Source organism: Lysinibacillus sp. BPa_S21 (assembly GCF_023337795.1).
In the GTDB taxonomy this organism is placed as follows: domain Bacteria; phylum Bacillota; class Bacilli; order Bacillales_A; family Planococcaceae; genus Lysinibacillus.
In genome coordinates this window covers 1-57,671 of the sequence record NZ_JALIRS010000006.1, presented here as the reverse complement: position 1 = coordinate 57,671, position 57,671 = coordinate 1, and the positions used below count along the sequence as shown (strand labels likewise).

54 protein-coding genes, 2 pseudogenes and 2 riboswitches (1 of these 58 running past the window's edge) are annotated in these 57,671 nt (G+C 34.6%); of the genes and pseudogenes, 19 read left to right on the top strand and 37 right to left on the bottom strand.

Going from position 1 to position 57,671, the window contains the following annotated elements:
- Positions 1-536, bottom strand: partial view of an MFS transporter gene (locus MOK21_RS13405; RefSeq protein WP_249074499.1) — the beginning only. 655 nt of this gene lie to the left of the window's left edge; the window shows 536 of its 1,191 coding nt (coding positions 1-536); its start codon is at positions 534-536; its stop codon lies beyond the left edge, outside the window.
- A 65-nt stretch (positions 537-601) separates the two neighbouring features.
- A riboswitch (purine riboswitch) is annotated at positions 602-701 on the bottom strand.
- A gap of 211 nt (positions 702-912) precedes the next feature.
- On the opposite strand from MOK21_RS13405, the gene MOK21_RS13400 reads away from it, so the two are divergent.
- Positions 913-1,125, top strand: coding sequence for a hypothetical protein (locus tag MOK21_RS13400; RefSeq protein WP_249074498.1), 213 nt, complete (start codon positions 913-915; stop codon positions 1,123-1,125).
- Positions 1,126-1,642: 517 nt separating this feature from the next.
- On the opposite strand, the gene lepB is transcribed toward MOK21_RS13400, so the two are convergent.
- A complete protein-coding gene (gene lepB / locus MOK21_RS13395) occupies positions 1,643-2,203 on the bottom strand; it encodes a signal peptidase I (protein ID WP_249074497.1) in 561 nt (186 codons plus the stop codon).
- Positions 2,204-2,451: 248 nt separating this feature from the next.
- Complete coding sequence (locus MOK21_RS23780) at positions 2,452-2,580, bottom strand: hypothetical protein (RefSeq protein ID WP_283164702.1); 129 nt, start codon at positions 2,578-2,580, stop codon at positions 2,452-2,454.
- A 523-nt stretch (positions 2,581-3,103) separates the two neighbouring features.
- Here MOK21_RS23780 and MOK21_RS13390 point away from each other — a divergent pair.
- Positions 3,104-4,405, top strand: coding sequence for an MFS transporter (locus tag MOK21_RS13390; protein WP_249074496.1), 1,302 nt, complete (start codon positions 3,104-3,106; stop codon positions 4,403-4,405).
- Between the two features lie 343 nt (positions 4,406-4,748).
- On the opposite strand, the gene MOK21_RS13385 is transcribed toward MOK21_RS13390, so the two are convergent.
- The 4 genes and pseudogenes from MOK21_RS13385 to dacB all read right to left on the bottom strand — a co-directional run bounded on the left by MOK21_RS13385 (position 4,749) and on the right by dacB (position 9,241).
- Entirely contained in the window at positions 4,749-5,684 is a 936-nt protein-coding gene (locus MOK21_RS13385) for an LCP family glycopolymer transferase (protein WP_249074495.1), read from the bottom strand.
- 542 nt (positions 5,685-6,226) lie between these two features.
- A complete protein-coding gene (gene tnpB, locus MOK21_RS13380) occupies positions 6,227-7,360 on the bottom strand; it encodes an IS200/IS605 family element RNA-guided endonuclease TnpB (protein WP_249074720.1) in 1,134 nt (377 codons plus the stop codon).
- Positions 7,361-7,370: 10 nt separating this feature from the next.
- A pseudogene (gene tnpA / locus MOK21_RS13375) lies at positions 7,371-7,630 on the bottom strand (IS200/IS605 family transposase); the annotation flags it as partial.
- A gap of 177 nt (positions 7,631-7,807) precedes the next feature.
- Positions 7,808-9,241, bottom strand: a complete 1,434-nt coding sequence (gene dacB / locus MOK21_RS13370; protein WP_249074494.1) for a D-alanyl-D-alanine carboxypeptidase/D-alanyl-D-alanine endopeptidase — start codon at positions 9,239-9,241, stop codon at positions 7,808-7,810.
- 174 nt (positions 9,242-9,415) lie between these two features.
- On the opposite strand from dacB, the gene MOK21_RS13365 reads away from it, so the two are divergent.
- Positions 9,416-9,787, top strand: coding sequence for a hypothetical protein (locus tag MOK21_RS13365; protein WP_249074493.1), 372 nt, complete (start codon positions 9,416-9,418; stop codon positions 9,785-9,787).
- 67 nt (positions 9,788-9,854) lie between these two features.
- On the opposite strand, the gene MOK21_RS13360 is transcribed toward MOK21_RS13365, so the two are convergent.
- Both MOK21_RS13360 and MOK21_RS13355 read right to left on the bottom strand, forming a co-directional pair.
- Positions 9,855-11,588 (bottom strand): ABC transporter ATP-binding protein, encoded by a 1,734-nt coding sequence (locus MOK21_RS13360; RefSeq protein ID WP_249074492.1) that lies wholly within the window; start codon positions 11,586-11,588, stop codon positions 9,855-9,857.
- Entirely contained in the window at positions 11,585-13,327 is a 1,743-nt protein-coding gene (locus tag MOK21_RS13355; protein WP_249074491.1) for an ABC transporter ATP-binding protein, read from the bottom strand. Before MOK21_RS13355 ends, MOK21_RS13360 begins: the two co-directional genes overlap by 4 nt.
- Before the next feature lie 751 nt (positions 13,328-14,078).
- Here MOK21_RS13355 and crcB point away from each other — a divergent pair.
- The 5 genes from crcB (at position 14,079) to MOK21_RS13330 (ending at position 17,265) form a co-directional block, all read left to right on the top strand.
- Complete coding sequence (gene crcB, locus MOK21_RS13350) at positions 14,079-14,441, top strand: fluoride efflux transporter CrcB (RefSeq protein WP_249074490.1); 363 nt, start codon at positions 14,079-14,081, stop codon at positions 14,439-14,441.
- Entirely contained in the window at positions 14,438-14,767 is a 330-nt protein-coding gene (locus MOK21_RS13345) for a fluoride efflux transporter FluC (RefSeq protein WP_249074489.1), read from the top strand. Before crcB ends, MOK21_RS13345 begins: the two co-directional genes overlap by 4 nt.
- 30 nt (positions 14,768-14,797) lie before the next feature.
- Positions 14,798-15,145, top strand: a complete 348-nt coding sequence (locus MOK21_RS13340) for a hypothetical protein (RefSeq protein ID WP_249074488.1) — start codon at positions 14,798-14,800, stop codon at positions 15,143-15,145.
- A 217-nt stretch (positions 15,146-15,362) separates the two neighbouring features.
- Positions 15,363-15,469: riboswitch (SAM riboswitch) on the top strand.
- Between the two features lie 100 nt (positions 15,470-15,569).
- Positions 15,570-16,850: a Na+/H+ antiporter NhaC family protein gene (locus MOK21_RS13335; RefSeq protein ID WP_249074487.1), complete on the top strand. Its 1,281-nt coding sequence runs from the start codon at positions 15,570-15,572 to the stop codon at positions 16,848-16,850.
- Positions 16,851-17,103: 253 nt separating this feature from the next.
- The gene (locus MOK21_RS13330; RefSeq protein WP_249074486.1) at positions 17,104-17,265 is read left to right on the top strand and encodes a hypothetical protein; all 162 of its coding nucleotides are present in this window, start codon (positions 17,104-17,106) and stop codon (positions 17,263-17,265) included.
- 52 nt (positions 17,266-17,317) lie between these two features.
- Here MOK21_RS13330 and MOK21_RS13325 read toward each other — a convergent pair whose 3' ends face one another.
- The 10 genes from MOK21_RS13325 to MOK21_RS13285 form a co-directional block, all read right to left on the bottom strand.
- Positions 17,318-18,517 (bottom strand): MFS transporter, encoded by a 1,200-nt coding sequence (locus tag MOK21_RS13325; RefSeq protein ID WP_249074485.1) that lies wholly within the window; start codon positions 18,515-18,517, stop codon positions 17,318-17,320.
- Between the two features lie 383 nt (positions 18,518-18,900).
- Positions 18,901-19,065 (bottom strand): DUF3951 domain-containing protein, encoded by a 165-nt coding sequence (locus MOK21_RS13320; RefSeq protein ID WP_249074484.1) that lies wholly within the window; start codon positions 19,063-19,065, stop codon positions 18,901-18,903.
- Between the two features lie 255 nt (positions 19,066-19,320).
- Positions 19,321-19,701: a DUF2716 domain-containing protein gene (locus tag MOK21_RS13315; protein WP_249074719.1), complete on the bottom strand. Its 381-nt coding sequence runs from the start codon at positions 19,699-19,701 to the stop codon at positions 19,321-19,323.
- Positions 19,702-19,859: 158 nt separating this feature from the next.
- Positions 19,860-20,765, bottom strand: a complete 906-nt coding sequence (locus MOK21_RS13310) for a hypothetical protein (protein ID WP_249074483.1) — start codon at positions 20,763-20,765, stop codon at positions 19,860-19,862.
- 850 nt (positions 20,766-21,615) lie between these two features.
- Positions 21,616-22,344, bottom strand: a complete 729-nt coding sequence (locus MOK21_RS13305) for a DUF2812 domain-containing protein (RefSeq protein WP_249074482.1) — start codon at positions 22,342-22,344, stop codon at positions 21,616-21,618.
- The gene (locus tag MOK21_RS13300; protein ID WP_374110176.1) at positions 22,341-22,628 is read right to left on the bottom strand and encodes a PadR family transcriptional regulator; all 288 of its coding nucleotides are present in this window, start codon (positions 22,626-22,628) and stop codon (positions 22,341-22,343) included. The genes MOK21_RS13305 and MOK21_RS13300 overlap by 4 nt, the downstream gene beginning before the upstream one ends.
- 170 nt (positions 22,629-22,798) lie before the next feature.
- On the bottom strand, positions 22,799-22,921 hold the full coding sequence (locus tag MOK21_RS23775) for a hypothetical protein (RefSeq protein WP_283164701.1): 123 nt from the start codon (positions 22,919-22,921) through the stop codon (positions 22,799-22,801).
- A 130-nt stretch (positions 22,922-23,051) separates the two neighbouring features.
- Positions 23,052-24,158, bottom strand: a complete 1,107-nt coding sequence (locus MOK21_RS13295) for a PA2928 family protein (protein WP_249074480.1) — start codon at positions 24,156-24,158, stop codon at positions 23,052-23,054.
- Between the two features lie 33 nt (positions 24,159-24,191).
- A complete protein-coding gene (locus MOK21_RS13290; protein ID WP_249074479.1) occupies positions 24,192-25,028 on the bottom strand; it encodes a CbrC family protein in 837 nt (278 codons plus the stop codon).
- A gap of 35 nt (positions 25,029-25,063) precedes the next feature.
- A complete protein-coding gene (locus MOK21_RS13285; protein ID WP_249074478.1) occupies positions 25,064-25,372 on the bottom strand; it encodes an antibiotic biosynthesis monooxygenase family protein in 309 nt (102 codons plus the stop codon).
- Between the two features lie 91 nt (positions 25,373-25,463).
- Between MOK21_RS13285 and MOK21_RS13280 the strand changes: the two genes are divergently transcribed.
- Positions 25,464-26,150, top strand: a complete 687-nt coding sequence (locus MOK21_RS13280) for an ArsR/SmtB family transcription factor (RefSeq protein WP_249074477.1) — start codon at positions 25,464-25,466, stop codon at positions 26,148-26,150.
- Positions 26,151-26,186: 36 nt separating this feature from the next.
- On the opposite strand, the gene MOK21_RS13275 is transcribed toward MOK21_RS13280, so the two are convergent.
- On the bottom strand, positions 26,187-27,077 hold the full coding sequence (locus tag MOK21_RS13275) for a DMT family transporter (protein ID WP_249074476.1): 891 nt from the start codon (positions 27,075-27,077) through the stop codon (positions 26,187-26,189).
- Between the two features lie 148 nt (positions 27,078-27,225).
- Between MOK21_RS13275 and MOK21_RS13270 the strand changes: the two genes are divergently transcribed.
- Entirely contained in the window at positions 27,226-27,897 is a 672-nt protein-coding gene (locus tag MOK21_RS13270) for a response regulator transcription factor (RefSeq protein WP_249074475.1), read from the top strand.
- A complete protein-coding gene (locus MOK21_RS13265) occupies positions 27,897-29,132 on the top strand; it encodes a sensor histidine kinase (RefSeq protein WP_249074474.1) in 1,236 nt (411 codons plus the stop codon). The genes MOK21_RS13270 and MOK21_RS13265 overlap by 1 nt, the downstream gene beginning before the upstream one ends.
- A gap of 37 nt (positions 29,133-29,169) precedes the next feature.
- On the opposite strand, the gene MOK21_RS13260 is transcribed toward MOK21_RS13265, so the two are convergent.
- From MOK21_RS13260 to MOK21_RS13235, 6 genes are all read right to left on the bottom strand, one after another.
- Complete coding sequence (locus MOK21_RS13260; protein WP_249074473.1) at positions 29,170-29,724, bottom strand: ferric reductase-like transmembrane domain-containing protein; 555 nt, start codon at positions 29,722-29,724, stop codon at positions 29,170-29,172.
- Positions 29,725-30,624 carry an FAD:protein FMN transferase gene (locus MOK21_RS13255; RefSeq protein ID WP_249074472.1) on the bottom strand — a complete coding sequence of 300 codons (900 nt, stop codon included), beginning with the start codon at positions 30,622-30,624 and terminating at the stop codon, positions 29,725-29,727.
- A 13-nt stretch (positions 30,625-30,637) separates the two neighbouring features.
- The gene (locus MOK21_RS13250; protein WP_249074471.1) at positions 30,638-30,880 is read right to left on the bottom strand and encodes a hypothetical protein; all 243 of its coding nucleotides are present in this window, start codon (positions 30,878-30,880) and stop codon (positions 30,638-30,640) included.
- A gap of 11 nt (positions 30,881-30,891) precedes the next feature.
- The gene (locus MOK21_RS13245; protein WP_249074470.1) at positions 30,892-31,548 is read right to left on the bottom strand and encodes a copper amine oxidase N-terminal domain-containing protein; all 657 of its coding nucleotides are present in this window, start codon (positions 31,546-31,548) and stop codon (positions 30,892-30,894) included.
- Positions 31,549-31,741: 193 nt separating this feature from the next.
- The gene (locus tag MOK21_RS13240) at positions 31,742-34,180 is read right to left on the bottom strand and encodes a hypothetical protein (protein WP_249074469.1); all 2,439 of its coding nucleotides are present in this window, start codon (positions 34,178-34,180) and stop codon (positions 31,742-31,744) included.
- A complete protein-coding gene (locus tag MOK21_RS13235; RefSeq protein WP_249074468.1) occupies positions 34,177-34,857 on the bottom strand; it encodes an ABC transporter ATP-binding protein in 681 nt (226 codons plus the stop codon). The genes MOK21_RS13240 and MOK21_RS13235 overlap by 4 nt, the downstream gene beginning before the upstream one ends.
- 332 nt (positions 34,858-35,189) lie before the next feature.
- Between MOK21_RS13235 and MOK21_RS13230 the strand changes: the two genes are divergently transcribed.
- Entirely contained in the window at positions 35,190-35,594 is a 405-nt protein-coding gene (locus MOK21_RS13230) for a hypothetical protein (RefSeq protein WP_249074467.1), read from the top strand.
- 659 nt (positions 35,595-36,253) lie between these two features.
- Here the strand turns inward: MOK21_RS13230 and MOK21_RS13225 are convergent.
- Together MOK21_RS13225 and MOK21_RS13220 are read right to left on the bottom strand one after the other, a co-directional pair.
- Entirely contained in the window at positions 36,254-36,751 is a 498-nt protein-coding gene (locus MOK21_RS13225) for a S4 domain-containing protein (RefSeq protein WP_249074466.1), read from the bottom strand.
- A 657-nt stretch (positions 36,752-37,408) separates the two neighbouring features.
- Positions 37,409-38,887 carry an Lsa family ABC-F type ribosomal protection protein gene (locus MOK21_RS13220; protein ID WP_249074465.1) on the bottom strand — a complete coding sequence of 493 codons (1,479 nt, stop codon included), beginning with the start codon at positions 38,885-38,887 and terminating at the stop codon, positions 37,409-37,411.
- Between the two features lie 1,192 nt (positions 38,888-40,079).
- Between MOK21_RS13220 and MOK21_RS13215 the strand changes: the two genes are divergently transcribed.
- From MOK21_RS13215 to MOK21_RS13205, 3 genes are all read left to right on the top strand, one after another.
- The gene (locus tag MOK21_RS13215) at positions 40,080-40,517 is read left to right on the top strand and encodes a LytTR family DNA-binding domain-containing protein (protein WP_249074464.1); all 438 of its coding nucleotides are present in this window, start codon (positions 40,080-40,082) and stop codon (positions 40,515-40,517) included.
- A gap of 12 nt (positions 40,518-40,529) precedes the next feature.
- Positions 40,530-40,964, top strand: coding sequence for a DUF3021 family protein (locus tag MOK21_RS13210; RefSeq protein WP_249074463.1), 435 nt, complete (start codon positions 40,530-40,532; stop codon positions 40,962-40,964).
- A gap of 176 nt (positions 40,965-41,140) precedes the next feature.
- A complete protein-coding gene (locus tag MOK21_RS13205) occupies positions 41,141-42,442 on the top strand; it encodes an alpha/beta hydrolase family protein (RefSeq protein WP_249074462.1) in 1,302 nt (433 codons plus the stop codon).
- A gap of 144 nt (positions 42,443-42,586) precedes the next feature.
- On the opposite strand, the gene MOK21_RS13200 is transcribed toward MOK21_RS13205, so the two are convergent.
- Both MOK21_RS13200 and MOK21_RS13195 read right to left on the bottom strand, forming a co-directional pair.
- Positions 42,587-44,158 (bottom strand): thiol-activated cytolysin family protein, encoded by a 1,572-nt coding sequence (locus MOK21_RS13200; protein ID WP_283164709.1) that lies wholly within the window; start codon positions 44,156-44,158, stop codon positions 42,587-42,589.
- Between the two features lie 320 nt (positions 44,159-44,478).
- Positions 44,479-45,147: a DUF4097 family beta strand repeat-containing protein gene (locus MOK21_RS13195; protein ID WP_249074461.1), complete on the bottom strand. Its 669-nt coding sequence runs from the start codon at positions 45,145-45,147 to the stop codon at positions 44,479-44,481.
- Between the two features lie 182 nt (positions 45,148-45,329).
- On the opposite strand from MOK21_RS13195, the gene MOK21_RS13190 reads away from it, so the two are divergent.
- The 3 genes from MOK21_RS13190 (at position 45,330) to MOK21_RS13180 (ending at position 46,965) form a co-directional block, all read left to right on the top strand.
- Entirely contained in the window at positions 45,330-45,473 is a 144-nt protein-coding gene (locus MOK21_RS13190; protein ID WP_249074460.1) for a hypothetical protein, read from the top strand.
- Between the two features lie 63 nt (positions 45,474-45,536).
- Positions 45,537-46,295 carry a MerR family transcriptional regulator gene (locus MOK21_RS13185; RefSeq protein WP_249074459.1) on the top strand — a complete coding sequence of 253 codons (759 nt, stop codon included), beginning with the start codon at positions 45,537-45,539 and terminating at the stop codon, positions 46,293-46,295.
- A gap of 10 nt (positions 46,296-46,305) precedes the next feature.
- Positions 46,306-46,965: a GAP family protein gene (locus tag MOK21_RS13180; protein ID WP_249074458.1), complete on the top strand. Its 660-nt coding sequence runs from the start codon at positions 46,306-46,308 to the stop codon at positions 46,963-46,965.
- Positions 46,966-47,082: 117 nt separating this feature from the next.
- Here the strand turns inward: MOK21_RS13180 and MOK21_RS13175 are convergent, their stop codons facing one another.
- The 4 genes and pseudogenes from MOK21_RS13175 to ltaS all read right to left on the bottom strand — a co-directional run bounded on the left by MOK21_RS13175 (position 47,083) and on the right by ltaS (position 52,307).
- Positions 47,083-47,730 (bottom strand): hypothetical protein, encoded by a 648-nt coding sequence (locus tag MOK21_RS13175; protein WP_249074457.1) that lies wholly within the window; start codon positions 47,728-47,730, stop codon positions 47,083-47,085.
- A 6-nt stretch (positions 47,731-47,736) separates the two neighbouring features.
- Entirely contained in the window at positions 47,737-48,372 is a 636-nt protein-coding gene (gene rplC / locus MOK21_RS13170; protein ID WP_249074456.1) for a 50S ribosomal protein L3, read from the bottom strand.
- Positions 48,373-48,452: 80 nt separating this feature from the next.
- Positions 48,453-49,510, bottom strand: a pseudogene (locus MOK21_RS13165) (Cfr family 23S rRNA (adenine(2503)-C(8))-methyltransferase).
- 856 nt (positions 49,511-50,366) lie between these two features.
- Positions 50,367-52,307 carry a lipoteichoic acid synthase gene (gene ltaS, locus MOK21_RS13160; protein WP_249074455.1) on the bottom strand — a complete coding sequence of 647 codons (1,941 nt, stop codon included), beginning with the start codon at positions 52,305-52,307 and terminating at the stop codon, positions 50,367-50,369.
- 1,129 nt (positions 52,308-53,436) lie between these two features.
- On the opposite strand from ltaS, the gene MOK21_RS13155 reads away from it, so the two are divergent.
- Complete coding sequence (locus MOK21_RS13155) at positions 53,437-53,712, top strand: gamma-type small acid-soluble spore protein (RefSeq protein WP_249074454.1); 276 nt, start codon at positions 53,437-53,439, stop codon at positions 53,710-53,712.
- A gap of 344 nt (positions 53,713-54,056) precedes the next feature.
- Here MOK21_RS13155 and MOK21_RS13150 read toward each other — a convergent pair whose 3' ends face one another.
- The 3 genes from MOK21_RS13150 to MOK21_RS23900 form a co-directional block, all read right to left on the bottom strand.
- On the bottom strand, positions 54,057-55,076 hold the full coding sequence (locus MOK21_RS13150) for an alpha/beta hydrolase (protein ID WP_249074453.1): 1,020 nt from the start codon (positions 55,074-55,076) through the stop codon (positions 54,057-54,059).
- A gap of 192 nt (positions 55,077-55,268) precedes the next feature.
- On the bottom strand, positions 55,269-55,940 hold the full coding sequence (locus tag MOK21_RS13145; protein WP_249074452.1) for a response regulator transcription factor: 672 nt from the start codon (positions 55,938-55,940) through the stop codon (positions 55,269-55,271).
- 5 nt (positions 55,941-55,945) lie between these two features.
- Positions 55,946-57,109, bottom strand: coding sequence for a sensor histidine kinase (locus tag MOK21_RS23900; protein WP_249074451.1), 1,164 nt, complete (start codon positions 57,107-57,109; stop codon positions 55,946-55,948).
- Positions 57,110-57,671 lie beyond the last annotated feature (562 nt).

Sequence of the window (57,671 nt, the reverse complement as noted above, 5' to 3'; positions counted from 1 at the left end):
TCAAGCAATAACGCAATAAGAATCATAGATACCGTTGAAAGAAGCGCTATTCCCAAGAATATCGCTCGCCATCCAAATGCTTCTGACACAAATATCCCCACAGGCACACCGATGACAAGTGCCGAACTTACACCTATGAAAACAAGTCCTAAAGCTTTTGCACGATGTCTTGGTTCAACAATTTTTGTGGCAATCGTTAAAGATAAGACGATGACCAATGCAGTACTCATCGCTGTAAAAATTCTAGCAATCATAACGATCAAGAATGTCGTACTAAAATACGTCATAAGATTACCTAAAGTAAAGATAAATAAAGAAATAAGATAAAGGCGCTTCCTTTCCACTTTTGCGGTTAATGATAAAAGGACAGGCGCAGATACTGCATAGACAAGAGCAAATAGTGTAATCAATTGTCCCGCTGTTGCTAAGGACACATTTAAATCCTCCGCAATTGTTGGTAATATACCACCGACAATTAATTCCACCAATCCTACCGCAAAAGTAGTAACGGCAAGAATATACACTCTCCAATTCATAATAATCACCCTTCTTTTACACTTTCATTTTTGTAGGGAGATTTAAATAAAAAAATCCTGACTACAAAAATGAAGCAAATTTTTGTAGTCAGGATTTTATGGTTCCTGGTAGAGACCCTCAATCCATATCATTGAGGTTATACAGATCAAATATTTACGTTAGCTATATTAGCATATTGAATTTTGCATGACAAGATTTTTTTATTTGTCTCACCTCTCTCTTCCTGATCATCCATAAAATTAGTTCACATACAAAAATGTAAAGTTTACCCAATAAAAAAAATCCATTGCAAAAGAGAGAAATTTCAGATTTTACTTATATTTTTTTACGTTTGACCATACATACTAATATAACAGAACATTGCGAGGTGATTGTTTGCGTATAGTAGGTTTAGTATGCTATTTTTTATTGTTGTTTTATGGTGTAGAACCAGTAACAGAAGGGCTCTCAATCGATAAACAAGCAATCAATTCTCCTAGTGTGAGCAAACAGCAAATCCCCATAAAAGAAACGGTTGAAAATTCAACAGTTTGTGTCTATTACCCCACTTATAAAGTTTGCACAGCATTACCAGCAAACAAAAAATGAAAAAAGAAGCTACTCATCGGAGGGCACTGAAAAAGTCCATATTTTCTCACATTGCGAGGTATTCAGCGGTTAATCGTCGAATACCTCGCTTTTTTCATATGGCATTATGACTCTACTGTTGTTTTCCGAAGCATTCCGCTCGCTTTCCGCGGGCGAGCGCCGAGCCTCCTCCTACGCTTCGCTTCGTGCGGGGTCTCGTCTGTCTCGCTTTCCCGCAGGAGTCGAGCGATGCTTCTCCAAACAACGCAATGTATCATACTGTTATTTTAGTCGCGCTTTCCTTTAAAAGAATTGTGCAGGTGGTCCTCTGATGATTTCAAATCAAGAAACTCTTAACTTAAGTCCATACATGGCTATCTACGTATATTAAAGCTACTAAACGAAAAAATAAAGACAGAAATAAGGCACTTCCTGTTCAAAATTGAACAAGAAGTGCCTTATTTTTATCTGAAAAAGTTCGCTATTATAAAACCGTAAGTTTTTCAGTACCCTCACTCATCGTAGCCTCTTTTTTCACTTATTTTGGACCAATATGGAAACGATTAAACGGATATAATGTTAGTTTAGCTTCACCATAGATGGCATCTTTAGAAATTAAACCATAGTGGCGGCTATCGGAACTTTTTAAACGGTTATCACCAAGTACAAAATACATATCCTCAGGAACCTTTTTTTCTTTTACTAATTGCTCTAACGTGAAATTTTCTGTAATACGTAATTGATTCGGATCATCTGTTTGACGATTCACATAATCTTCTTTATATGCTTTGCCGTTTACATACAAAACATCGTCCTTCATTTCAACTGTATCACCTGGAAGACCAATCACTCGTTTAATATATAATTCATCTTCTGTTGGTGATTGGAAGACTATTTGATCAAAGCGTTCAATTTTACTCATTTTACTTACAATAATAATATCTTTATCATGATAAGTTGGGTACATAGAAGCCCCTTGCACTTTAATCGGCGCAAATAAAAATTGCTTACAGCCTAAAACAACAATAGCTGTAATGACAATGATTTTAAGATAGGATATTAATTCTTTTTTGAAACTACTTGTTCTCTCTTCTTGCATGCTCATTCCCCGATACTGTTTTTTTATAGTATAACATTTTCTGCAGTATATTGACGAATTAATCACATAAATTGTTTCAAGTTCACAAAAATGGTTAATCACCCTAACGTGAGGTATTTTCGTTCCAACTAGGCGCTTTTCTGAAGGTGTTCAAAGAGTAGCTCTTGGTCACAAAAAACGCGTTGCTGATCCGTTTCAACAGCCACAAAAATAGACAAAGCTACTTTATAGCTTTGCCTAGGTGCATCCTATTCTTTTGTTTTTCGAGTATGAATGGTTACTTTGTGTAGTAGAGTGATGCTGCTATTAAATAAGTCTATTGCTAAAACAATACCTGTACGTAATGCAACAGCAATCAAAATTGTGCCTATAATCATCACAATCACTCCCTCAACCATTTCTAATAAAATTATACATCAATTTTCTGATTTTTCAAACACTACGGAAGGAATCCTTACGTTGCTAATATAAAAAGGACGCTTTAGAATACGGACAAATCTTTAAACTATGAACAAACTTTCTGTATACATTCCCCTTTAACAATCCTCTCCTTTACAGTTTGTTGAATAACAAAACCTGCAATCTAAAACCCGTGATTCCAACCACTCTAACAAGTTGAATATTCTAAATTATTTGAAAAGAACTCAACAAAATGTATAATTAGTAAAATAAGGTAATAAATGTTTTGGTTTCATTGCTATACATTTAGAATTATAATTCGCGGTTAACAAGTAGGAGATGCAAATCTTCAAAAGTATCATCGCCCCCTATGTATTGGCCTCTACTTGACATTTATATACTAGAAAACGAAACTATTAAATCCATCTACCAAAACATTCTATACAGAATCTTCATGTGTAATTCTTTTAAAACAACCTAGGAATGCGGAGGAGATATGTTATGGAAAAGAACTCAAATCTATGGAAAATTGTATTTGTAGCTAGTTTTATAGGTTTAACAGTGGATGGTATGGATATCCAAATGCTGTCATTAACAATGCCGAGCTTAATGGACGAATTCGTCTTAGACACTAAGGCTGCTGGCTGGATCAGTACTTTCTCTCTATTAGGGATGGCACTTGGTGGGATATTAGGTGGTTGGTTATCTGACCGCTTTGGTCGCGTTAAAATGATGACCTATATGATGATATTATTCTCAATTGGAACCGCTCTCTTAGCTTTTGTACAGACATATGAACAATTTATTATTGTTCGTTTCATATCAGCAATTGGTATGGGCGCTGAATATTCATTAGCCACAATGGTAATGGCTGAATATGTAAAAGTTAAACATAGAGCAACTATTATGGGCGTATTAGGTTCTTCCTATTCATTGGGATATTTAGTCGCTGTTTTATTAGCGGGCGCTATTCTCCCTGACTATGGTTGGAGACCATTATTCTTAATCTCAATCTTCCCAGTAATTGTGGCGATTTATATTCGAGTAAAAGTACCCGAACCAACTGGTTGGAGGTTGGCTAAAAAACAAGTTAAAACATCTAAAGTTAAGAAATCCAATGAATGGTTGGCGTTGTTTAGGGATAAAAAAGTTTTTACCATCTTTCTGTTATGGATATTAACGTCTTCCCTATTGCAATTCGGATATTATGGAGTAGGTACTTGGTTACCAACGTATATTGTGAAAGAATTAGGCTTTAATTTCAAAGAAATGACAGGTTACTTAATTGGCACATATACAGCATCGATTCTTGGTAAGGCACTTGCTGGTTGGGTTGCCAATGTAATAGGTCGTCGTGGGGTTTTCGTGCTTGCAGGACTATCTACAGCGGTCATGCTACCCGTCATCTATTTTTATCAAACACCAGGAAACATCATTATTTTAATGACTGTTCTAGGTTTCGTATATGGAGCGCCGTATGGTGTAAATGCTACTTATTTAAGTGAAAGCTTCCCAACTCATATTAGAGGAACCGCTGTAGGTGCGGCTTATAATACAGGAAGAGTAGGTGCAGCTATAGCTCCTATCCTTATTGGAATTATCGCTACTACACAATCAATTGGATTTGGACTAGCTGTCTTAGGTATCTCTTATGCATTCATGGGGTTAATTCCTGCACTATTCATTAAAGAGAAAATGTATGATACTTTTGAAAACGATCCAAAAGGAGAAATATCGGAAAAAAAGGGAGAGCTAGGAGAAGAAGAGATACTAGCAAACGAGGTTCTAGTGCAAAAACCTTAAGACAAAACATCAATAGACCGCAAAGCATTTCTTGAAGAAAGCTTTGCGGTCTATTTACATGAGAATTTCTTTTCTAACGTTGGGGGAAGTTACATAAAAAAACCATTCAACTAGGCATGCACCCTACCTGAATGATTTTTTTATGTTTCACATGAAAATTTTTAAGCACAATAATTGTAAGTGACGCATAGCTGAACTGACAGGATTTTTTTGAACTTTACGCTTAGGCACATAGCATTGCATGCAATTGTTTACAGCTGTATACCTAAGCACCTGGGTCCTCCCATTCATATATCTCCCTCCCTTCATTGTCAAAAAATTTTCAGCAATTGTCACAAAGTCTTTATTGCAAATGAGCTTTTAAATCCGATTTGATTTTTTCTAGCTCTGTCTCTTCTGGAATAAAATACCATATATGATCAATCTTTTTGCCATTTCCCTCTTTGAATGACAACTGCTCGATATTACTATCCATCTTTTTATAAATACTTTGTAGCTGGACTAAGTCCTTCATCGTAAAATTCATACGAACATTTTCTCCTACTACATCAAGCAAATCTGTAGCCTTTAATAATATAGAAGGTGTCGTCGAGGCTTTTTTTAGAACAGCTTCAATAATTTGTCGTTGGCGAATTTGACGACCGAAATCACCACGTGGATCTTCATAACGAATCCGAGAGAAAATCAATGCCTTATCACCATCTAAAGTGATCTCCCCCTTCGGATAATGGTAGGAATTGTAAGTTAAATCCATGTCATTATCAATCGTTACCCCACCAATCGTATCGATAATTTGCAGGAAGCCTTCCATATTAATAAACACATAATAATCAATAGGTATATCTAAAAAATGCTCCACCGTATTCACCGCCATTGGAACGCCTCCAAATGCATAGGCATGGTTGATTTTATCGACGGAATCATGGCCAACAATTTCTGTACGAGTATCTCGAGGTATACTAAGCATCTTCATCGTATGTTTTTCAGGGTTCACCGTAATGACTATCATCGTATCTGAACGTCCACTATCATTTTTACGTTCATCCACCCCAAGCATTAACACAGAAAACGGGTCTTTTTTCGTAACTATTTTTTGTTCTTTATTTTCATCACCTGTCGTTTCCATTAATGGTGTATTTATTTTATTCATTGTCTTTTGGATAGTGTAATAAGCAGTACCTATAAAAATTAAAAAAATTGTTAATAAAGCACCTACTATCCAAAGTAAAATTTTCTTCTTGCTCTTCTTTTTCTTAGAGCGTTTCATATTTTTTTCCATACATAAGTCCTCTCTTGCAAAAAAATTTACCCCTCTTTTTGACGTTTTAAGTTGGAAAAAAGTTAATATAGTCTAATTATATGCATATTGGACGAAAAAAAGACGTACACTAGTATTTACCAAATACCGACATACTATCCCTTTCCAGCTAACATCTTTATATGATCCCACTAGTTTTATACGAAAGTAGCAATCTTTGTCCCCATTGACCCATGAGACTGCAGATTTTAGGTGAAGGTTTTGCCTTTGTAAATAACAGTAGAAAAAGGCTCAAGACAGCTTTTACATTGTCCTAAGCCTTTTTGGCAGACGTCATTATAAGATTAATCATTATACTAAAAGTAAACGAACGTACTTTTGCACATGCTTGTACAAAGTAGAATAATACTATTCTTGAACTACCCCCACTTATCGACCTTACGGCCTGATTGAAGTGGGAGATTCTTGGGAACAGAGCATACTTGTTGGTGTATTTCTTTACCAACAGCGGTTTCTCTTATTTACCAAGCTATCTCCGTAGATTCCTACGGTTCTATGATTTTTCAAACCAAGGCTAATGTTCGTAAGCCTTCAGCTAGAATATTTTTACTAGCATTAATATCTCTATCGTGGTTTGCATGACAATTAGGACAAGTCCAGTCTCTTATTTTAAGAGATTTCTTGCCATCATGATGTCCACAATCAGAACATATTTGGCTAGATGGAAACCATCTGCTTACTTTGACGATTGTTTTGCCATACCAAGTTGCTTTGTATTCTAATTTAGATACAAAAGAAGACCAAGATACATCAGAGATTGATTTAGCTAATTTATGGTTACGCAACATGCCTTTTGTGTTCAAGTCTTCGATACAGATGATATCGTGGTTTTTGATGATCTCTGTACTCAACTTGTTTAAGAAGTCGTCCCGTTGATTGATGACTCTTTCATGTAATCTAGCAACTTTACGCTTTTGCTTCTGATAGTTTTTCGCATCAAGAAGATCGATTCCTTTATTTTTAGCGATTAATGCACGTTTAGATAATTTACGTTGCTCACGTTTTAAATTCTTCTCCATTTTGGAAGTGAACTTATTATTGTCAATCTTGTGACCATCAGAAAGGATAGCAAAGTCAGTAATTCCTAGGTCGATACCGATAGCAGAATCAGCTTTTTCAAGTGGTTGTATGTCAACTTCTGTAAGAATGGACACGAAGTATTTTCCGCTTGAATTTCGTCTAACAGTAACATTCATAATACGTCCGTCTACCTCACGACTTTTGGCAAACTTAACAAAACCGAGCTTTGGTAGCTTGATCTTATTATCTACAATAGCAATATTGCCGTTTGTATGCTTAGTCGTATAAGATTGAACGTTGTTTTTCTTAGATTTAAAGCGTGGTTTGTCATTCTGCTTTTTGAAAAAGCGATTATATGCATCTGCGAGGTTTTTAATTGCTGATTGGATAGCAATGCTGTCAACTTCTTTCAACCACTCTAGTTCCATTTTGAGCTGTGGCAGTTGAGCAGAACAAGCGTTGTAAGTCAGACCTTTATCAGTTTCTTTGTATACGTCATTCCATTTACCTAAGAAGTGATTAAAGACAAAACGAGAACAACCGATTGTTTTCGCAATCAGTATTTCCTGCTCTTTATTTGGGTAGATTCTGAACTTATAAGCTTTTTTGACTAACAATGCTTTCACCTCACTTCATTCCTTGGTTTTCGATGTATTTTCTAACCACATGAATGGGCGAACCACCAGTAGTTAACAAACAAAAACTTCTTGACCAGAACATTTCTTTCCAAAGTTTTTTACGAACTAATGGGAAGTCACGTTTTATCAGTCGGGAACTAGCACTCTTCTACGCATTGATGAACTTGGATAATTCTGTATTAGGTTTGCTTTAAACAAAATGTGAACATGGTTTTTGTCATGATTCCACTCAACAATAGTAATATTATATTCTTACCTAGATACGCCTGATTATAAGGCATGATGTGTTTAAATACTTTTGGCTAACGCCAACCACAATTCATCTCCCACCTATCACTGTGCTACGCCCTGCACGTGATTGAGGAAGGAGTCTTCTTGTGGAAAACCGATAAACTAATTGTCGCTGAACTAAATTGTTTAGCACCTTTACATTTCATTTGCAATCTGCTTAACAATTTCATCAATCGTTGGGATCGCTGACGTTTTATTGGCCTGTGTCAAAATACTAAAGATATACCACTTGCCACTTTTTCCTTTCACATAACCACTTAAAGAATAAGTTCCAGAAATATAGCCTGTTTTAGCAGAAACACTATAGCCCTTCATACGATTTTCTAAAGTCGCTCCAACTAGGCTACCCTTTCTTCCAGCATGCGGTAATGCATCTAAATAGGCGTTATACCAGGATTTGCTTCGAGCTTTATATAATAATAGACTTTCTTGCATACTGCTGACTCGATTTTTGTGACTTAAACCTGAACCATCTTCAAAATACCATTGCGCCATATTGAGCCCAATATCACTACCATATTTACGAATCGCTTTGATCCCAGCCGACCAGCTTCCTTCTCCAAGGAGCTCTCGTCCAAGTTGTTTAGTCAACATATCTCCCATACCATTAAGGCTTAGCTTTAAATACTTAAAGTTAATATCCTTTAATGGTTTTGAATTTGAAATACCTACTCGTTGTGCATTTTCAGGTATCTTACCCGTTGCAATAGGCATTTTTTGGATACCTTTTGCGGCTAATTTTTCTCGAAATACATCCAGTGTATACAGAGTTGGATTATAGACAGTGACATATGTACTTTTCTGTGAACCTGCTGGTAAATTACCAGTTACAATGATTCGCTCTGTACCATATTCTCTTGTAATTTTCACAGTACTTTTCTGGCCCTTTTTAACAACTTTTGTTTTGTTTACAACCGGAATAGTACTTGCAAACGGAACAAGCTGAACATTCGCCGCAGTGCCGGCCTTTGAGCCTGTCACTTTCACTTGCACAGTTGCAATATCATATTGATCATTTGGCGAAATCGTTAATGCCGAAATTCGCGAAGCATATAGTTGATCCTCTTCTTGAGGTACGATTCCCTTCGGTAAACGATCTGCATCAAACCAAGTATCATCCCCGATTAAGGAACCCGTAATTTTCGAGATCCCCATTTTTTTCAAGCCATTGGCAAACGACTCTAAATGATTAGGTAAAAGCGTTGGATCTCCTCCGCCTTGTAAATAAATATTACCGTGAAGAACCCCATCTTTAATTGGACCATCAACATATGTCGTTGTAGCAAAGCGATAATCAGGTCCCAGTAAATCCAATGCAGCGGCACTAACTAACAGCTTATGCGTAGAAGCAGGGCGTATCATTTTTTCACCATTTCTATTGTAAAGTACCTTCCCCTTTTCTGTATCTCGTACAGTAATGCTAAACTCGTTGTTCTTCCAATTTTTCGCAATGACGCTATTCACTTTTTTTGTCATTGTTTGCTCACTAGCACTTGCCTTCACAACGAAGATGATAGGAGAACAACAGACCATTACCATCATCATTAAAAAAAATTTTTTCTTTTTCATAGACCCTCCAATTGTCAGATTTCTACTTCTCATCCTTTTATTCTACTTAAATATTTAGAATTTTACAATAAAGCACTTTTTTATTTTACAAAGAATAATATGTCATCTTTTTTATTCGACAAGAATAAACTGTAATAGCTAGCTAAATCATTCCGGGAAAGGAGTTGTTTATAAATGGGTGCTAAATGGATAAAGATTTCAGTCTTATATTTAGTGATTGCTTTGGCTTTTGGACTGTTTATGCATTATACAATTCAACTCGAATGGACGGCGACACATGCACACATCGGTGTAGTAGGTTGGCTAACAACTGGTTTTATCGGTTTAATTTATTCAATATATAAAGATGCAGCCGAGACAGGGCTGGCCAAAGCACAATTTTGGTTTTATAATATCGGATTACCATTCCTCTTAGTCGGTATGATGATGGTCCATATAGATGTACCGCACTGGTTATTTGAACTCTTTGTATCTGGCGGCGGTATTGCAGTGGCAATCTCCGTGCTGTTCTTCTTTGTCAATGTCTTTAAAAATGTAAAATCTTAAATAGAAAGCCCCACTTTTTTCATAAAGTGGGGCTTCATATATACTATTCCTGTAACCATTCAGATGATTATTGCAAAGAATTCGCCTGCATTTGATACATTTTTTCGTAAATGCCACCCTGTGCTAATAGCTCATCATGTGTGCCACGCTCAACAATCTTACCGCGATCTAAGACAAGAATACGATCTGCATTTTTAATAGTAGAAAGTCGGTGGGCGATGATGAATGTTGTACGTCCTTTTTTCAGCACATCCATCGCATGCTGAATAATCTCCTCTGTTTCCGTATCTATATTAGAAGTAGCCTCATCTAAAATTAAAATAGCCGGATCAAAGGCAAGCGCACGTGCAAAGGAAATTAACTGACGCTGCCCAGACGACAGTGTACTCCCCTTCTCAATAACTGGCTCATCATAGCCATTTGGTAAGTTCGCTAAAACACGTTCCCCACCAACAGCCTTTAATGAAGTTTCTATTTTTTCTCGCGAAATTTTAGGATTATTCAAGCTAACGTTCGAAGCTATAGTACCTGTAAATAAGTATGGGTCCTGTAGAACAATCCCCATATGTTCACGCATTGTTTGACGAGGAACCGAAGTGATATCAATGCCATCAATCGTAATTTTCCCTTTAGAAGGATCATAGAAACGGAACAATAAGTTCATAATAGAACTTTTCCCAGACCCCGTATGACCCACTAAGGCAATTGTTTCACCTTGATGTGCTTCAAATGATAGGTTTTTCAATACGTATTCATCATTTTTATAAGCAAAGGAAACATCTTCAAACACTACATTCCCTTTATATCTAGGTAAACTTTTTTCAGATACTAGCTCCCCGTCAATATCTAACACCTCAAACACGCGCTTTCCTGCAACAAGTGAGCGCTCAAGCTGAGAAAATTGATTGACGATATTCGTAATCGGATTAAATAAACGCGTTAAATAATCGACAAAGGCATACAATGTCCCTGCTGAAATAACTTCCGTTGCCGTAAATGACTGTGTGCCAAAGTAAAAAATAAAGATCGTAAACATAAGAAGTCTTAATGTATTAACAAGGTTGAAGGAAGTTGCAGAATCCAGGAAAAGCAGCTTGCGTTCATACGCATAATGCTCATTATTCATATCATCAAATTCCTTCGTCATTTGCTGCTCTCGACGGAATGCTTGAATAATCGTCATCCCTTGAATCGATTCATTAATCATTGCGTTAATATCGGCAATTTTCGTTCTGATCACATCATTATATTTTGAAGCAACTTTACGGTATAAAATCATCCATAAATAAACGACTGGTATCATAGCCAATGCTAAGAATGCCATTTTCCAATTTAAAATAAAGAGTGCGATATAAACACCTACAATAGAAATTAAACTCGTAACGAAGTTTGAAAGTACTTGAACATATAAATTACGAACAGCCTCGGTATCATTCGTTACACGGGCTACAATTTTCCCTGCTGGTAAATTATCAAAGTATTGAATTGGCAATGTTTGAATATGCTCAAAGACATCTTTACGTAATTTTTGTACAACACGGTTGGCACCCATCTGTAAATAGATATACATAAAATAGCGTAAAACAGCTGTTGCGATTGCTAAAAGTAAATAGACAAGTAATAGCCAAGTGATTGGTTGTAATTCAATGTGGCCAATTGTCATGTAATTATCAATAATATGCTTCGCAATAAACGGCCCAACAAGCTCCGTAAAGACGGCGAGTGTTAAGAAAAATAATCCAAGTAGGATCGGTTTTTTAAAATACATTGCGTAGCGTGTTAAACGTTGATTCGTACTCATGAGGCACCTCCTTCTAGCTGCTGACGGTCAAATTGCTCTTTATACCATCCTTGTTGTGAAAGAAGTTGCTCATGTGTTCCCTGCTCTACAATTTGGCCTTCATCTAGCACGATTATTAAATCGGCGTGCTGAATTCCTGATAAACGATGCGTAGTAATAATCGTCGTTTTATCTTGTCGTTCGCGCTGTATATTTTCAATAATTCTTGCCTCTGTTTTTGCGTCTACAGCAGAAAGCGAGTCATCAAGCATTAATATTTCAGGGTCTTTAATAAGAGCACGTGCAATGGACACACGTTGCTTTTGACCACCTGAAAGAGATACACCCTTTTCACCAACAAGTGTCTCTAGGCCCATCGGTAAATTTTTCAAATCTTTTTCAAAGTATGCTGCACGAATCGCCTGGTGCAATTCAGCCTGTGTAGCATCTTCTTTTCCAAATAAAATATTTTCACGAATAGTACGTGAGAATAAAACATGATCCTGTGGAACATAACCAATCCAATCGAGTAACTGCTCCTTCGTTTGTGCAGTAATATCAACTCCATCAATCGATAGCTGCCCCTCGCCGATTGGATACTCGCGTAATAATTGTCGTAGGAAGGTTGTTTTTCCCGCCCCCGTTTTACCAACAATTCCAAGTGTTTGCCCCTTTTTCAGCGACAACGAAATTTCCTGAAGGTTTTTCACCTGACTCATCGGATATTGGAATGTTAAATCATCAAAGCCAATGGCATTCGGTGTCGCAATCGTTTGTGGATTCGCAATATTCCGAACATCCATCTCGTAGTTTAGCGTTTCCTGTACACGATCAAGAGAAGCATTACCTTGCTGCATCACATTGATAAGTTCCCCAATGGCAAATATTGGCCAAACTGCTAACCCCAAGTAAACATTGAACGTTACAAGTTGCCCAACTGTCATCGCCTCAATCGCTACTAAATGAGCACCATAGCCAAGCGCTACAACATAACTAATTCCAGTACCAACCTTTGTAATCGGTCCAAATAAAGCGTTAATTTTAGCGGTATGCATATTTTTTTCATACACAACCTCACTCATCTCCGCAAAATTAGCTTCGTCCTTTTTTTCTTGTACGTATGCCCGTACAACTCGCACACCTGCCACTGACTCTAGAACACTATCATTCAGCTCTCCAAAAACATCCTGCGCCTTCATATAGCGCTCATGCACAATTTTCCCTAAATATTGAATAAGGACGGCCATAATTGGCACTGGCAGCATGGCAAAAAAAGTAAGCTTCCACGAAATCATATAACCCATCGCAAAAATAATACAGCCCATATAGATGGTGGAATCAATCAATGTCATAATCCCGAACCCAGCAGTCAGTGACACTGCGTTTAAATCATTCGTCGCACGGGCCATTAAATCTCCGGTACGATTTTTTTCATAAAACGTTGGCGTCATCCGCAAGAAATGCTGCATTAGGTTTCGACGTAAAATTTTCTCTAGGTTAATAGCCCCTTCAAAAAGTCTGAATTGCCACACAAAATTAAGGACATAACCCCCAATAATGATACTTACAAAAATCAAAATATACTTCGTTAAAAGAGCTGGTGTCATTTCTCCAGCAGTCAATATATCGATAATTGACCCTAGTAAATACGGCGGAACAACTTCTAAGCCACTCGCAATCATTAAGAGTACGACAGCTATTGTATATTGCTTCCAATATTTCTTAAAAAACCAGCTTAATTTACTTAAAACATCAAACATACGTTATAACCTTCTTTCTCTAGTGCTGTTAAAGCTTTGCTACCCACTATCCAGATATACCTTGATGAAAATCATTTTTTGTACTTTGTTTTGCATACACATACACTCCTTTTTATGGTCACTACAACCCTTTTTTGCAACAAAAAAGACACATACCCTCAAAAAAGAGCATGTGTCTCTTCATAAAAGGCCAGGAGTTTCCCATGCCTTTTATTTGCAACGCAAAATAAAAAGTTAGAAGACATGGACGATGTATGCAGTTGTACTTTGATATGATACTGATAAAATTAACATCGTCATGCCCTCCTTTCCTTCAAATTGTTATAGTGTTCTTGAAGATTATCATACTTTAGAAATATTTGTCAACCAACTCACTGTTATTTTTTGTGTTTTTTAGGAAGTAGTTAGCGCTTTAAAGTAGCGAATTGCTAAATCGGAGAACCTTTAATTTAGAAATTTCCCTACAACTTTTTATATTGACTTTAACTCGCATAGTTCGATAGGGTCATTAATCAATTTATCGGAACAAATTTTTAATTTATCGGAACTATTTCTAGGTTTATCGCCCAACTTTAATTTATCACCTAACTTTTCTAATTTATCACCTAACTTTTTAAATTTATCACCTAACTTTTTAAATTTATCGCCTAACTTTTCTAATTTATCACCTAACTTTTTAAATTTATCGCTCAACGTGGGTATAAAATGATACACTTTTCACTATAGACATTTTAGTTAAGGAGTCTTTATTTTGAAATCATTTTTAGCTGTTGGAATTGGCGGATTTTTTGGTGCCATCTGTCGATATAGCATTGGTCTAGCACTTTCAAATAACGGTGGTTTTCCATATGCGACACTTTGCATAAATATAATTGGTTGCTTTTGTTTAGCATGGCTCTTTACAACGTTTACAAAACGTACACCTATTATTTTAGGAATTGGTACAGGCTTTTTTGGTGCCTTTACGACATTTTCGACATTCTCATTAGAAACACTATTACTTTTGCAGGATAGTAAATGGCTTCAAGCCGTTCTTTATAGTTTAGTGAGTGTTTTTGGCGGTTTAGTTTCTGCCTGGCTAGGATTTAAGGTAGCAAAGGGGCGCATCGTATGATAGTTATTGGTATCGGTGGCTTTTTGGGCGCACTAACGAGATTTTATCTAGGAAAATTGATTGTCCATTCATACCCATGGGCAACGTTTTTTATTAATATAACGGGTTCTTTTGCAATTGGCTTTCTCTTTGCATTCGAACCAAGTGAATGGATCTGGCATTTTATAGGGCTTGGTTTTTTAGGAGCTTATACAACATTTTCAACATTTGGTTTTGAATGTTTGCAGCTCTTAGGGCAGAAAAAATGGAAACAAACGATTATTTATATATGCACTACCGTTTTATGCGGTTTACTTTTCGCTACACTTGGCTTTTCCCTTGTGTAGCAGCATTGATGAAAAACTAGAGGTGATTTTTTGACACAGCCATCCATTGAACAATTACAAGCGCTCGAAGCTGAAATTGAACAAACATTATATACTTTAATCGACCTGGAACTAGAAGAAAACTTTCCAGAAATGAATACACGCTTTGCACAATTACTTACAAAGGTGCAGGCAACTAAGTTAATTGATTATAAGCTTGATGTCCTCGTTGACCCTCAAGACTTTGCAGCAGAAACATTTACTCTACTACAATGTTTAATAGAAGCTAAGGCTAGACCAAGAAAAAGACAAAGCCTTCTAACCCATCGTATGATTTTAAAAATATGGCTTCGTAAAAATCAACGCTTTATGAATGAATTTTTACCACAAATGTTTTAGGCGCCTTTTACTGTCTCAAGGGCGTCTCTTTTTAAAGTAGCAATTGCTGCAACACTTCTTTTATTTCCCCCTTCCAATCAAATTTAGCTACGTAAGAATAGTAACCCCAAACAAATCATACATGGCGCTTTGAAGTTAAGTTTGATTAAAAAAGTGTTGCAAAAATCGACATTTTATTATATTATTTATTTTATTGTGAAAAAAATAATATATTTGCTTCTTATCAAGAGAGATGGAGGGACTGGCCCAATGAAATCTCGGCAGCGGAACTTATGATAAAGTTACTGTGCCAAATCCAGCAGGCAAAGGCTTGATAGATAAGAGGAGTGTTTTATAGATATAAGGCCTCTTCTTGATATTTCAAGAAGAGGCTTTTTTATTGAAAAAGAATGGACAAGAAACGTGTTCAATTTTGGAGGTTTACATGAAGAAAGGGAATCCATGGGCGCTCATCCCATTTGTTGTTTTTTTAATTTTATTTATTGGTTCTGGAGTTATTACAGGTGATTTTTATGCCTTTCCAGTCATTGTGGCTATTGCCATTTCAGGCGCTGTGGCCCTAGCAATGAATCGAAAAGAATCCTTTTCGAAAAAGGTTGATATCTTTTGCAAAGGCGCAGGAAACTTAAATGTCATGCTGATGGTTGTTATTTTTCTCTTGGCTGGAGCCTTTTCAGCGGTAACAAAAGGCATGGGGGCAGTGGACTCCACTGTTAACTTTGCTTTATCGGTCGTTCCACCAAACATGCTTGTCGTAGGCTTGTTCGTTATTGCCTGCTTTATCTCCCTATCAATGGGTACATCGGTGGGAACGATTGTTGCACTGGCGCCAATTGGGGTTGGGATAAGCGAGCATACCGATTTTTCCATTGCTTTAGTAATGGCAGCGATAGTTGGCGGTTCAATGTTTGGGGATAATTTATCCATTATTTCAGATACAACTATTACTGCCGTTCGCTCACAAGGCGCGGAAATGAAGGATAAATTCAGGGTGAATTTTTGGATTGTGTTGCCGGCAGCTATTGTTACGAGCATTATTTTAGGGCTTATTACAATGGGTGAAGCGGCCCAAGTGGAGCATTTAAACTATAATTGGATAAAAATTGCTCCTTATGTTTTAGTTATTATATTAGCGTTAACTGGCATGAATGTTTTCCTTGTTCTAGCACTTGGGATTGTTCTAGCAGGGGCTGTTGGTTTAGCAGATGGTAGCTATCATTTAATGAGCCTTTTGCAAAAGATTGGTGAAGGAATGTCAGGCATGTATGAAATGGCATTTCTTGCGATATTAATAGCTGGAATGGTGGAGATTATTAAGTTTAACGGAGGAATTGACTTTCTTCTTCACCTGGCAACGCGAAGAATCAAATCGAAAAAGGGTGCTGAATTTGGCATTGCCGGACTTGTGGGCCTAACAAATTTATCTACAGCCAATAATACAATTGCTATTTTAATTGCTGGTCCGCTTGCAAAAAATATTGCTGATCAGTATGGGATTGAACCGAGAAAGTCCGCGAGTGTATTAGATATTTTTTCTTGTACGGTCCAAGGTCTACTGCCATACGGAGCTCAATTCCTGGCAGCCGCAAGTGTAGCAGGAATATCTCCTGTAAGCATGCTGCCATACTCTTTCTACCCAATTCTTATAGGAATTTGCGGAATCATTGCTATACTTGTCGGATACCCTGCAAAAAAGATAGCTTGAACTTCATCAATTAAAAAATATTGATCGTACATTAAAATAATCCAATCGTTTTGAAAAAAGATTAATCAAAACGATTGGATTTTTTATTTGAAGCAAGTCTTTAAGCTCCTATGAACAACTGCGTTAATGATCTGATTTGGACCGATATTGTTTTTTGAGAAATATAACTCCTTATCCTTATAGCATATATTCGGAATTACCAAGAGGTTGATGTAAAATAATTTGTAAGAATAAAAAAGGAGTTGTTGAATGCATGAGTACAGTAAATAAATCTTTAATAATTGCAGGAATTTTTGGTATCTTTATTTATATGATTGAAGATTTTCATTTGAACTTTATCTGGAAATTTTTATTGTTATTTACCCTTGTTACTATCACAAAATCAGTTGCAGATAGACTATTTAAAGCGAGATGACCTAAAATCATATTTAATAAATTGATGAAGGAGAATTCTTAAAATTTTACAACTATACTTTCTCGTTAGTTATTTCATAACGTCTATATTTGACCATAAATCCAATTCCAAGAATAGGTCCAATCGCTAACAGTGTAAAGACCCACTCCCAGCCAACGATCCTTTGAATGACAGGAACTAGATTTATAGAAAATATAGTGAATAGAAATCCAATACACATTTGAAAAGTAAGGGCTGTGCCTACATAATCAACTTCGGCTATTTCTGAAACAGCAGCAGAAAATTGGGCGGAATCAGATATGACAGACATCCCCCAAACCATGGAAATTATTAAAGTTAACCAAATATACTGCCCGAATGTAAAGCCTATAGCTATCGAACAGATTGCACTAATAACCATAGAAATAATCGTTAAATTGGCTCTTCCAATTTTATCGGAGATTAGTCCCCCTATCACACAACCAATCCCTCCAGCAATTCCGATTGAAATAAAGGAGGATAACGCTATGAACCAATGAGGCGTATCAGGCGAATAGGCTAAGAAACTAGCTGTTAAAAAAGCAGGAAGCCATGTCCACATCGCATACAATTCCCACATATGGCCGAAATAGCCGTAGTTCGCAAGCATTACTGGTTTATTCATAACTACTTTTTTTATTAATTTTAAAGAGAAGGGTGATTTATTGGCTTCAATCGGAGCATCTTCTAAAATAGAAGTAACCATTATTACCGATAATAAAGCCAAAACTGAAGTACTAATTATCACGACTTTCCAGTTTAATGAAGAAAAAAACATAATGACAAAATGCGGTAATGATGATCCTATTGTTAGTGCTGCTATTAAGATACCAATTGCAAACCCACGTTTTTTCGGAAACCATTGTGATAAAATTTTCACAGCTATTGGATAGACACCAGCGAGCGTTATTCCAGTTAAAACCCTAAGTAGAATACCTAAAAAAGCGTAATGAACAAAAATTAATAATCCATTTAATAGTGCACCTAAAAATACTGAAATCGCAAAAACCTTTCGGGGATTAAAGCGGTCTGCAACCCCAAAATATGAACTAAACAATGACCCAATTACAAAGCCAATAGGAATAGAAGCTGAAAGCCACGCTTCTGAATTGGGGCTAATATTCCAAATTTCAATTAATTCGGGTGCAATCACCGATGCACTAAACCACAAGCTTAATGCACATAATTCTGATAATCCTATCCATACCAATGCTCTCCAAGAACCTTGAATCATAATATCCCCCCAAATAAATCAATATGGTTTATAATCTTCAGCATGCTCCTATATAGTATCTATTTCAATCAGTCATGAGCAGAATTTAAAGCAATTGTTTGAGCTACAGAGAAGGTTTTTTCGGGGGAAGTGTTGCCCTTCCCTCAACATCATCCCTTCGAACCAATCTATTAAAAAAGATTGGTTGTATTGTCATTAACAAAAAATAGTAACAATCCTTATGAATTAAATAATAACAAATATGATATCAAATTCCCTTATAAATCTAATCATCGGTAAAATAAAAAATCTACTATTATTTCTTATTGAAATAACAGTAGATTTATAAGTTATAAGGAGCCTGCCCCTGTACTGATTAGGTTTGTAACCACTCACTTAAAAGTTCAATTGTCATGCTTCCCTCCCCCATTCACGGCATCATCATATGGTGTATAGCTCACAGTAGGTACTTTCTTTTTCACAAAAACGCGATATAAGGTACGAACCAAAATGCTAGAAAAAATCAGACTTACAATAAGCGCTACGCTATTCCCAATATTCATTCTCATCCTATCCTTTCTCTCCGGGTAGTTAATAATGGTTATCCTATTTCTCAAGTGTATTACCAATTAATGTAGGCAACTGTACTATTATATTGTCATTAAACATTAGACATGCCCAGATTGTAAATATAACGCGCTAAAACAATTAGAATTTCCGAAAGGCTGTTTTCTCAAAGATTGGATTCAATCTACAAAATGTGTAGAAATGATCTCTGTATTTTTGTTTTGAGATTTCGCGATTTAATTTAACAAAGTTTAAAATTATCCCTGACGTAATACCTTTTGAAACATTCTTGGTTGATGTTTTTCAAAACATTTTATCAATTCTTTTCCAAAAATAGTGATAGTCTGTTCCCAAGGGTGCCCTAATAGTCCCCATTCAAAATTTTTGTGAATAAAAAAGTAGTAATCACCGTTTGGAAAAATAGGTACGACCCATTCATCAAACTCGTTTTTTGGAAACTCTAAACGGGGGTTTATCCAATAACCTGGATGCTGCCAATCTACTGCATACATATATTCATTCTTTTGTGTGAGTTCTTGAAAAACCAGCAATGATTTCTCCTCTAAATCACTATAAATCTCATCGTAAGTTACTGAATCTCCAGACCAATTAAAATAGGAGGATACACCATATGTGATAAATGGATTAGGAACTCAAATCTGCGCTGTTGATTTAAGAACAGTAAACCACTAAAATCCGCTTAAAGCAATTGGATCGCATGATGAGAATTAGAGGGTTCTACTTCCCTCTTTTTTTCTGCGAGAAATTGATAATATAAATAAGGCGTATCCTGTTATTAACGGGATACACCTAATAAATCATCGCCTTCTAGCCAATGTTTACCGCCGAGAAAGTTAACTAAATAAAGCGGTTTATAGTTGTTATTGATTGTAGTTTGAATCACTTCGCCTAGTATATCTAAAGCGAAAACAATAACTTGTGACCCAATAGGATATTTAATATTAACGTATTTTTTTAGAACAAGCACAAACTGTTCCATTGAGCAAATACCCGTTTGGAAGATACGGTGATTATCATCGGTCTCAATGTGGTATATTACTCCCCCGTCTTTCAATACATCGATTACGATTGTATGTTGGAATTGACCAACTGAACGAGAAGCAGTAAATCTACACCCGGAAACAGCTCGATGGTATGGTTCTTCTTTATCTGGATGATATAAGCTTCTCTCTACTTGCCCCCAGCCACTTTCTGTAAGTGCATTCTCAATATAACTAAAGATAGGGACGTATCGACTAGGGTTTTCACGTATGAATTGTTTTATTTCTTCAAGTTCTTGAGCGATTGAGTTGTCGAAATTAGATTCATTGTAATCTACCTCAAAATACGGTTTAGTCATATCTTTTATTAGGTCTATAAATTGTTGGGGGGTGACAAGCTCTGTGATGGCCCCTTCATATTTAAATGCTTCAGAAGTGCGGGTATTGCCTGATGGATCAAACAAGTATGGTATGCCTAAATAAGATGTTTCTGAATATACGTGAAATAGTTTCATCTGCAAAACTCGGTTTTGTTGTATGATTGGGCGCCAAATTACAATGATGTCATATCCAAATACTTCATTCATTGCTAAGGCGAATATATGGCTGCGACTAGAACAATAATCGAATAGTGTTCTACCTGTAGTACCTATTGTAATTTCATTTAATGGTAAGTCTACGAAATCATAGTTCAACTCCACTTATCTTCCCTCCTTAAAAACTATAATCTTTTTTATTTGTCATTTGTTAGTTGCTACTATTCATTATGCGCTGTGCTCTTATAGCTTAAACTTCAAAGGCTCCGATTTAGAATATGCCTCAGCTCTCCTATGTTCCTGTTCTCCTGTTCCACTATAATTAAAACTTGTAAGATTTCTATGATATTAATGTATGAAGCTAATGAAAAAAACTAGGCTACCTCTAAAAACGTATTTGCATAGATGATTGAGTGTAAATACAAAATGATTCGAGCTTTGCTGATTGTAGTGAAATTATCATAAAAATAAAAATGGATTTTAATTTTTATTTTTAGGTTAGATGGGCAAAAGAGTTGAAAATAAAAGGACCACACATTTTAGATATGTCTAATATGTGTGGTCCTTTATTTAGTTTTTTCTCCAACTAACGCATCTCGTTCGTTAAAGAAAGATTATGATTATAATAAGTATTTCTGAATTATAAAATGTGCTTTCTCCATCAAATTCGAAGGCAGATTATCCAAAGGAACAAATAGTGGATTGGTTTTAAATAAGTATCGTGTGTGAATAATAACTACTTTTGACAATCAAAAAATATTAAAAGGCTGTGTCAAACTTCCAAAATCGTTATTTGAGACACACATAAACACTTTATAGGCTGCTTGATGCTCATAAAAATACAGGATTATTCTATTATAAAATCAATTTTTGCAGTTGAAGCATACTTTTTATGTAGCAAAAAAGTTTCTTTAATTTTGAGTAAAGGATCCCATTTTACAAAAAGATTGATCAAAACGGGATTCATTCTTTGTGAAACATTATATTTTTAAGTTAATCATTTTCTCCACTTATACTAATCTCTCTTTCCCCTCATTTTATGATAAAGGGACATGATGACCCAAATAGCAGTTGGGAGGGCTATCGCTCCAGCTACCATAGATGTTAAGAGGTTAATTGTAGAGTCTGTATCTGTAACACCGACAATTAATAAAAGAATGGCCAAAATTAATAAGACAAGGAATGGTATAGTTTTCACTAAATTGACTAATCCTTTTCTCCCTTCTACCTTCCATTTGTTACTGTATGTTGTCATTATCGTCCAAGCTGTTGGGAGGGCAATGATACTAAGAATAGTAGCCACTACAATAAGTAACGATTCTAAGATACCAGCACTTATTATTGCACCAACCCATGCGAATGCAGTTATTAATACAAGCGGAACTGCCAATTTCATCATGGAATGACTTGAATTTTTATACTTTTCAGTCTTCGTTTCGTGGTCCGTATAAATAGGTTTTGTACCAGGGTGCGCTCGGAATAAATGAATATCTCCTTCTGAAGCAACATGCGACCAACCAAAAGATGAAAAAAGATCAAAGTATTCCTCTTTTTCCCCCTCTTTTAATGAACGGTAATCAACACTGTAGATATAATCCGAACTTTCTCCTTTTTCAAGCGTATACCCCATAAATCTGAAATCACTGACATGCCATCCCTTCAAAGAAAACCGCCGTAATTTTTCCATGTCCTTATCTTCAGAAAAGGCTAACCCACCAGAAGTAATATACTTTGTTTGTCTCATTCTTCGGCCTCCTTCAGTCCGGTTTCCGCTAATTGAATCATCTGTTTTCTTAGCATCATATCTTCCTTTAATACTTCTCTGCCCTTCTCAGTTAGCAGATATGTTTTACGTCTTGAATCCGATCCATCATACAAATAAATCCACTCTTGTTTTAGTAACTTTTTGATAATCGTGTACATAGAAGCGGGACCTATCGTAATGGTGCCTTTTGTTGTTTCTTCAATTAAGTTCATAATAGCGTAACCATGTCTTGGTTTAGTTAAAGCAGCCATAATATAAAACATTGAATCTGTTAATTGCTCCGTTTTCACCAACCCATCACCTTCTATATCTTTTTTAGATATATCACAAAATGATACATATATCTAAAAGCAATATATCATAATCTGATACATACGTCTATAGTTATATCATAATCTGATACATTAATATCTAAAAATTAGCCCAATAGCGCTTAGTTCACAAGCTCAAAATACTCCTCTTCTTCAGCCTTCTGTAATTTACGATAATCAATACAAAAATGACTTGCAGCCATAATATAAAAAACAGAATCTATTAACTGCTCTAAAGATTTCATTGTCAACACCTCCGATATATCGCAAAGTGATATATCATTAAATAATAAACCATTTTATATAGGGCAACTCTATCAAAAATCCCTCACAAGTGTTACTTGGAGGGATAAATAATTGTACGCTCTTTAATTTTCACCGAGCTGGGCGATTCCAACGTAGCAGATATCTAAACATTTCTTTTTTAGTATCCTTATCTAACAACAGAAACTCATCTCCTGCTTGAATCGCATAATAGTTCTCTAATGTACGAACACCCGGATTTTTTTGCTCCGTATTCACAACACCTATATTTTCTTCCCACATCATGCGATGGTTTTTCATATCATACGATAATACGATACTGTCTGCACTTTCCCGCTTCGTTTGTCGATAAGATACAATGGCTGTTTGTTGTTGTAGATCAACATCTACTATAGCAGGTTCTAGATTCTTATATGTTTGAATGGCCGGTTCAGCTAATACATTGTTACTAAATTCTCGAACCGCATCATAATCCTCCAACGGTTGATTATGCGAAGCAAAATAACCTGGAATATCAGATTCTACGAAAAATTTTGTAGAAATATATTTTTCGGCTTTATTATCTTCGCTTAATTTCTTGCCATCAAAGCGATAAAATTTCCCATCGACTCCCTCTAAATAAAGATTATTTTGCAACAAAACTATATTGTGGGAGCCATTTTCTAAAACATCTATTAACTGTTTGTGTTTTTTCGTAAATTCCTTTTCAGAGAGCTTTTCGTTTCCAGTATGTATATCTAATAAAGAAAATTTCCCGTTTTCACCGTCACGATGATGAACAAGAAGTCCCCCCATAAAATAGCCAATCAATGTCTCTTTACTTGACGAAGATTTCGCCCACTGTTTTTCACCTGTTTGCAAATTAATTGCTACAATTTGATGATGTGAAATAATTTGCGTAATCCCATTAGTTGTACCGTTATTTTCAGATCCTTCAACCATTTGGACCGCAACTTTCTGTACATCATCTGTATAAATAGGCGATACAGAATTGATTGGGAAGCTTCGACCAGCTAAACCAAAAGCAATCATCAAAAGATTGCCTAAAAAAGCATAAATGATGAAAATTATGATAATAACACCTTTACGTGGGCGTTTAAACAAAACGTACAATAACAATAAAAGTCCAACGGCAATGATAATACCTAGAAAGATATCGTGAACAAACCAACCATTAAAGCGCCACGAATCAATATATCGTTGAAAAAAATTGATCAATTCTCCTCCTCCTTAGATTACTGTCTATCACGTTTAACTAAAATCAGAATAAAGAACATAGCGACCACATTCTAAGCATTGAAATAAATATCCTTGATGATGTCCATCATTTATTAGTGATTTTGACAACTCCTCAGTAGAAAAACCAGTATAATTTTCAAATTGTTCAGTAATGCCTAGCGCCACTAACTCACTCCAGCCAACATAGCCAATAAATGCACAATAATCTGAGCAATGAGCCATCCAATCATTTCCTTGCCAACTTACATAACCAGGCGTTCTACACATTACTTCCTCAGTAAAATCTAAATTGACAACATTCTCATCATTAAGTAAGTCCTGCTGGAAAGAACCGTCGTATTTTTTAGCAGCTGCACCACTATGTATACATGTAGGACAGAGATATTCAGCCTCTTCAATTGCGTAAATACCTCCAGTATAATAAACATCTACTTCCTGTTCACAGCAATCACAAGTTACAACTTCTCCCGCTTCAAAGATTTTAGATGTTAATGGAGCTGGCAAATATTTAAATTTAGGTATTACCGTTTTAATTGTTATATCCTCTTTAATTTCACAAGGATACAAAGGCTTCACACAATTCGGATTATCTACGTAATAATTTATTGATCCAAATTTTTTCTGATCTTTCTTGTTTTCTAAATCCATAACTGAAGTGAAAATTTTATATGCCTCTGAATACATTCTAAGCATACAGTAGACGTCTACAAGTATCCTTAAATTTCCTTCAGTATGCTCTTGAAGTTTCATTTTTTCCTTGAACTCATGCATTTTATTAATACTAACTGGATCAGAAGGATTGAAATTTCTTCTTTGTTCATGCCATTCTTCTAAGATAAACGTAGTCATATTTTAACACCTTCTAATTGAAATAATCGATTTAATTACATTTTAAAAGAATAATCTTTTAAGACTGTACAAATTTCTACATTATATTGCTTATACCATTTTTCTTTTCCAAATTTCTGTGCAACTAGATGTTTTGAATTTTCTTTCCATGCCTGAATAGCCTCTAGTGATTCCCAATAGGATACAGTAATTCCCTTTCCTTCAGTATTTCTGGCACTTTCTACACGGAGAAAACCGGGCTGTTTTTGTGCTAATTCGTCCATCACTTCTGCCATCTTGGCATAGCCTTCTCCATCTTCGTCTGTTCTTTGTGATGTAAAAATTACGGCATAATATGTTTTCATAGCTATTTACTCCCTCCTCAATATGTATTATTGTAAACGATAAATACTATTACGAATATCGAAATGTGAAATGCAGAAAGGATTGTGACAAATGGGTATTAATCCAAACATGGCTGAAATCGCTGCGCTTCTTGGAGAAACTTCAAGAGCTACGATGCTCGCTAGTATGATGGATGGTCGTTTTCATACTGCCAGTGAATTAGCTTATATGGCAGCCATTAAGCCTCAGACTGCTAGCTTTCATCTTGCAAAGTTAGTAGATGGTAAACTTGTTAAAGTAGAGAAACAAGGTCGTCATCGATATTTTCAATTAGCAGACGAAGAAATTGCTCATTTCCTCGAATCCTTCTTAGCAATTTCTCCTCCCCCTGAAGTACGTTCTTTAAAACAATCTAGTCAAATGAAATTATTACAGGGTGCAAGAACTTGCTATGACCATTTAGCAGGTAAACTAGGTGTTCAATTAACAGATTCATTGGTAAACGCGGGTTATCTAAAACTAGAAGAGAAGCAGTTTCTCATAACATCTGAAGGTGCACAATTTTTCACAGATTTCGGTCTTGATTTAGTTGATTTAAAAAGAAAGCGTCGATCATTTTCCCCTGCCTGTTTAGATTGGAGTGAACGACGTTATCATCTAGCCGGTGCTCTCGGTCAAGGGATCCTTGCGCATTTATTACATTTGGGATGGGTGACTCGTGTCCCGTCAATTCGTGCCATTAAAGTGACTGAAAAAGGAAAGGCTGGCTTTAAAGAAGTTTTTCAGCTAGATATCTAAACTAACATAGGGCTCTGCCTTCTTTCCGCGGACAGTCTATACTCGATTCTCCGCGGATATTTTCCTTGTGTGAGCCGTAAAGTTGCGATTCACCAAATAAATACCAACAATAATAAACAGCCCTCCTATGACTAGCGATGGTTTTAACGGATCATTTAATAGTATCCAGCCTGTTATCACGCCGAAAAAAGGGGCTAAAAACAAAAAGGCACTCGTTTTTCCAGGATCACTATTTTGTAAAAGATAATACCAGCCTGCAAATTGAACAATTGACGAGAAAATGCTAAGCCATAACAAAATGAATACCGAATGAACATTCATAGTAAAAAATGGTTGTTCTAACACGAAACTTGCCAATAAAAGTAATAAACCACCAAAAAGCATTTGATAGGCTGATAGCACCCATGTATCAAATAAAACTCCCCATTTTTTAGCCAGTAATGTTGCAATTGCCCAAAAAACAGCTGAAAGAATACCAAAAAGAATGCCGATTTCCCCTTCAATCTGCATACCCATTGTAATCGTAACCCCAATTAACCCCAAGAAAACACCACACCATTGATACAATCGGTAACGCGCTTTCGTAAATATTGTAGCAAATATGACTACAAGCAATGGATTCGTAAATGTTAGAATAGAAGATTCACTCGCCGTAATGGTCCGTAAGCTTAAAAAAATACAGCCCATTACACCCGCAGTTTGAAATGCTCCAATTGTTAAAATTTTCATCCAACCTTCTTTTGAAGTTGGATGGGGTCTTTTCAACGCTGACACCACGACAGCCATCAAAATCCCTGCCAGTAGAAAGCGAAGTGCAGCCAATAATAGTGGCGATGAGTAAGGTAATCCCAATTTAACAATGGCAAATGAAGATCCCATTAAAAAGGTCGTTAAAACTAACAATGCTGTAAATTTATAAATATTCATTATTTCCCCTCCTATTTCAATTAAAGAACATTATAGATAGGAAAAACTTCAACTCTTATCGAAGTATGGAATACATATAATTTTTTCAGTTTCATTTCATTTTTAATGTGTATACTTAGTTGAATATAGGTACTAGGAGGAAGTTGCCTTGAAAATATTACTAGCAGAAGATGATGCAAGATTAAGAAGAAATATCGTTCATATTTTAAAGAAAGAATTTCACAATGTGACAGAAGCAGCGAATGGACAGGAAGCGCTAGACTATACGCTTATAGAGCAATTTGATCTTGTTATTTTGGATTGGATGATGCCGCACCTTAGCGGAATTCAAGTGTGCCAGCAATTACGAAACACTGGGTTCAATGGTAGTATTTTAATGCTAACAGCGAAGGACGACACAGAGGACATCATTAAAGGACTTGATAGTGGCGCAGATGATTACATAGTAAAGCCATTTAAAATAGAGGAATTGTTAGCAAGAATTCGTGCATTATTACGGAGAAAAGATAAAGTGATAGAGCAGGTCATTCAGATCGATCAATTACAGCTGAATGTAGATTCCCGTGTGTTTTTGTATAATAATGAAAGTATTGATTTAACTAAAAACGAATTTTTACTTTTAGAGTATTTATTTATTAATAAAGGTCGTGTACTAACGAGAGAACAAATTTGTATTTATATTTGGGGATACGATTACGATGTTTCGAATAATTCCTTAGATGCTTTAGTCAAGCTTGTACGAAAAAAAATTGATGATGGTCAATCCAAATCACGTATTCAAAATGTTAGAGGGATTGGCTATAAACTGAGGGAAGATTAATGTTTCAGAAAACGAAAAAAAAATTATCCTTTTTGTATGCAACACTTTACTTGTTGTTATTTTCACTATTCGTTATTGTGCTATACTTTTCCCTCGTAAAATTAATGGAAAATCAACAAATAAACGAATTACAAGACTTTTATGTTCGGCAAGAGCACGATTTCTTTGAACATGTTCATGCCAACACTAAAACGTTAAGCTATGATCCAAATCGCAGTTTTTTTTACTATATTTACACAAAGGATCATAAGTTTGTCCATGGAGACGAATCTTTCAAGGGACTGAAAAATCAGATTGAAAAAGCGTTTGGCAATAGAAATCCAGATGAAGACCTCGTACAGCATTATGAATGGCAAGAAGAGCATTTTCTACTTCTAAAAAAGCCAATTTTCAACGACGGTACGGTAGCCGGTTATATAATCGTTGGTAAATCTGTGACATCACAGCATCATTTTTTCCAAATGACAAAGTATTTATTAGTATTATTAACTTGTATTTCTACGGTCTTAATCGGTCTGCTGTCCTATTATATGGCTGGGAAAGCCATGATACCTATTCAATGGTCATTTGATAAACAAAAAAAATTCGTATCCGATGCATCTCATGAATTACGAACGCCACTTAGTATTTTTTATAGTTCACTTGAAATTTTAGAAGTAGAGGAAGGCAAGCAATTAAGCCCTTTTGGAAAAGAATTAATTACGGATTTAAAAGATGAGGCTGAAATAATGAAAGAGCTTATAGAAAAACTGCTGTTCTTAGCAAGACATGATCAGCAGCAAGTTTCCATTCAAAAAGATACCATACCGTTATCAACTTTACTTAAAAAAGTGAGCACGAAATTCCAAAGGATTATGCCTCCTGAAATACAGTTTTCTACAGAAATCCAAGAAAACATCGAGTTACTCGGTGATGCTTCAAAAATACAAGAACTGCTTTATATTCTATTAGACAATGCGATTAGATATACAAATAGTGGAGCCATAACACTTACCCTTTTACAAAATAAAGACACTGTAAAAATGACGGTTGCTGATAGTGGAATTGGTATGACTGAACAGGAATTGCCTTTAGTGTTTGAGCGATTTTACCGTAGTGATGCTGCTCGTCAACGAAATGGCTCTGGTTTAGGTCTTGCCATCGCAAAAGCTATAGTGGAGCAGCACGATGGGAAAATTTATGCGACAAGTTTTGTGGACAAAGGCACTACATTTCATATTGAATTCCCTATTTAATAAGGAATCAGGGCTTGTATAACAGCCCCGATTCCTTTTAATGATTAGGTGACGTTGAAACATTTCCTTTTTTCATGAACTGGCTTATTGTTCTTGCTACCAGTACTAACATAGTAATCCCTCCGGAAACTACATAAAACAATATAAACAACGTATTTTCTGTATCCGTTCCAATTAACACTCCATGAGCAAGTGAAAATGCCCACGCTGGTAACACAAGAAAGTGAAGTTTTTTCCATAAGTTGCGATTCATTGTTCGAATCCATAAATCCGATGTCATGATGACCATTAAAAACAAATAAAATGCGATTGTTCCAAGAGCCGATGGTAGAGACTGATATTTAGCTGAGAAAGGAATTAAAATCTCCGCTATGCTAAAAGGCTCAAACCGATCGATTAAAAGCACTAACATATGTGCGATTACGGTAATTAACCCTAGCCAGCCCGCATTTTGATGTATATGATAAATTAAATTTTTATGTGCTTTGACAAATGATGATTTTCTCAACAAACCAAATATAATGGAAATTGTAAAGTAAAAATACGCTAACAACCCTAATAATCGAATCCATTCCCAAGTACTGATGATCATTTATTTCACCCCCGTCATCTTCCAATTTGCTGCTTGCCCTTCTTTAACAATGAAGCGAGCACTTTGTTGACAATTCTTTTCGAACCATCGCTGTAATTCACCCTCATCCATAAGAAAGCAAAGTTTTGCACCGACCTCTGCATCACATAGAGATGACGTAACGACTGAAGCTTGTACTACTTCTGTATTGGCGATTTGACCTGTTTGTCCATTTAATAAATGATGTTTCTTCGTAATTCCTTGCAACCAGCTACGATAAACTCGATTCGAAGTAGCGATGGCACCTGTTTTTAGTTTAATCGAGCTAATTTCCTTGTCGACATCCCAGGCATCTGCAACACCAATTGTCCAGGTCTTTTCCCCGGAAGACCACATTTTCATATCCCCTCCCCCGTCTATACATCCGAAATCAGGTGATACCTTTTGCTCAAGCCAATTCGCCAATTTTTCAATGGCATACCCTTTCGCAAATCCACCTAAATCAATTTCCTGTGGAGCTATCTTCATCACTTTTTCATCACCTAGAAATTGAAACGGTTGATCTACAATCATAGGTTTATTTTGCAAGTCAACGCTGTTAACTTTATCAAACGGGAAAGATTGATTGTAGCCATGCAGTTCCAATTGACGTTTAAGATATGGAGAAAATAGACCATTAGAACGTTGATAATACCGATCCGCTTGCACTAAACAATCATATAGGAGCGAACTAATGCGGAGCGTTTCGCCAACTTCTAAACTATTAAGTTGGGCTAATTCATTATCTGATTGAAATCTTGACCATTCTTTTGCTACGTATTGAAGCCATTTTTCGGCCTCATCTTTCCATGCAAAACGTACACCTTTTGGCATAGCTAGATAAAATTCAGTATTCATTATTTGTAAAGTTAGAGTATCCACACAACCCACTCCATTACGTTCTTTTCGTTTTGCGGTCACTTTTGACAGCAGGTTGACTTGTCACTTCAAAATTTGTCCAATCTAGCTGTACTAGTTCTTTTTCTTTTTTCGTCATCTTTTCCTGATTTACATCCTGGATAGCATTGGTGCGTGTCATTTCGGCTTCTGTTGGGCTATTAATTTGGGTTAGTATCGCTGCAGATAAAAGTATCCCAGACGCTCCTAATACCCATTTTGCCTTTTTCGGATCTTTCATAGTGCTTCCCCCTAATTCGTAATTGGCTGGCAGACAAACGTTTGGTTGCTTTCTTGCCACTCTGCTATATAACCTAAGCCATTCGTTATAGTACTAATAGGCAAATATAATTCTTCATTTACATAAAATGCTTGTGCAGGTGATGGTGTTTTTACACTGTTATCATAAACAACATTCGTTCCAGCACGGTAAATTAATTCATTCCCCCGTTTTTGTATATCCAAAATTTTACTTTCTTTATAAAAGGTTGCTTTTGCTCCTAAAACCTCCGCTACTGCTTTTCCCGGTACAAAAAATTCACCGTCTTTTGGTATCACAAAAAAGCTCAGTTCCTTATTTGTATCTTCTACCTTTAACGTGACCTTTTGAGAGCCTGTGAAAGGTAACACTTCTTTATCTACTGCAACTGTTCGTGTCCAAATATTCCAAGTCCCTTTTGTAGTTACTGCATCTTGAAAATAGTAAGTTTCACCCTCTTTTTCATCGTCATCGTAATATTCCTCGTCGTCATCATCATCGTCGTGGTCTTTATAGTAGTCCTTATATTCTTTATACTTTTCATGTTTTTTATCTTCATGTTTGTGATCGTCTGCCTGTACGACTACGTCATTTGTGATGAAAATTGCCAATAATAGAACTACAACAAGACTTATTTTTTTTACCTTCATCTACAACACTCCTTTCCTTTGACTTCATTGTAGGTTTAAAAAATGATACGAGACTGAATTTTTCAAAAGAATTTTAGACAAATAAAAAAACACCTCACGTTGAAAAACAGGTAATGTACCTTATTAAATCAACGTGAAGGTGTTTGTCTATGGGACAAGAGTTGTTATCCAGTAGAAGGACCTAAATAGGTGCTTATTTATCTTTAACTATTGCTGAAGAAGAAAATACAATTTTTGCAAAGGTTATACACCCAACAACACAGCTTAATGTTATTAACGATGATACTATGCCTACAATAATCCAAACAGTTGAAAAGTTCATAGCAAGAAGAAGCACGAGACCCGTTATCACGCCAGCCATAATTGTTATACCTGTCCATAAAAATACTTCCTTGCATAAATGGAAAAGAGTTTTTGTCCTTGTCCAACCAATAATATGATACATTTTCAGCTCTGTACTTCTAGACTGAAATAAAACATGTAAACATTCACTTAGCCCTAAAATGGATAAAATAAAAGTAGAAATTAAAATAGATAGTTGAAACCATAAAGTTGCATCTACAGTAAACTCTCCTAAGGAAGATTTTTGAGCATTTACTAATACATTTCCAATACTTGTTGTTTGAATGATTAATAAAATGGTAGAGACATACAAAACGACCATAGTTGGTATAAGAATATTCCGATAATAAAGAAATGAGTATGCTTTTTTATTAGCAATATGCCTTTTCTTTACCTGCTTATTAATAGAAAAAACAAGGCTTAGTATTAATAAACCAATAAGAAAAATAATCGTTGTAATAAAATACGCACTTGTTTCTAATGAAAATAATCGGATCAATGGGAGACTTATTATATATGCTACAAATAGTAACATATACTGTTCAAAATAATTTCTTTGAATGATATGTTTCCGTTGCCAGCCCACTATACTAAGTAATTCATCCTCATTTTTTAGTATAATCTTCTCAAATAAAAGCCTTGCTATGAACCATACAATCGTAAAAACAACAAATAATATCGTTGTAATAAAGGTTAATTTATTCCAGTTTTCTTCAAGCTCTTGTGCTACACCTAATGTAGTCCAAGGCGCTATAACTTTTCCAATACCTTCCACATCTAATGTTTGATTAACAAAAGAAGATCCTGCTACAATATCCACTTCATAACCTGATTTAAGTAAATCAATTGCTACATTTTCAATTTTTTCTTGAGCTTCACCATTATATTCATTGATACCTGCTACTCTTATTCTTATTGCATCAATAGGCTTTGGTCCTTTAATAATTTCAGCAGTTTCCATCGATATTAATGCACCAGCAGGTTGTGCAATAAAGCTTCCCGGTATAGTAGTAGGTTGTAATAAATGCCCCTGTGCAGTTTTTATGTTAGCTGTAGAATATATACCTAAAGGACTAGAGGAAAGCTCTTTAGTTTCAGTTCCCGAAGCTGAAAAAGTTCCTACTTGCTCAAGAAGATAAGGTACCTCTCGTGACTCATATAAACTACTCCCTTTTTTATCTATTTCTTTATAGGATGGAGGACTTCCTTCTTCAACTATATTTATTTTGAAAACTTCATCCGAAAGACCATATTCTAATTTATGAGCAGTAAAAAAAACAGGTGTTTCTCCTCTATTTGCAACAAAATTACCTGTAATTTCAGGTTTAAATTGTTCATTTATTTTCACTGGTGTACCATCAAATGGTCTTTGAAAAGAAGATAAATCAATTTCACGATCAATAGGTGAACTTGCTTCTTTTTGATTTAACTCCGCTATTATTTTTTTTCGGGTTGATTCGTCAGAATTCATTAACCAATCCTGTTCTGATAGACCTAATTTCTTACTATAATCTTTTAGATCAATATCAAGTGTCTCTGTTTTTAGTTTCAAAGTTAGGGGGACTTGTATATCCTTTCTTTGTATAACTTTTATAATAGGGATGTCACCAAAAGTACTATGAATTGCTTGTAACTCTAAAGGGTTTATTTCATTTTCCAGTTCAGAAAAATCAACTTTTGTTAATTTTTGTTCACTTTCAACATCAATTGCAGCTAGTAAATGGTAAGTGGATGGAAGCATAATTTCCATTGTAGCTCCTGAAGCTGTTTCTCCTAAAGACAAATCTTTTAAGTATTGAACATTTCCAGGTTTAGATTCTTTAAAATAGATAAGGCTACGAGGAGGACTTAGAGAGTAATGATGATAGCCATCGGTTGTATAGAACTCCCATGTGAATCTTGTAGATTGATCTAACTGTGGCAATTCAACAGATAATTGTTTACCAGTGAAATAGCCAATCGATGCAACAGGAGCTGCAACTTCAATGGCAGGGTTAGATTTTAGATTTTTCCATTCCTCCATAGATATTCCACCTTGACTATCACCTATATAATTCTCTTCAACAATTCCAATCTTTTTTTCAATATTTGTCCTAGCGTTAGGAGGTCGTACTAATAAATCATAGGATCCTCTTCCATGTTCAGAAATCGAATTTTGAACAACTAACTTTGTTTCCTTGGTGTTTTCAAGACCTATAGGTATTAAAAGAAATACGCTAAGAAATACTAAAATAATTGTAATTGAAACAAACTTCCTATTTTTTATACGATTCCAAGCAAAATGTATCATAATTTATTTCCTCTGACTTCTTCTAGTTTCCCAAGGTTTAATCTATATGTCACATCACCTTGGTTTGCTACTTCCTCATCATGAGTAACTAATAAAATTGTCAAACCCATTTGCTTTAATTCTAACAATATATTTATTATTTTATTTCGATTAACTAAATCTAAGCTGCCTGTAGGTTCATCGCAAATTAAGACTTTTGGATTTGCAATTAAGGCACGTGCGATTGCGACTCTTTGCTTTTCTCCACCTGATAAACTTTCCGGTAGTCTGTTAAATAAATTTTCCGAAATACCTACTTTTTGCAAAAGATTTCTTGCCCTACTATATAAGTTTCTTTTTGGTTCATCATAATACAATGGAAGCACTACATTATCTAACACAGAATAATGAGGTAGAAGTTTGAAGTCTTGGAATATAAACCCCATATTAAGTCTTCGATAATTATTTCTTGTTTTTTCTTTTATTTTATGTATATTGATTGCTTCATAAAGAACATCACCTTCATCGGGGTGTGTTAAACCAGCTACGCAATTTAAAAAAGTGGTTTTTCCACTACCAGATGGCCCTATAATTGAACACCACTGTCCATGATCAATTACTAATGAAATATCATTAAATATTCCGAATTCTTCAGAAAGATAAGTATAAGTTTTCTTTAAATTTTTAATCTCTATCATATTTTTCCTCCTAATTTGGATTATTAAAATGCAAGCCTTTCACCATTCACTTTTGATTTACTAGTACATGAACCAAATGAATTATAATAATATGTAAATTATACATTTTTATCAAATATAATCAATATTATTCCATTTAAATTTATAATGTATCCAACTAGTTAAACTTATCTTCTCTGTTTTAAAAATAGATTTCCAGTAAGGCAATAAAAATATTACAATAATTTGAAAATTCACCATTTACAATACAATTGTTTTTATATACAATAAATATTAACATCTAATACATTTATTGGATGTTAATATAATATATCCCAGGGAGGGTTTTATTTATGAAAACAAAAAAACTATTATTTAGTGCACTGGCAGCAACATTTATTTTAGGAGCAGGTTACACAACTGCATCTGCATCTACTGCTGAAGAACCGTCTAATTCTATTACTCCACGTTACGTTCCCGTAGATGCGTATATTTCCCCTAAACTTGTTACATTAAATACTTCTAGCTCAAGTGTAACAAAAACAATCGGTTGGGGCGGAGGAGTTTCATCATACTATAATGTGTCATATAATGATGGATATACTTCTCGCACGTTTACGGCTGATTTCTATAGCACGACTCATACTAGAACTTATAGTTTATCTAAAAATGACACTACCCGAACTTGGGATAACTATTTATCGGTTACTAATGGTAATACTGCTTCAGCAACCGGGTCGGTTACACTTAGAAGATAAGTTTTATATATAATATGATATAAAATCGTATCTTTTACTGAGTATAAGAGCTTCTCATTTTCTTCCAGGAGAGAGATGACTACTCCCTTTCTCTCCTGAATTTTTTCGTATTTTTAAGATCTAACGAATATTCATATTCATTTTTTCGTTAGATCAATTATGACATAGTGATTTCGAACTAAGTAATTGTTGTTTCGTAAACATAAGTTATTTCATGTGTATAAAGTTGAAATAATACGATAAAGTTAAGTCCTCCATTCAATAAATTGAATGGAGGCTATTAAGATTAGTGAATTTTTAAAAAATTGTAATTAGGGAAGAAATTTTTGTTAAATTTCCCTTTTCAATGTAGAACTGTCTATATAACATTGAACATGTCATATAAGCATTCAAGCTTTCTTGAAAATATAATATTGTACTTCCTTTAGGAACAAAGAATGTACACGTTTCTTTAGAGGACAATTCATTTAAATACCCCTTTGCATCAATTTTTTATCATTGGAAAATCAAAAACAACTGTTCAATCACTTAATCTATCCATCATGTAAAAAATACCTTTTTCATAATATCGCTTCCCTCTTCCGTGAATCTTCAAACAAAATAGGTTGCAAATGTGTGAGTGTTTTATCTACCACATTGCAACCCTGATAGTATTTTGTTCAGTCAATGGATATAGAAATGCGTTCGCCCTTTGACAATCTTGAACTTGGTTTTATGACTTGATCATTTAATTGAATCGTTCCTTTTTCAATTTTTTTGATAATCTGTGATCGGCTCCAATCCTCAATTTGGTTTGCAAGCACTTTATCAATTCGATGTTTTCCAATCACATCATCCAGTACAATGTATATCATCTTAATGCCTTGTTGTATGAAGCTGTTTATCGGAATCGTTGACAAAAATGAAGATTCTTCTTGGTGCTCCTCCATTTCAGCAACATGCTCTGAGAACGTTTTATAAATAGCTAACTTTTTGTTCCACGTATGATTTTTTTCACATTTATAAATTGCATATTGGTAAATATTTTTTCCGTTTGCGTTATGTCTTCGCACATTTGTATCCGTAAAAATAGATATTTTCCCACACATTTTGCAGTGCTTCTTTACGGTACATTCAGGTATTTGAGAAAGTGTCCAGCGAATTGTAATATTTAACATTATCCTTCACCTCTTAATAAGATATAAAGGAACGCAAGCATCTATTCGGATATCTTGCAGTACAATGTAAAATGAATGAAATAAAAAAAGGAGATCCACATAAGGACCTCCTGTCATATCGAGACTACAGGGTTGCTCGGTTCCTTTGTAATGAAAAATGGGCATACTACCCCCTTGAAAAAAACATTGTTTTTTTGAGGGCAATGCTATCCAATTTATTAATCATTACAAAGTAAAGTTTGGCATACGTGTTCTCCTGTATCCTTTCTATCCAAATAGAGTTATCCCTACATTACCCGTAATTAGCTTCGATTGCAAGTGTAATATTTTAAATTATCCGAATTGTAACACATTTTGAATTTGAACTTAAGAAACCCTATTAACTTTGTAGCTAATAGGATTTTCATTCAAGTTTTTTATAATATCATTCGTTTTATATTACATAAGGCTATATTAAAATTCTCCCAACATAATTTATGATACGCTTAATCTTTTGACAAGCAACGTGGTCTTTTGCAGTGATATTGATTGATTTCATACAAAACAAAAAGCACCCTTGTTTAGATACGATATTGTAACTAAAACAAGAGTGCTGTATATTTGTTTACTCAAACGATTTTATATGATTTTTATAAAGAGTTCAGTACTTCATATTACCTACATAGATACCGTTTTTGTTGCAACTGTTTGTTGAAATGCCTGATCATGTTCAACAAACACCATTGTGGGATTAAATCGTTGAATAAGCTCCTCAATTTGCATGCGCGAATAAATATCAATAAAATTCAACGGTTCATCCCAAATATAGATATGAGCTTTTTCACATAAACTTTTGGCAATCAGCAGTTTTTTCTTTTGTCCACCAGAATAATGAGATATATCTTTCTCAAATTGAATTCGGTCAAAGTCCATCTTTCGTAGGATGGATTTAAATAACGTTTCATCAATCTCATGCTCTTCAATAAAGTCCGATAATAATCCCTTCAAATGAGAAGTATCTTGTTGGACATAGGAAATGATGAGACCTGAACCTATATTCATGAAGCCTGTATGCTGTATCGGATCTCCTTGAATTAGTTTGAGGATGCTACTTTTTCCGCTTCCATTCTTTCCATCAAGTACAATTCGGTCACCTTGTTCAACTTTAAAGCTAACTGGCTTATTCACTATTTGGTCATCGTACTGAACAGACACATCAGCCAAAACAATCAATTCATTTGCATGAAAATCCAATGATTCTAATTTTAATGACTCCGTTTTTTCCACATTTTTTAGCAGTTTCGACTTCTCCTCAATAGCTTTTTGTTGCCTTGACTCAAGGTTCTTTGCCCTCTTCATCATCTTTGCTGCTTTATGTCCTACAAAACCTTTGTCTAACTTAGAGCCCGAATTCGTTGTCCCATTTTTGGAAGCTTCCACTTGATTAGACCAACCCGATGACCGCTTGGAAGACTGTTTTAATCTCCCTATGTCTTTTTGTAAACGCTCATTAGTTGCCTCTTCGTGTTCCTGCTGTCTATCGAAATTTAATTTCCAAGAAGAATAGTTACCACTTTGAACTTCAATATTGGCTCTATTTATAGAAAGGATATGGTCAACGCATCCATCTAAAAAGTTTCGGTCATGTGAAATTAATATAAACCCTTTTTTCTTCCTTAAATATTCAGAGACCATCTTTCGCGCTTCCGTGTCTAGATGGTTCGTCGGCTCATCAATTAATAGAAATTGACCCTCCGTCAAAAAAAGTGCAGCAAGCAACACCTTTGTTTGTTCCCCATTTGATAACGTTTTAAAAGGTCGATACATAACCTCGGCATCAACGTCTAGATAGGATATTTCACGAAGAACTTCCCAATCTTCTGCTTGGGGGCAAATTTCTTCCATGATTTCATGAGTATACTTGTTTTTATCCGAAACTGGATAAGGGAAATAATTAAATTCCACCGAAGAATTGATTTTCCCACTATACTCATAATTCCCTAATAATAAATTAAAGAAAGTTGTTTTTCCTCGTCCATTTCTACCGATAAATCCAAGTTTCCAATCCGTATCTATTTGAAAGTTTACATTTTCAAAAATATTGTCAAAGCTACTTGGATAAGAAAAAGTTAAATTTTGAACTTGTATCATTGACATGATAATTCCTCCTTTGTATAGCTATACTTTTTACTTTTTATACAAAGTCGGCATATCCATCCATTGTAAATTTCTCCGTATAAGTTCGATGGATATTAACGACTTGTACGGAGTAATACATGCGTAACAATAGTATCTGAATCGCTCATTTTTAACTCTCCTTTCTTTCTTAAAAGTTCCTGATATGAACCATGAGAGAATAAAAAAAACCTCCCAATTTGTAATAATTGGAAGGATTAATCTTTAACACTTATCATAAATAAGTTCTATTTTGCCATTGGAACCATGACAAAAAACGTATAAACTGATTTATAAAAATGGACAGACTAATCCTATATTTTGTAATTTGAAGTTTGAAGTTATTCATTTCAAATAAAAATATAGTTTAGTTAATCATTGTCCATTCATCAGTCCTCTCATAATTGTAATTATATATTAGCAAACTTTTTCCTGAAATACAATTCAAGCATCAACTTCACTTCAAATTATTTTATTTATTATAATACCACTTAAAGCAAACAGCTTAGGGTTAGTGATTACATCTAAGACATCATACTATACCTAACGCTTGTTACTTTTTATCCTCAAAATGTTCAGTTGAATTTTTTCGAATTATTGATATATTACTAATATGACAGACTGATTATAATACCAACTGGAAGGGGATTCACAATGGATAACAATGTTTTTGTCGTAATTTTAGTAGCATTCCTCAGTGCCATGGTCTGTTGGATTTCAGTTTTAAGAAAGAAAAAAGGATCATAGTGAGTTGCTTATGATAGCAACTCATTTTGTTTTAAATTCCAAGCCAATATTTACCGTGATCACTTGTACATCTGGTCATGGTTTTACATGTATCTACATTAAGAAGTAAATTAATTATAGTACAAATTCGATAGTTGTTTTAGCTGCAAATTCACCCGTAATTTGCTCAACCAAATATAAAGTCAGGGTTAAGTACGGTGAGTGAAGATAATAGTTATAACCATTGTGATTTTCATTATACTTTACCTGAACTCGCCCTTTTTCCTACACTTGACTTAGCCGATTCTGGATACTATCATAAAATAAAATCCAAACGGGATAAAATGTAAAATAGCATTATATATGGATGTGTTATCATTAGAATCAAACCTTTTTAGCAGTTTATCCTCAAGCAAAAGAAATAATTTGAATTTTCGTGGGTGATAATATGAAAATTTCAATAGAAGAAATAAGCCAACAATTAGAAGAAGAAATTATTATTAGGTGTCATGAGGTTAATGAAGAAATAAATGCAATTATGAACAAGCTGAAAACTGAAAACCCTATTTTACTCGGTCATCAAAATGATAGTATTCACCGCATTAAGCTTAGTGATATTTATTATTTCGAGGCAGTCGAGGGAAAAGTGTTTATGTACTGCAGGGACAATGTTTTTGAGGTAAAACAAAAACTATACGAGCTAGAGGAATTATGCAAAGGTAAAAACTGTTTTCGCGCATCGAAATCAACCATTTTAAACATCACGAAAATTTCATCTGTTTATCCGACCATAAGTGGCCGATTCGAAGCGGTGCTGGATAACGGAGAACGTGCTGTTATATCAAGGCAGTATGTGCCTGTCCTTAAAAATATGCTTGGTTTATAAAGAGGGATACATATGAATTTTTTTAAATTTGTACAAGAGATAATTAAGGATTTCTTTATCATCTTCGCATCCATAATCATGGTGATTACTTTGTTGCGACAAATGTATTATCCTGACATGGCCTTTGATTTGAAATCGATTTATATCATTATGGCATCTTCATTTTTAAGTGCATTAACGGGGTTTATCTTTTATTCTCCGAATGATCTTAGTGAGAAGAAAATGCGTATAAGAATCATTATTCATTTCTTCACTTTGGAGATTTTATTGATTGTCTTAGGCAGCGCTATTCATATTGTTAATGATGCATCAGGTGCAATCTTTCTAGCACTGCAAATTGCGGTAATCTATATCATTGTTCGTCTACTCTCATGGCAAAATGATAAAAAAGATGCAAAAAAAATCAATGAAAAACTAAAATTAATGAAAAAAGACTTTGATGAATAGTCAAGAGAAGCAGTAGTTACCTATAATAAATTATTTTACGGTAAGCATTAGAGCTTACCGTTTTTTTGCATCTTATTGGCTTGTGAATACAACTTACCGTTTTTCCATATACATCCTTCCATCCGTTTATTATGATGATTTCATAAAAATTTTTCCAATGAAGTGGAGGAACGACTATGGGAATATTACTATTATCAATGGCTTTGATTTTCGAAATTGCTTTTGCCATCTACTGCATAGCGACTAAGCAAAACCATAAAAAATTAAAGAATTGGATGAGGATTGCAGTATTTATCGTATTTGCAATACTTACTGTTTCATCAGTGATTGTCTGGGATTTCCGCTGGGTAATGCTTGCTTTCCTACTTTTCTTATTAGCCGTAAAAGGGACAGTATCTCTTATCCTTAAGATAACGAATATCAAACAATTCAAAACATCTAACATTGTGTGGAAGTCCATTATGATGATATTGTTATTTGTCTTTGTCCTTTCACCCGTCATTATTTTTCCACAGCACCCATCTCCAAAAGTGACAGGACAATATGAAGTCGCAACCGCTACTGACACATTTATTGACAAGAATCGTATTGAGGAGTTTTCTGACAAGGGAGACAACAGAATTGTTAATGTGGAATTTTGGTATCCAAAAAACGCAGATGGAACATATCCGCTTTTGGTATTCTCACATGGAGCATATGGGATCAAGGAAGGTAACGCCTCTACATATACTGAGTTGGCAAGCCACGGTTATGTAGTCGTTTCCATCGATCATCCCTATCATTCCTTCTATACTCGTTCAGAGGATGGAATAGTAACGATGATCAATTCAGATTTTAAAAATGAAGTCAATAATACGAATAAAGGTATTTATTCGTATGAAGAATGGTACAATATCATTCAAAAATGGATGAAACTACGAACAGACGATATGAATTTTGTCATTGATACAATACTTACAAAAGCTAAAGGTGACAATAACCCTATTTATCAACATATTAATACAGAGAAAATTGGTGTGTTTGGGCACTCAATGGGAGGTGCGGCAAGTGTGTGGTTAGGTAGAGAGCGTGATGATATAAGTGCAGTAGTAAATATCGATGCCCCTTTCTTTAGTGAACTTGTTTATAACAAAGCTGATGATAATTTTATGGCAAGCAGCAAAGCCTACACAACTCCCCTTTTTAACATTTATTCGGACGATGTTTGGCGTCAACTGGATCGTACTCCTGTTTACGTAGCGAACAAACTTAATAATAAACAGTTCGAAGGAGCCTATACTACTCATTTCAAAGGGGCAAAACATTTAAGCTTAACCGATTTACCGCTATTCTCACCTATAGTGGCAAATATACTACAAGGAGGAAAAGCCGATATTGATAAGTTCTATTGTATTGAAACTGAAAATGAATTAATTCTTCAATTTTTTGACTTTGAATTAAAGGGAATCGGCCATTTCGCTCCCAAAGAGACATATTGAACACAAAGTTTCTTTCGTCGTTATATAGGATACGGTTAATACCCTTCAAATACTTGTATAGATGTTTGAGGAAATAAAAACAGCTGAGGTTCTTGTGTAACAAGAGTCTCAGCCGTTTGTTTTTCCAAGGCAGGAGTTTATATTCTAATTAATATTACCTGTTGGGTATAATGTTGTTCCTCCAATTGAAACTTTTATTTCATTAGATAACGGAACATTGTATTCATCAATAACTGTTCTCCACCATTCCCATGCAAGACCTGTACATTCTCTTGCATAAATTCTTATATTCTTTGAATTAGGCGGAAGTGGTATCACTGTAGAGAAATGTGCTGTTTTGTCTTTCCAGCTTCCATCCCAAGTTTTATGGGATAGTACTTCTTTTCCGTTTTCGTCATAAGAAAATTCATCCCAGGCTACTTCAAATTGAGCAACATATGCACCATAATGATCAAGGATGATTTTGCCTTTAGAATATTCTGTAGCCGTCGTCTCGATATAATCTGTATTGTTATGAACTGCAGCAATCGAATTATCCTTTAAGAAAACGCTTGTATATGATATTGGGTATGCTGGATTTTTAAGACTAAATTCTGCATTATCCTGAATTATTTTTCTAATATCATTAAAGTCTTTTGAAACAACCTGGTTATGCTTTTGGGAATCTCCCCCTAATACTACAGCAGTAAAGGAACTTTCTTCAAAAATATCTTTGTATTGTCCACTAGTTTCTACATTAGTATTGACATCCTTCAGTAAGGCTTTAAAAGCAGCTTGTACATCCTTACTCTTAGAGCTTGTTTCTAATTTCACATAAATTGTTCTGCCATACGCTACATTTGAAACCATAACGGGAGGAGCACTATTACTTACACCTTTACGGGTTAACTCTTCAAAAGAAACACTATCATCAAAAAGGTCTGATGGATTGTTAGGTAATTCTGCACTTACGGTATAAAATATTTGTTTATATGCCGCAACCATCACTTTTTTCTCTCCACTCGCAATTGCATTAAAGTCAATTCCCAGTGAATTATCAAGAACTTGGGCGTTAACATTCAGAGCGCTTGCTATTTGAGATTTGCTATAAACCATAGATTCTGAATATTGTAGTCTTGCAGGTAAAGTATGGGTTGTTGAATATTTTTCACTCCATGTAGACACTAACTCATCTACTGCCCCAGAAACATTACCATATGTTGGATTATCCACGGTCGTAGTATTTTCCCTTTTCATGCCAGGTAAATCTATGCTAATATTTAGCGGTTTTCTTTTGGCCACTAATAAACTAGGTTGATTGTCTACAAAAGCTTTGTTGGCAAGTTGTAATGCTCCTGGATATGTACGATTCGCCATAGAGTCGATAATAGAAATATCTACCGGTGAAGTTGTAAGTGATTTCTTGTTACGTTCAACCACTATAAACTTATCATTTGAATTAATACCTTCTTTTGGGACAAAACGATCAACCTTATCACCATTCACTGCTAAAACTTCGCTGTTATTATAGTTCAAGTTTGCTATACCAGTATCAATGTCATTAGGATTGCTTTTTTCACTAACTACATTAGAATCAAGTATTGCTGCAAAGGAAATAGTCGGATAATTTATAATGCATAAACTAACAGATAAACATACTAGAACTTTTATTACTTTAAAATAATTTCGAATTCCCAAAAACACCACTCCTTTTAGGAAATTATACCATAAAAACATTTTATTCAAATATAGTACTTTGGTTTTGTGTTCAGATTTTTGAAGAGTAAATATGTAGTGAATATAACAAATTATTATTTCCATTTTTAACTATTTTAGTCATAATAATTATAGTAACAACCTAAATAAGAATTGAGGATAAAAGACCTACTACTAAAGACAGCGTTGCATATAACTCGCATTAGCTACTCTCATACCTGAATCCCAACACCCTACCATTAAATGATCAATTTCTAATTCTTTCGCTACTGTTTTATAACTCCCTCCTGGATCAGTGCTTTCTTCTCGGAGTGGTATTAACTTTGAAGTAGTATCTGTATTTATTTCAATGTTATATTTCCTGAAGAGGTTTCTAGCTGCACTTCATAATCTCCGTTCCCAGATGTTCCTTTTGTTTCTTTTTTACTTTGTTGTTTATCTTTTAATACAATGCCGACTGAACGTCTTCCACTGTTTGATTTAAGTAGGAACGTGGCATTAGGTTTAGCCTCATTCAATGAAATGTCCACTTTTCCACTTGTTGTAGTAACGTGAACATCACTATGAAAATCAAGGAAGTCAAGTTTTACGTTACCACTGCTACCACTAACTTGAAGATCGTGCATTTGCAGATCCTTACCAACGACATTACCAGAAGTGCTATCAACAAAGATTTCCCCTTTGAATTCAGTAGGAACTCGAACTTCTAAATGAGGCATCCGGTCGATTTTAAACAGACGGCTTATATCACTTTTTAATCGAATCGTTAATTTTCGTTGCCCTTTCTCCATTACAATTCCCGGCCCGTTGTCGTATAAAAGTAAGTTTGCTTCCAATTCATCTATATCTGCTGATACTACATCTATATTGATGCTCCCATTTTCAATATAAATGCTATCTATATCTTTAAGGGAAGCTATTTGAATGTCTTCTCTTTCCTCCCCTCCTGAACAGGCACTTACAAACATTATTGTAAAAATAACCGATATAACCATACAGTATTTCTTCATATTCACCACTCCTCTCTTTTGATGCCATTATAAAAGGTGACCCCTCGTCAGTTTCAAGGCTTCTATAAATTAATTCATAAAAGTTTAAAAAGAACTTGAAGCTTACGTTACGTCATTTTGTATACTGTTAAGTAACTACTTTTTGAAATATCTAAATAAATTAGAAAAATAAGGAGGATTAGATGAAACAGGGAGATATAATTATATATGGATGTGTCATTATAGGTGCTGGGATTGGACTGGCTCTAGATCATGCATTTCCTGGTGTACTGATTGGCTTGGGAGCAGGGTACTTACTTAAATCCCTTTTTAATAAAGAAGAATAAGAACGGAATGAATAAAACAGTTGTTAACAAAAGGTATAACGTACAGAAAGGTAGGTTTATTAGTTGATACACATTAACAAAGTGGCAGAGCTGACAGGTGTTACAGTAAGAACACTGCGGCACTACGATAAAATCGGATTATTAAAGCCACCATCCAAAACAGAAGGTGGTCATCGTTTATATACGAATACTGAAATAAAAAAACTACAGCAGATTCAATTTTTAAAAAAAATTGGATTTCGCTTAAATGAAATTATGAACATGCTCGCTTCCAGTGAATGGGATTGGTCTGATAGTCTAAAGAGCCAATTATCTTTTGTCATAAAAGAACAGGAAAACCTAAAGAATATAGAGCAGTCCTTACGGGAATTGATACATGGAATTGCTATAGAAGGTGAAGAAAACTGGGTTGCAATTCAGAAGCTCATGCAATTATCCAGTAAAGATAAAGAAATACAGCAGAATTATAGAGAATCTATATTTAAAGAACGAGAAATAAAGCTATTCGAAAAAGTTCCCAATATGACAAGTGACAGTTCTGATTCACTGGAATGGATTGCTCTGATAGGTCAGTTAAAGCGTTATATGAAGGACGGTCCTAAATCAAGCAAAGTTCAAAATATCATTAGAAGAATGGATGAAAAGCGTTTAGAGGAATTTGATGGTGAAGATGAATTTTTAGATAAGCTGTGGGAAATAAGGATGTCGCAAAAGCAGTCAGAGAAACTGGGATTATATCCGATTGATCAGGATGTACTTGAATTGTTGAACCAGGCATATGAAGTTTTTATAGCTAAAAAGAATAATCCTCAACCGGAATAAGGGGGAAAGAATGGTGAGTATAGAACTACTTCTCCTGATAGGAGGTTTAGCTTTACTGGATACATTAAGCCCTGCTACATTAGGGGTAACGGTCTATCTACTTTTAACAGATAAAGAGCAACAAACCAAACGTTTATTGATTTATTTATTGACGGTTGCAGGATTTTATTTTGCTGTTGGAGTTTCACTTATGTTAGGATTAGGGTTTTTGTTCGAGATTATTTCTGGCTTATTTCAAAATCGAATTGTAAGCTGGATAATCTTTATTATTGGAGTACTTTTGTTCATCGCAAGTTTTTATGTTCCAGCAAAGAGAAATTCAGAACTGCCTTCTCCAAAATCAAAAAGCATTCTTTCAATTGTGGCTCTAGGATTCACTACTTCATTAATCGAAGTAGGTATGGCATTTCCTTATTTTGCAGCAATTGGAATAATGACTACTTCTAATCTATCATGGATGGAGTGGTCTTCTATTTTAGCTGGATACAATTTGATCATGGTGATGCCTTCCCTCTTGCTGCTTCTCTTTTACCTCCTGTTTGGTTGGAGGATGCATAAACCTCTGAAGAAACTTCGAGTGAAACTAGCAAATAATACAGGGTCAGCCCTTTCTTGGATAATGTGTATTGTTGGAATCATTCTAATTTTTAATAGTCTGGATTACTTGTAGGGCGTTTTAAAAAATCCCCTTTAAATAAAATGTTATCTACTTACTGTAGGTTCATTGTTTACTTAAAGGGGATCTACTAGTCTTCAATAGAATGTAGTTAAGGCTTAGGAAGATACTCTATTTTAAATAAGTGAAATCATAATAAGTTTCAATTGACGCTGCTTTTTTCAAGTCGAGAACAAAAGCCTTATATTTCTCTTCTAGCTTTTCATATTCAAGAATAACACGAATGTATTCCATTTGCATTTCCCCATTTTCAGGTGAATTTTGGTATTCGTATTCAATCTCTTCCTTGGATACACGAGTATCTCCCAACTGATTATCAATAAAGCGTTGCATGCGCAATTCTTGCACTACTAATTCTTCAATCTCCTGTTTAGAGTATTCCTCTGATACATCAATTCCAAACTCGTCAAATAATTCTTGCATACAATCCGTAATTTGTTCTTTATCAGGTTCCCATTCAGAAATACTTCTATCCTCATTCATTTTTTGTACAATAAGCTCATGTTCAATGATTGATTCAAGAGCACAATAATAACTCTCAAGAAGGTCTGATGAAGACATTTCAGAAGGTATGATGCCCAACATCAGGTCGTTCATCAGCTCAATATTTAAATAGTTTAAAGTTATTTCATAATCGTTAACCCTTGCCACTATGAACGGTAGTTTAATATTATTATTGTCAGTCAACATCAAAAAATCCGTAATGACTACATTATCTCTACCAATACTTTGGCTAGTATTATTCTTTTTGTTTAACACTAATCATCACCATTTTTCATTCAATTTTTTAATTGCAGTTTCTATTATTACAAACGACTTTTTTGGTCCAGGAATATTCCCTTTAATTAACAATAAGTTGCGTTCCCTATCAACCTTTATGATTGTAAGATTTTGAATAGTGGTTTGTTTTCCACCCATTCGTCCGGGCATTTTTTTTCCTTTGATTACTTTCATGCCATCATTTTTGGCGACTACACCGATGGAACCAGGAGCTCGATGGAATCTTGAACCGTGAGATGCAGGACCTCCACTTAATCCATGCCTTTTAATGACACCTTGGAACCCTTTTCCTTTAGATATCCCGGTAACATCCACTAAGTCGCCTTCTTGGAATATATCTGCACTAATACGTTTTCCAACATCTAATGATGCTCCACGAATTTCTTTAACATATCTTTTAGGATTGGTATTTGCCTTTTGACTTCTTCCTATTTCCGCTTTGTTTGGATTTTTCTTATCAGAAAATCCAATTTGGATTGCATCGTATCCGTCACTTTCCAACGTTTTCTTCTGTAACACAACATTTTCTTCCACTTCAACAACTGTCACAACTATAGGATCTCCACTATCACTAAACACTTGAGTCATGCCTATTTTTCTTCCTAAGATTCCTTTTATCATAATATCCTCCTACTAATTTTTATTTATTGTTCGTAATATCTCTTAGGGTACTTCCCACGTTCTAAACATTACTCTCACCTTTATTTATTGGTTATATTTTTTTGATAGTTTCCATACAATTGCCCACAAGCAGCATCTATATCAATGCCAAATTGACTTCTAATGGTAACGTTAATTCCTGCTGACTTTAATTCTTTATAGAAATTTACAACTTGATGTTCATTTGCTTCCTCAAACCTCATAGGTGAACTAACAGTTGGGTTATATCTAATGATGTTTACATGGAACAAACTCCCTCTTTTATATCTACTTCTTAAAAGGTTTACTACTTCTTTTGCATGGTTAATAGAATCATTAACTCCTGGCAACATAATATAAGCAATATAAACTTTTCTTGAGGTCACACGTATATGCTCATCTAATGTATCCATTACATCCAATAATGGGTAGTGTTCATTAATTGGCATTAACTTGCTTCGCTGTTCATTAAAAGGAGAATGTAATGAAAACGTCAGGTTGACCTGCGGATAGTTTTGAGTCATTTTTTTATGCCCGGAATAATACCTATAGTCGAAATAGATAATCTGCGAGGACTTAAAGCAAACAACTCTGGATTTGTCAGTACATTTAAAGCATCAAAAACTTGCACGTTCGCTAATGCTTCTCCCATTCCCATAAAAGAAATACTATCAATCGAATGTCCTTTTAAGTGAAAATACAAAATTTGGTCAGTAATTTCATCTGACGTTAAGTTGCGTTTTAAACCTATATCTCCAGTTGCACAAAATTTACACCCAAAATTACAACCGCACTGAGAGGATATACAAAATGACTCCCAGCCAGCTTTATATTTCATATTTACCGTTTCTATTTTTTCGTTTCCTGAAATTCCAAATAAAACTTTTGAAACCTGCTCAGAATGTTGCTCCTTTAAAGGAATAACATCTAAAATAGACTCCCCAAATTCTTCAACTAATTTCTCTCTTAACAATTTAGGAAGTACATTCATTTCATGGAACTTATCAATTCTTTCTTTAAAAATGGCATTCAATATTTGTCTCATTCTAAAATTAGGGTAATTGTGTTCCCTTAAGAAATCTTGTATTCTTATATACTTATTGCTTTGTTTTAATTGCATCATTTTCATCCTTCCTTAGAACTCTCTAGTTTTATAGGAGTAAATAGAAAGGAGTTGTCTATCCTTTAAGCTAAAAATAAACACAAAAAAGCACCAATAGAATTATCGGTGCTTAACTTAAAATAAAAAAGCACCAATAAAATTATCGGCGCCTATCTTAAATAAAAAATATGCTCAAATAAATAAGGACTTTAAGTCATTACCTTGTCATTTAATTGGCATAGAGGCAAAGCTCCGATAACTGTTTTGTATGGTTGTATAACTTAAAAAAGGACAGACTACTCCCTTTGTCCGCCAAACCATTTCCAAGTTTTACATTTTTACCAAAAAGAATTCTAAAAACAGTTAACATTGCTTGCACCTCCCTTAATCAAATTTATTATTGAGTAATTTAACATAAAATTGAATATATGTAAAGTTTGATTTTGGCATATCACTATTAAATGAACAATCTTTTAAATATACTATTTCTAACAATACCTCTGCTTCCATATTAGACTCTCTAAATAAGTTTGTTATACATAATAACGTATTTGCTATTTTTGACGTTAAATATGCATTGTTCATTAGTTAAAATGGAATCCAAACAAACTGTCGCTAAAAACGATAAGAACATCCAACACACTAAAACTTTTTAGATAAAACTGGTCAAACCTTAAAAAGCGCTAGAAATCAATTTTAGAAACGTTGATTTCTAGCGCTTTTCTGATGTGAAACTTTCCGATTTTGCTTTTAAAATATATAAAAAGGCAATTCCAGATTACGGTAAGATACCATAGAGCAATCGGATAAAAACTCTTTGATATCAAACACGTATTCTTGAACTGCCTTGCAAATTGCAATATTTAATTAGATTCTAATTCACATCTTTGGAGTAATTATACTTCGAACGATCAACCGGAGTATAATCTGTTGGCGTATAGAATCTCAATAAGTCACCATTCACGACTTTATCAGATAATTGTAATTTACGATCTACTTTATCTTTGATAGTTTTCGCAAACTCTAATTGACTATCATCTAGTAGTAAACCTGTTTGATTATCATAATATTTTTCATTAATTGAATAAATCGTAGGGCTGACAAAACCGCCATTTCTAAATGGTACAACTTCATCATGTTCTTTTGATAATAAGTCGGAACCAAATTGAACAAATTTTTGCGTATCAATTCCTAGTAAATGTAATAATGTTGGAAGAAGGTCTGTTTGGCCACCATAAGTATGGTTGGTTCCACCTTGCATTCCTGGAACATGTATAAATAATGGTACGCGTTGTAAATTAGCACTTTCATACGGTGTAATTTCTTTTCCAATGATTTGTTCCATCGCTTTATTATGGTTATCTGAAATACCATAATGGTCACCATAAAGAACAATCATCGAATTATCATATAAGCCTGATTCTTTTAATTGATTGAAGACCTGTTCGATTGCTTCATCTGCATAACGTGCTGTTTGGAAATAATTATCGACACTTGCATCTCCAGTATTAGCTTTATCAATTGTTACTAAGTCTTGATCCATTTTATATGGATAGTGGTTCCCTACCGTAATTAATTTCGTATAGAAAGGTTGTGGTAACGAACTTAAAAGACTTTCAGACTGTTTAAAGAATGGTTTATCTAACAAACCATATTCAGCCATGTTTTCTGAAGAATTCGTGTCATAATAACTAGCATCGAAGAAGTGCTCAAATCCAAATGATTTATAAATCTCATTTCGATTCCAGAAGCTTCCGTTATTACCATGGAATACAGCAGATGTATAACCATGATCTTTTAAAATGCTAGGAGCTGCTTGGTACGTATTTTGTGCTTTTGTTATATAAGCAGACCCTTGTGGTAACCCGAATAAAGAATTTTCTAGCATAAATTCTGCATCAGAAGTTTTACCTTGACCAGTTTGATGGAAGAAATTATCAAAATACAATGTATTCTTATCTTTTGTTAATGAATTTAAAAATGGTGTAACTTCTTCACCGTTTAATTTATAGTTGATCAGGAAGTTTTGGAATGATTCTAAATGTAAATAGATAACGTTCATTCCTTTTGCTTTACCAAAGTACTCCGCGTTAGGTTTTGCGTAGTTGGATTTTGTATAGTTCAGCACTTCTGTAATATCACTACTATCCGCCAAAGCTCTCTGTGAAGATGCTTTCATCGTTTCTACTGAATCATAAATCGTATAGTTATACATTCCTAGATATTTCACAATATAGTTTCTATCAAAACCACGTGATAATAGTTGTGGACGGTCCGCTTCAGCAAGTCCTAAATTCAAGATTGAAATTCCTAATGCAAAGGCAATGATTGCGATTGCTTTTTTATTGCCAAAACGATTAGTTTCTTTTTGTATTTTTCTTGAGAATCGTAGGTAAAACATTACAAATACATCTACGAAGAACAAGATATCATAAGGCTTTAATAAAGAAAGAACACTACCGCCTAAATCACCGAAGTTCTGCGTTTGGGTAACTGTAGGTAATGTAATGAAATCACTAAAGAATCGGTAATAAACAATATTGGCATATAAAACAATAGACATCAGCGTGTAAACTATAACTAGTGATGTATATTTTCTCTTTCCTCTAAATAAAAACGAAAATCCTAGGAATAGCATTGCTGAACCTAGTGGATTTAATAGTAAAAGGAATTGTTGAAGCACTCCTTCTACGCCCAGTTCAAATTGTGCTTTTTGCGTGATGTATGTTTTAATCCATAACATTAAAACAGCAACTATATATATCCCTAAAAATTTGTTTAATAGGGCATCTTTTTTATTTAATAAATTTTTCATTTTTGCACCTACTTTTTACTTAATTAATTATGCCTCGGTATAATTCCGTCCGGAGGCTTCAGGCCAGTACATGCTGGTCAATCACTCATTGCGCCATAGAACATGGCAATATTGGACTGAGTTCCTTATGAGGGCATTTGAACACACCCACTAAAAGAAGTTTAATTTAAATCTAGCTATATATTAACTATGATTCAAAAGTATTACGTTTAAAAAGTGTTACTTCACATTAGCTTTTCACGTAGCTATTGTATACTACTCCCCTTATAGAATTCTGTCAAGTTATTATACATAGTAAAACACTTCTAACAACTTTCAAATATTAGTTTTTTAACATAACCTTTGCAAGTCAAATGCCTTCTTTTATATCCTCATTCAGTTCAACCACGCAACCGTTTCACCATGAGATGATCGATGATGATTACCAAGTGTTTTAGATTCGTAGCTTACTTATTGACTGCAAGCACTCAGTGTACCGAACCCAACAAAGGATTCTTTATCAAATTGAAAAACTATATAAACACAACTTCCAAGTAATATTATGTAAAGTAAAAATACTTTGCACCCCTATTTCCTTCTAAGGGTCACTTCGATTAAATGAATTCTTTTCCTTATTTCACCCATACTATCCATGTTTAAAAATGTTCATATAAGAAAAGATGAACAAGTATGGCGATAATAAGTGGAAACTCTAAAGACAAGCCATAAGTTTAGCATCTGGTTCGCTTTAAACTTTGGCTGTAACTGTTCCATTAATAAAATCTACGAGGTAATGTTATGGATATATTTTCATGGTTAGCAAAAGGAACAGGTTTGTTATATTTTTTACCTTCGATGATGGTCTTACTAGTTGTTATTGTAGTATGTGTGAGAATCTACGTTTTACTATTCGTAAAGACTCTTTCACCTAAAGTATTTAAAACTCTTTTGGTACCTGTTGTCCTTTTAGGATTCATTATTTGGGCTATTCCAATGAACATGGGATTTTATGATTTTTTTAGAGCGAAGTTTTCTTAGTAACATGATCTACAGGTAAAATTAGCTGGTAATTCATGCTTGGTACTTCATTAGAAATATCTACGAATAATAAAGCATCTTCTGTACAGACTAATTTCAGGAGGTGAAATCCATGAATAATAACAACCAAAACTTTAACCAAAAAGCCCCAAATGCAATGAACTCGTTGAACGCAGAATTTGGGAATGAGACTGATGTTAATCAAATTAGACAACAAATCCAACAAGCCGAAGCAAACAAAAAACAAGCTTCTGGTACAAAGCACTCAATGAACGAAGAATTCGGGAATGAGACTGATGTTAATCAAATCAAACAACAAATCCAACAAGCAGAGGCAAACAAAAAACAAGCTTCTGGTCGATTTGGAAATAATAACAGTATGAAATAGTGAAATATCTTCCCTAACCGGCAATCTTCTTTGCCGGTTTTTCCTATTTCACCCACCTTTTTTATTCTAAGATGTGAACCCTTTCTTGTAATAAAAAAGATTCTTTTGATGCACACATTCGAAGTACCGAACGCCGACAAAAGACCTTAAATTATGTTGGTTTAAAATTGTTTGATTAAATTTCACTCAATACTCTTGATTTCACTGCATAAAAAAAACCAATGTTTTTGACTATAACGTTGGTTTTCCTTTAATGTTATTACTTTTTTAAAAGATTGCATTTGTTACTGTTGTTGTTTAGTAATATTTAATAAACTATCCATCAATGTAAGAAAAAAGCCACCCTATTTAAATGTGTCGCACATCCAGTTATAAAATTTTTCCTTCTCTTCAAATTGTGGATAATGAGCTGACTCTTCAAAAGAAATGAACCCCTTTTGATCCGCTTCAAGCATATCAAAATACTTTTTTGCTGCATTCGATGAAGTCATTGCGTCGTATTTACCCATTACAAAATAAAATGGTAACTCAAGTTTGGTAACGATCTTAGATAGCGGCTTATCCAAGGTTTCTTTTACAAGCGGTTCTTGTGAATTAGCAGCTCCATTGTTATAGCGAATAAAATCCAACAAATTATATTCACGACTTAATAGTATATCGCCATCCGACATATTAATAAGTCTTGTAGCGCCGCCGTACTTATACACATAACCTCTTGGAGTCACTGCCTCTCCAGCATGTATTTTTTCAGCGACCCCCTCTAAGTACTTCACATCTTCTGTATTTCCGGCTTTTTTCGCTTCACTTATCATATTATTCAAATTATCTATTTCACTTTCTTGCATATTACTCATCTGACCAATCCCAATATAGGCTTCATATTTTTCTGGAGCTTTATAAGCAGCCATTGTTCCTAAGTATGTGCCGTAAGAATGACCCATTAAGATCACTTTCTCTTTGCCAAATCGTTTCGAAATATTGTCCGTAAGTTCTAATAAATCATCTACAAGTACATCTGCCGTTAATTTAGAATAATCCTCATTAAAATGATACGATTTGCCGCTTCCTCTTTGATCGTAATGAACGACTGTAAAATCCTTTTCTAATAAGTCTTGGAACTTAGCAGCATAAGGTATTTCGGAACAACCCGGTCCCCCATGTACATAAATAATGACCGGGTTATTTTGATCACGACCTCGAATCATGATTTGCTGTTTGGTACCGTTGATCTTAACTTGTTCTAAGACGCTAATACTGTTATCCCCTTTTATATTCGAAGTCCATGTGGGCCTGAAAAGTGCGATTACCAGTATTATAATAATGAATACACCGACATATTTTATTAATCTCTTTAAGTTTTTCATCTAATCCCTCCTTACCCAATACACTACAATTGAAAAGTAATATATTGTAGTGCCGGTAAGTCACTAATAAGTCATAAATATTTATAAATAAAACGACAAATTATGACTTTTGGCTAATATTTTAAAATAAGGGGCCGCAATCAAAAAAAGAGCATAGACAAAGTCAATTTAACTTCATCTACGCTTTCTTATTTAATATTTCTTATCTTCTATAAGACTCTCTTCCATTGCTTTAGTAATAGCGGAAGATCTGTTTTTTACATTCAATTTCGAATAAATGGTAGAAACATAGTTTTTCACAGTTCCCATAGAAAGAAACATTTTTTCTGTAATGTCTTTATTGGACAATCCTTGGGTTAAACATTTGAGAACTTTTATTTCTTGATTATTTAAATCATAGGGATGAATCATAGAGTTATGGTCTTGATCCGTGTGTGAGTTATTTTTTAATTGTATTTGACCAAACACCTCTTTTGCTAATTGTTGAGGAATGAGGGAGCCTCCGTAATACACCATTTTAATTCCCTGAACTAAATATTCTGGATCAACAGCCTTTAATATATAACCCTCTGCACCAGCATTTAAGGCATTCAACACATGAGTGACATCTTGAAAAGTAGTAAGGATGATCACTTTTATATTGGGCCAACGTTTTTTTATTTCTTCTGTTGCCTTAACCCCATCCATCACCGGCATTTGAATATCCATTAAAAGAATATCAAAGTTTTCTCTTTCGCATAAAGCAATTGCCTCTTCTCCATTTTCTGCAGTTCCAACAATCTCAATGTCAGAAATATTTTCAATCACAATTTTTAAACTTTTTCTTAGAATCTCTTGATCTTCAACGATTGCTGCTTTAATCATGATCATTAAACTTCCTTTGCCATAGGTATGTTACACGTGATCCTCATACCATTATTCAATTTAAAATCAAAGTTAACCGTACCCGCTAATTCCGATATTCGATCTTTCATGGAGCGTAAGCCAAATCCTAAATTTAATTTATGACAACCCTTTCCATTATCTTCGATAAGAACGATCAATTCTTCTAGTTCAAACGAAATATTTACTTTAATAAAAGTAGCCTGACCATGTCTTTTCGCATTTGTAAGTCCTTCTTGGATACAACGAATAATGGCAAACTTTACTCTTTCACTGACTTTGGTCGCTTCCCCTTTGACACTCAGTTGTATATCTGTTGATGTATGTTTCATAAAATCAGCAATCAATTCTTTCACTGATTCAACAAGTGTCTGATGGTCCATTGGAGACATATGGTGAATTGTCTTTCTCACATCGTTCAAGCCATTCCGTGCTAAATCTGAAATCTCTTTTATACTTTTTTCTGCTTCTTTTTGATCTGCCCGATATAGAAAAGGAAGGGCGTCTAAGCTTGTTATGACCGATGTGAAAATATGGCCTACCGTATCATGCAAATCTTGTGAAACTCTATTTCGTTCTTCCTTTATCGTCAGTTCCTCAATTTTTTTTGAATAATACTTCAAATCCTTATTTTTTTCCTCTATAGAGGCAATTAACTCTTTATTTGCTTTATTGACGATGGTCATCCTTCCTAAGCAAAACCCAATACCATAAAAAATAGTAGTATCAATGAAGAGTTTAAAGAAATCCTGATTAGTGAAGAGACTGCCTGCCCATGTACTAGCAGATACGGCAAAAGGTCCTAACCAAATTAATGGCTTAACTTGACAAGCATAAGCAAGAGTAAGGATAGGAACAAGTAAAAAACTGTAAGTCACTGATATATCATACTGACTTGATAAGTAAATAAACAAAGACCCCGTTAACAACACCTCGGCCATTAAATAATAATGGAACTTTATAAGCCCAGGCCGATAAAATAGATGGGGTATGATATAAGAACAACTAGCCCATAAAAAAATAATCCACTTTTCCGAACCAATCGTACTAACGAATATCGCGTATCCATTAAAAGAAAACCATACCGTACGCATGAGAAATAGAAAATAGTCGGGCCAATGCCATTTCCTTTGATCTATTATTGCTTCCACTTTTATTCCCCTATCTTCGGTGTATATACCATCATTCCTAATACTAATCATTTTCGAATCCTACCTGGAGATTATAAATTGAACTGCAATTGCAGTTTCAAAGAAGTAAATATTTTCAAATCTTTGTATTTATTTAGTTATCTCTAAACTCCAAGCTACAATCTTCTATTACAATTCCGATTAATGTCCCTTTTTTTAATTTCTCGCCCACTAAATAATTTAGAGATGATATCTCCTTTTGTTAAATTAGGTTTTTACAGATAATTAGCCATTATATGTATTATTAATTGGAATATTTATCATATGCATTTTTTAATTATACCATCTCCTTCTTCAACTGAACTCAAAATAAACAATGTTGTGATCATGGACTAAGTACTGACATGCAACATTGTTTTTTTATTATGAATTTATCTTCTGCCCTATTGCACAAGAAGCGACTGCTCTTATTGAACAATCGCACCTGTTAGTTGAATAACATAACCTCCAATTTGAATCAATAATCAATTGAATTGGCTATATCTATCAAGGTTTCAGGAGTAACTTTATCTGATACTCGTTT

Coding starts and splice junctions, on each gene's coding strand:
- MOK21_RS13205 (WP_249074462.1), top strand. CDS start 41,141: ATGGGAATATTACTATTATCAATGGCTTTGATTTTCGAAATTGCTTTT.
- MOK21_RS13385 (WP_249074495.1), bottom strand. CDS start 5,684: ATGGAAAAAAATATGAAACGCTCTAAGAAAAAGAAGAGCAAGAAGAAA.
- MOK21_RS13390 (WP_249074496.1), top strand. CDS start 3,104: ATGGAAAAGAACTCAAATCTATGGAAAATTGTATTTGTAGCTAGTTTT.
- MOK21_RS13360 (WP_249074492.1), bottom strand. CDS start 11,588: ATGAGTACGAATCAACGTTTAACACGCTACGCAATGTATTTTAAAAAA.
- MOK21_RS13280 (WP_249074477.1), top strand. CDS start 25,464: ATGGGTATTAATCCAAACATGGCTGAAATCGCTGCGCTTCTTGGAGAA.
- MOK21_RS13355 (WP_249074491.1), bottom strand. CDS start 13,327: ATGTTTGATGTTTTAAGTAAATTAAGCTGGTTTTTTAAGAAATATTGG.
- MOK21_RS13245 (WP_249074470.1), bottom strand. CDS start 31,548: ATGAAGGTAAAAAAAATAAGTCTTGTTGTAGTTCTATTATTGGCAATT.
- MOK21_RS13300 (WP_374110176.1), bottom strand. CDS start 22,628: ATGTTTTATATTATGGCTGCTTTAACTAAACCAAGACATGGTTACGCT.
- MOK21_RS13220 (WP_249074465.1), bottom strand. CDS start 38,887: ATGTCAATGATACAAGTTCAAAATTTAACTTTTTCTTATCCAAGTAGC.
- MOK21_RS13240 (WP_249074469.1), bottom strand. CDS start 34,180: ATGATACATTTTGCTTGGAATCGTATAAAAAATAGGAAGTTTGTTTCA.
- MOK21_RS13225 (WP_249074466.1), bottom strand. CDS start 36,751: ATGTTAAATATTACAATTCGCTGGACACTTTCTCAAATACCTGAATGT.
- MOK21_RS13195 (WP_249074461.1), bottom strand. CDS start 45,147: ATGAAGAAATACTGTATGGTTATATCGGTTATTTTTACAATAATGTTT.
- MOK21_RS23780 (WP_283164702.1), bottom strand. CDS start 2,580: ATGATTATAGGCACAATTTTGATTGCTGTTGCATTACGTACAGGTATT.
- MOK21_RS13190 (WP_249074460.1), top strand. CDS start 45,330: ATGAAACAGGGAGATATAATTATATATGGATGTGTCATTATAGGTGCT.
- ltaS (WP_249074455.1), bottom strand. CDS start 52,307: ATGAAAAATTTATTAAATAAAAAAGATGCCCTATTAAACAAATTTTTA.
- MOK21_RS13275 (WP_249074476.1), bottom strand. CDS start 27,077: ATGAATATTTATAAATTTACAGCATTGTTAGTTTTAACGACCTTTTTA.
- MOK21_RS13320 (WP_249074484.1), bottom strand. CDS start 19,065: ATGAGAATGAATATTGGGAATAGCGTAGCGCTTATTGTAAGTCTGATT.
- MOK21_RS13345 (WP_249074489.1), top strand. CDS start 14,438: ATGATAGTTATTGGTATCGGTGGCTTTTTGGGCGCACTAACGAGATTT.
- MOK21_RS13210 (WP_249074463.1), top strand. CDS start 40,530: ATGAATTTTTTTAAATTTGTACAAGAGATAATTAAGGATTTCTTTATC.
- dacB (WP_249074494.1), bottom strand. CDS start 9,241: ATGAAAAAGAAAAAATTTTTTTTAATGATGATGGTAATGGTCTGTTGT.
- MOK21_RS13285 (WP_249074478.1), bottom strand. CDS start 25,372: ATGAAAACATATTATGCCGTAATTTTTACATCACAAAGAACAGACGAA.
- MOK21_RS13250 (WP_249074471.1), bottom strand. CDS start 30,880: ATGAAAGATCCGAAAAAGGCAAAATGGGTATTAGGAGCGTCTGGGATA.
- rplC (WP_249074456.1), bottom strand. CDS start 48,372: ATGATAAAAGGAATCTTAGGAAGAAAAATAGGCATGACTCAAGTGTTT.
- MOK21_RS13230 (WP_249074467.1), top strand. CDS start 35,190: ATGAAAACAAAAAAACTATTATTTAGTGCACTGGCAGCAACATTTATT.
- MOK21_RS23775 (WP_283164701.1), bottom strand. CDS start 22,921: ATGAAATCTTTAGAGCAGTTAATAGATTCTGTTTTTTATATTATGGCT.
- MOK21_RS13145 (WP_249074452.1), bottom strand. CDS start 55,940: ATGATTAAAGCAGCAATCGTTGAAGATCAAGAGATTCTAAGAAAAAGT.
- MOK21_RS13150 (WP_249074453.1), bottom strand. CDS start 55,076: ATGAAAAACTTAAAGAGATTAATAAAATATGTCGGTGTATTCATTATT.
- MOK21_RS13330 (WP_249074486.1), top strand. CDS start 17,104: ATGAGTACAGTAAATAAATCTTTAATAATTGCAGGAATTTTTGGTATC.
- MOK21_RS13180 (WP_249074458.1), top strand. CDS start 46,306: ATGGTGAGTATAGAACTACTTCTCCTGATAGGAGGTTTAGCTTTACTG.
- lepB (WP_249074497.1), bottom strand. CDS start 2,203: ATGCAAGAAGAGAGAACAAGTAGTTTCAAAAAAGAATTAATATCCTAT.
- MOK21_RS13335 (WP_249074487.1), top strand. CDS start 15,570: ATGAAGAAAGGGAATCCATGGGCGCTCATCCCATTTGTTGTTTTTTTA.
- MOK21_RS13305 (WP_249074482.1), bottom strand. CDS start 22,344: ATGAGACAAACAAAGTATATTACTTCTGGTGGGTTAGCCTTTTCTGAA.
- MOK21_RS13265 (WP_249074474.1), top strand. CDS start 27,897: ATGTTTCAGAAAACGAAAAAAAAATTATCCTTTTTGTATGCAACACTT.
- MOK21_RS13325 (WP_249074485.1), bottom strand. CDS start 18,517: ATGATTCAAGGTTCTTGGAGAGCATTGGTATGGATAGGATTATCAGAA.
- MOK21_RS13290 (WP_249074479.1), bottom strand. CDS start 25,028: ATGACTACGTTTATCTTAGAAGAATGGCATGAACAAAGAAGAAATTTC.
- MOK21_RS13260 (WP_249074473.1), bottom strand. CDS start 29,724: ATGATCATCAGTACTTGGGAATGGATTCGATTATTAGGGTTGTTAGCG.
- MOK21_RS13200 (WP_283164709.1), bottom strand. CDS start 44,158: ATGTTTTTATGGTATAATTTCCTAAAAGGAGTGGTGTTTTTGGGAATT.
- MOK21_RS13365 (WP_249074493.1), top strand. CDS start 9,416: ATGGGTGCTAAATGGATAAAGATTTCAGTCTTATATTTAGTGATTGCT.
- MOK21_RS13235 (WP_249074468.1), bottom strand. CDS start 34,857: ATGATAGAGATTAAAAATTTAAAGAAAACTTATACTTATCTTTCTGAA.
- MOK21_RS13215 (WP_249074464.1), top strand. CDS start 40,080: ATGAAAATTTCAATAGAAGAAATAAGCCAACAATTAGAAGAAGAAATT.
- MOK21_RS13155 (WP_249074454.1), top strand. CDS start 53,437: ATGAATAATAACAACCAAAACTTTAACCAAAAAGCCCCAAATGCAATG.